The organism is Listeria aquatica, assembly GCF_014223975.1.
Taxonomy (GTDB): Bacteria; Bacillota; Bacilli; order Lactobacillales; family Listeriaceae; genus Listeria; species Listeria aquatica.
In genome coordinates this window covers 57,672-115,342 of record NZ_JAARRM010000006.1, presented here as the reverse complement: position 1 = coordinate 115,342, position 57,671 = coordinate 57,672, and the positions used below count along the sequence as shown (strand labels likewise).

General features: G+C 36.6%; 49 protein-coding genes and 1 riboswitch (2 of these 50 cut by a window edge). Of the genes, 42 read left to right on the top strand and 7 right to left on the bottom strand.

Going from position 1 to position 57,671, the window contains the following annotated elements; translation table 11 throughout:
• The 15 genes from HB912_RS11950 to HB912_RS11880 all read left to right on the top strand — a co-directional run.
• Positions 1-1,066, top strand: partial view of a glycosyltransferase gene (locus tag HB912_RS11950; protein WP_185374894.1) — the 3' portion only. It extends 158 nt beyond the left edge of the window; the window shows 1,066 of its 1,224 coding nt (coding positions 159-1,224); its start codon lies beyond the left edge, outside the window; it ends in the stop codon at positions 1,064-1,066.
• Positions 1,066-1,575: a hypothetical protein gene (locus HB912_RS11945; RefSeq protein WP_185374876.1), complete on the top strand. Its 510-nt coding sequence runs from the start codon at positions 1,066-1,068 to the stop codon at positions 1,573-1,575. The genes HB912_RS11950 and HB912_RS11945 overlap by 1 nt, the downstream gene beginning before the upstream one ends.
• The gene (locus HB912_RS11940; protein ID WP_185374874.1) at positions 1,536-3,707 is read left to right on the top strand and encodes a CgeB family protein; all 2,172 of its coding nucleotides are present in this window, start codon (positions 1,536-1,538) and stop codon (positions 3,705-3,707) included. Before HB912_RS11945 ends, HB912_RS11940 begins: the two co-directional genes overlap by 40 nt.
• Positions 3,708-3,717: 10 nt before the next feature.
• Positions 3,718-5,865 (top strand): glycosyltransferase, encoded by a 2,148-nt coding sequence (locus HB912_RS11935; protein ID WP_185374872.1) that lies wholly within the window; start codon positions 3,718-3,720, stop codon positions 5,863-5,865.
• Between the two features lie 10 nt (positions 5,866-5,875).
• On the top strand, positions 5,876-6,205 hold the full coding sequence (locus HB912_RS11930) for a hypothetical protein (RefSeq protein ID WP_185374870.1): 330 nt from the start codon (positions 5,876-5,878) through the stop codon (positions 6,203-6,205).
• A gap of 18 nt (positions 6,206-6,223) precedes the next feature.
• The gene (locus HB912_RS11925; protein ID WP_185374868.1) at positions 6,224-7,021 is read left to right on the top strand and encodes a hypothetical protein; all 798 of its coding nucleotides are present in this window, start codon (positions 6,224-6,226) and stop codon (positions 7,019-7,021) included.
• A gap of 17 nt (positions 7,022-7,038) precedes the next feature.
• A complete protein-coding gene (locus HB912_RS11920) occupies positions 7,039-8,094 on the top strand; it encodes a hypothetical protein (protein WP_185374866.1) in 1,056 nt (351 codons plus the stop codon).
• Complete coding sequence (locus tag HB912_RS11915) at positions 8,091-8,900, top strand: ABC transporter permease (RefSeq protein WP_185374864.1); 810 nt, start codon at positions 8,091-8,093, stop codon at positions 8,898-8,900. Before HB912_RS11920 ends, HB912_RS11915 begins: the two co-directional genes overlap by 4 nt.
• A gap of 25 nt (positions 8,901-8,925) precedes the next feature.
• On the top strand, positions 8,926-9,873 hold the full coding sequence (locus HB912_RS11910) for an ABC transporter ATP-binding protein (protein ID WP_185374862.1): 948 nt from the start codon (positions 8,926-8,928) through the stop codon (positions 9,871-9,873).
• 955 nt (positions 9,874-10,828) lie between these two features.
• A complete protein-coding gene (locus HB912_RS11905; protein ID WP_185374861.1) occupies positions 10,829-12,574 on the top strand; it encodes an ABC transporter ATP-binding protein in 1,746 nt (581 codons plus the stop codon).
• Positions 12,575-12,583: 9 nt separating this feature from the next.
• On the top strand, positions 12,584-13,249 hold the full coding sequence (locus HB912_RS11900) for an efflux RND transporter periplasmic adaptor subunit (RefSeq protein ID WP_185374859.1): 666 nt from the start codon (positions 12,584-12,586) through the stop codon (positions 13,247-13,249).
• 56 nt (positions 13,250-13,305) lie between these two features.
• Complete coding sequence (locus tag HB912_RS11895; RefSeq protein ID WP_185374892.1) at positions 13,306-13,947, top strand: ABC transporter ATP-binding protein; 642 nt, start codon at positions 13,306-13,308, stop codon at positions 13,945-13,947.
• Positions 13,941-15,128 carry an ABC transporter permease gene (locus tag HB912_RS11890; protein WP_185374857.1) on the top strand — a complete coding sequence of 396 codons (1,188 nt, stop codon included), beginning with the start codon at positions 13,941-13,943 and terminating at the stop codon, positions 15,126-15,128. The genes HB912_RS11895 and HB912_RS11890 overlap by 7 nt, the downstream gene beginning before the upstream one ends.
• 244 nt (positions 15,129-15,372) lie before the next feature.
• Positions 15,373-16,044: a Crp/Fnr family transcriptional regulator gene (locus tag HB912_RS11885; RefSeq protein ID WP_185374855.1), complete on the top strand. Its 672-nt coding sequence runs from the start codon at positions 15,373-15,375 to the stop codon at positions 16,042-16,044.
• A 176-nt stretch (positions 16,045-16,220) separates the two neighbouring features.
• Positions 16,221-16,703: a hypothetical protein gene (locus HB912_RS11880; RefSeq protein ID WP_185374853.1), complete on the top strand. Its 483-nt coding sequence runs from the start codon at positions 16,221-16,223 to the stop codon at positions 16,701-16,703.
• A gap of 120 nt (positions 16,704-16,823) precedes the next feature.
• Here the strand turns inward: HB912_RS11880 and HB912_RS13415 are convergent, their stop codons facing one another.
• Entirely contained in the window at positions 16,824-16,967 is a 144-nt protein-coding gene (locus HB912_RS13415; protein WP_185374890.1) for a GNAT family N-acetyltransferase, read from the bottom strand.
• A gap of 140 nt (positions 16,968-17,107) precedes the next feature.
• Here HB912_RS13415 and ychF point away from each other — a divergent pair, with 140 nt between their 5' ends.
• The gene (gene ychF / locus HB912_RS11870) at positions 17,108-18,208 is read left to right on the top strand and encodes a redox-regulated ATPase YchF (RefSeq protein WP_185374851.1); all 1,101 of its coding nucleotides are present in this window, start codon (positions 17,108-17,110) and stop codon (positions 18,206-18,208) included.
• 58 nt (positions 18,209-18,266) lie between these two features.
• Here ychF and gshAB read toward each other — a convergent pair whose 3' ends face one another.
• On the bottom strand, positions 18,267-20,606 hold the full coding sequence (gene gshAB, locus HB912_RS11865) for a bifunctional glutamate--cysteine ligase GshA/glutathione synthetase GshB (RefSeq protein WP_185374850.1): 2,340 nt from the start codon (positions 20,604-20,606) through the stop codon (positions 18,267-18,269).
• Positions 20,607-20,828: 222 nt separating this feature from the next.
• Between gshAB and HB912_RS11860 the strand changes: the two genes are divergently transcribed.
• The 9 genes from HB912_RS11860 (at position 20,829) to HB912_RS11820 (ending at position 31,803) form a co-directional block, all read left to right on the top strand.
• A complete protein-coding gene (locus HB912_RS11860; RefSeq protein WP_185374848.1) occupies positions 20,829-21,491 on the top strand; it encodes a DUF1129 family protein in 663 nt (220 codons plus the stop codon).
• A gap of 305 nt (positions 21,492-21,796) precedes the next feature.
• Positions 21,797-22,540, top strand: coding sequence for a (Fe-S)-binding protein (locus HB912_RS11855; protein WP_185374846.1), 744 nt, complete (start codon positions 21,797-21,799; stop codon positions 22,538-22,540).
• A 14-nt stretch (positions 22,541-22,554) separates the two neighbouring features.
• Positions 22,555-24,030 (top strand): LutB/LldF family L-lactate oxidation iron-sulfur protein, encoded by a 1,476-nt coding sequence (locus HB912_RS11850; RefSeq protein WP_185374845.1) that lies wholly within the window; start codon positions 22,555-22,557, stop codon positions 24,028-24,030.
• On the top strand, positions 24,023-24,733 hold the full coding sequence (locus HB912_RS11845) for a LutC/YkgG family protein (RefSeq protein WP_185374843.1): 711 nt from the start codon (positions 24,023-24,025) through the stop codon (positions 24,731-24,733). The genes HB912_RS11850 and HB912_RS11845 overlap by 8 nt, the downstream gene beginning before the upstream one ends.
• A 735-nt stretch (positions 24,734-25,468) precedes the next feature.
• Complete coding sequence (locus HB912_RS11840) at positions 25,469-26,608, top strand: globin domain-containing protein (RefSeq protein WP_185374841.1); 1,140 nt, start codon at positions 25,469-25,471, stop codon at positions 26,606-26,608.
• 435 nt (positions 26,609-27,043) lie between these two features.
• Positions 27,044-28,420, top strand: a complete 1,377-nt coding sequence (locus HB912_RS11835) for a MucBP domain-containing protein (RefSeq protein ID WP_185374840.1) — start codon at positions 27,044-27,046, stop codon at positions 28,418-28,420.
• Positions 28,421-28,820: 400 nt separating this feature from the next.
• Positions 28,821-29,213, top strand: coding sequence for a DUF4064 domain-containing protein (locus tag HB912_RS11830; RefSeq protein ID WP_185374838.1), 393 nt, complete (start codon positions 28,821-28,823; stop codon positions 29,211-29,213).
• Between the two features lie 86 nt (positions 29,214-29,299).
• Positions 29,300-30,187, top strand: a complete 888-nt coding sequence (locus HB912_RS11825) for a TMEM175 family protein (protein WP_185374835.1) — start codon at positions 29,300-29,302, stop codon at positions 30,185-30,187.
• 815 nt (positions 30,188-31,002) lie between these two features.
• The gene (locus HB912_RS11820; protein WP_185374833.1) at positions 31,003-31,803 is read left to right on the top strand and encodes an alpha/beta fold hydrolase; all 801 of its coding nucleotides are present in this window, start codon (positions 31,003-31,005) and stop codon (positions 31,801-31,803) included.
• Positions 31,804-32,157: 354 nt separating this feature from the next.
• Here the strand turns inward: HB912_RS11820 and HB912_RS11815 are convergent, their stop codons facing one another.
• From HB912_RS11815 to HB912_RS11810, 3 genes are all read right to left on the bottom strand, one after another.
• A complete protein-coding gene (locus tag HB912_RS11815; protein WP_185374832.1) occupies positions 32,158-32,838 on the bottom strand; it encodes a hypothetical protein in 681 nt (226 codons plus the stop codon).
• A 567-nt stretch (positions 32,839-33,405) separates the two neighbouring features.
• On the bottom strand, positions 33,406-33,555 hold the full coding sequence (locus HB912_RS13130) for a putative holin-like toxin (protein WP_221635735.1): 150 nt from the start codon (positions 33,553-33,555) through the stop codon (positions 33,406-33,408).
• Positions 33,556-33,694: 139 nt separating this feature from the next.
• Positions 33,695-34,339, bottom strand: a complete 645-nt coding sequence (locus HB912_RS11810) for a histidine phosphatase family protein (protein ID WP_185374830.1) — start codon at positions 34,337-34,339, stop codon at positions 33,695-33,697.
• Between the two features lie 839 nt (positions 34,340-35,178).
• Positions 35,179-35,284: riboswitch (TPP riboswitch) on the top strand.
• A gap of 112 nt (positions 35,285-35,396) precedes the next feature.
• On the opposite strand from HB912_RS11810, the gene tenA reads away from it, so the two are divergent.
• From tenA to thiE, 4 genes are read left to right on the top strand one after another with little or no spacing between them, the layout of a single operon-like run.
• Positions 35,397-36,077 carry a thiaminase II gene (gene tenA, locus HB912_RS11805; protein WP_185374828.1) on the top strand — a complete coding sequence of 227 codons (681 nt, stop codon included), beginning with the start codon at positions 35,397-35,399 and terminating at the stop codon, positions 36,075-36,077.
• Positions 36,064-36,882 carry a hydroxyethylthiazole kinase gene (gene thiM, locus HB912_RS11800; RefSeq protein ID WP_185374826.1) on the top strand — a complete coding sequence of 273 codons (819 nt, stop codon included), beginning with the start codon at positions 36,064-36,066 and terminating at the stop codon, positions 36,880-36,882. The genes tenA and thiM overlap by 14 nt, the downstream gene beginning before the upstream one ends.
• Positions 36,879-37,682 carry a bifunctional hydroxymethylpyrimidine kinase/phosphomethylpyrimidine kinase gene (gene thiD, locus HB912_RS11795; RefSeq protein WP_185374824.1) on the top strand — a complete coding sequence of 268 codons (804 nt, stop codon included), beginning with the start codon at positions 36,879-36,881 and terminating at the stop codon, positions 37,680-37,682. The genes thiM and thiD overlap by 4 nt, the downstream gene beginning before the upstream one ends.
• Positions 37,679-38,317, top strand: coding sequence for a thiamine phosphate synthase (thiE, locus tag HB912_RS11790; protein ID WP_185374822.1), 639 nt, complete (start codon positions 37,679-37,681; stop codon positions 38,315-38,317). The genes thiD and thiE overlap by 4 nt, the downstream gene beginning before the upstream one ends.
• 308 nt (positions 38,318-38,625) lie before the next feature.
• Here the strand turns inward: thiE and HB912_RS11785 are convergent, their stop codons facing one another.
• Positions 38,626-39,378, bottom strand: coding sequence for a LytR/AlgR family response regulator transcription factor (locus HB912_RS11785; protein WP_185374820.1), 753 nt, complete (start codon positions 39,376-39,378; stop codon positions 38,626-38,628).
• Between the two features lie 299 nt (positions 39,379-39,677).
• On the opposite strand from HB912_RS11785, the gene HB912_RS11780 reads away from it, so the two are divergent.
• From HB912_RS11780 to HB912_RS11720, 13 genes are all read left to right on the top strand, one after another.
• Positions 39,678-40,331, top strand: coding sequence for a Crp/Fnr family transcriptional regulator (locus HB912_RS11780; protein WP_185374818.1), 654 nt, complete (start codon positions 39,678-39,680; stop codon positions 40,329-40,331).
• A gap of 92 nt (positions 40,332-40,423) precedes the next feature.
• Complete coding sequence (locus tag HB912_RS11775; protein WP_185374816.1) at positions 40,424-43,762, top strand: Ig-like domain-containing protein; 3,339 nt, start codon at positions 40,424-40,426, stop codon at positions 43,760-43,762.
• Positions 43,763-43,830: 68 nt separating this feature from the next.
• A complete protein-coding gene (locus tag HB912_RS11770; protein ID WP_185374814.1) occupies positions 43,831-44,328 on the top strand; it encodes a hypothetical protein in 498 nt (165 codons plus the stop codon).
• An 18-nt stretch (positions 44,329-44,346) separates the two neighbouring features.
• Positions 44,347-45,681, top strand: a complete 1,335-nt coding sequence (locus tag HB912_RS11765; protein ID WP_185374812.1) for a tyrosine-protein kinase domain-containing protein — start codon at positions 44,347-44,349, stop codon at positions 45,679-45,681.
• Between the two features lie 44 nt (positions 45,682-45,725).
• Positions 45,726-46,994, top strand: coding sequence for a hypothetical protein (locus HB912_RS11760; protein WP_185374810.1), 1,269 nt, complete (start codon positions 45,726-45,728; stop codon positions 46,992-46,994).
• 42 nt (positions 46,995-47,036) lie between these two features.
• Positions 47,037-48,224: a glycosyltransferase family 4 protein gene (locus tag HB912_RS11755; RefSeq protein WP_185374808.1), complete on the top strand. Its 1,188-nt coding sequence runs from the start codon at positions 47,037-47,039 to the stop codon at positions 48,222-48,224.
• The gene (locus tag HB912_RS11750) at positions 48,221-49,483 is read left to right on the top strand and encodes a nucleotide sugar dehydrogenase (protein ID WP_185374806.1); all 1,263 of its coding nucleotides are present in this window, start codon (positions 48,221-48,223) and stop codon (positions 49,481-49,483) included. The genes HB912_RS11755 and HB912_RS11750 overlap by 4 nt, the downstream gene beginning before the upstream one ends.
• Before the next feature lie 23 nt (positions 49,484-49,506).
• Positions 49,507-50,799 (top strand): nucleotide sugar dehydrogenase, encoded by a 1,293-nt coding sequence (locus HB912_RS11745; protein ID WP_185374804.1) that lies wholly within the window; start codon positions 49,507-49,509, stop codon positions 50,797-50,799.
• Between the two features lie 16 nt (positions 50,800-50,815).
• On the top strand, positions 50,816-51,472 hold the full coding sequence (locus HB912_RS11740; protein WP_342354373.1) for a sugar transferase: 657 nt from the start codon (positions 50,816-50,818) through the stop codon (positions 51,470-51,472).
• A gap of 17 nt (positions 51,473-51,489) precedes the next feature.
• Entirely contained in the window at positions 51,490-52,635 is a 1,146-nt protein-coding gene (locus HB912_RS11735) for a glycosyltransferase (protein ID WP_185374802.1), read from the top strand.
• Positions 52,632-53,933, top strand: coding sequence for a lipopolysaccharide biosynthesis protein (locus tag HB912_RS11730; protein ID WP_185374800.1), 1,302 nt, complete (start codon positions 52,632-52,634; stop codon positions 53,931-53,933). The genes HB912_RS11735 and HB912_RS11730 overlap by 4 nt, the downstream gene beginning before the upstream one ends.
• Positions 53,934-54,012: 79 nt before the next feature.
• Positions 54,013-55,416, top strand: a complete 1,404-nt coding sequence (locus HB912_RS11725) for a polysaccharide biosynthesis protein (protein WP_185374798.1) — start codon at positions 54,013-54,015, stop codon at positions 55,414-55,416.
• 49 nt (positions 55,417-55,465) lie between these two features.
• On the top strand, positions 55,466-56,362 hold the full coding sequence (locus tag HB912_RS11720) for a hypothetical protein (protein ID WP_185374796.1): 897 nt from the start codon (positions 55,466-55,468) through the stop codon (positions 56,360-56,362).
• A gap of 170 nt (positions 56,363-56,532) precedes the next feature.
• Here the strand turns inward: HB912_RS11720 and HB912_RS11715 are convergent, their stop codons facing one another.
• Positions 56,533-57,671: the 3' portion of a GHKL domain-containing protein gene (locus tag HB912_RS11715; protein ID WP_185374794.1), read on the bottom strand. The gene runs 160 nt beyond the window's last position; the window shows 1,139 of its 1,299 coding nt (coding positions 161-1,299); its start codon lies beyond the right edge, outside the window — the gene reads right to left on this strand; the stop codon is at positions 56,533-56,535.

The window sequence follows — 57,671 nt, the reverse complement described above, 5'->3', positions numbered from 1 at the left end:
TGATGATCGCATATTGCCTTTTCGTACGGAGTGGCTTTATTTAATCGCATTATGTATAGCTTATATGGCGCCTCTTGTTGGACTTGTATGTGCATTTTTACTTTTACTATTTTCTAAAACAAAAGTGCGTTTTTTGATACGTAAATTAATTTTGATTAGTAAAATGATTATTTTAGGTATGAAGGCTAAAACAGATATTTATCATGCGAATGATTTAAATACGCTATTTCAAGGTATCATCTGTGCGAAATGCAAACATAAAAAACTAGTGTTTGACTCTCACGAAGTAAATACGAGTCGTTCAGGCTATGATTCAAGAATCTATCAAATTGCTGAAAAGGCATTTATTCGCTTTCCTGACTGTGTTATTCATGAAAATTATACAAGGGCAAAGTATATTCGGAGAATTTATGGATTTACTCCCGAAGTCATTTATAATTATCCTTTTTTTCAAGAAGGTATAGAAAAGATAGACTTGCATAAAAAACTTAACATACCTGAAAACGAACCTATTTTACTTTATCAGGGCGGATTACAAGTTGGTCGGGGATTGGAAAAATTGCTGAAAGCTGTTCCTCTTATCAGGTATGGGACAGTAGTATTTATTGGTGATGGGAAACTAAAAAAAGATTTAATGGATGAGACAGAACGGGCGGGTTTAGCAAATCGAGTAAAATTTTTAGACAAAGTACCAGTTCTGGAACTCCCGCTTTATACAAGGTCAGCTTATTTAGGCTTCCAATTATTAAACAATACTTGCTTTAATCACTTTTCGGCTGCTTCCAATAAATTATTTGAGTATATGATGGCAGGCGTACCTGTTATAGCCTGTTCTTTTCCTGAAATGAAAAAAATCGTGAAGCAGGAAAGAGTGGGAATACTCGTTGATTCGGCTGATCCGGTTTCTATTGCTAATAGTGTGAATGATTTGGTTGAGAATCAAGAATTATGGCGTGAAATGAAAAAAAACGCCTTAGAGGCTAGAAAAATTTACAATTGGGATAAAGAAAAAATCAAATTTTTAGCAATTTATCAGAAATTAAGTAAGGATGGGAAGAATAATTGATGCGTAAACAAAGCGAAATAAGTAAGTTACCTATTGAGTTGGAGCTCGAAACTCATATTTATGAAGAAATTTCGCTTAGATCGGAAAACCGACGTTTAGAAAGTGAAGTAAACGAATATAGGCAGCAACTACAGAAAATTACTAAGGAAAATGAAGCTTTAACTAAACAAAAAGAACAAATTTTTTCAGAGTTTAAGGGCCTTCAAAATACTCTAAAACAAGAAGAGAGTTTTCGTGAACAATGGAAAGAAAAACAAGCAGAGTTAAGCGAATACAAACAGAGAACATTTACACTTATTGAGGATCAGAAGAAATGGTTAACCACTATTTCAGAAACAATAACGAACCTCACGAATGAGCGAGATGACATGGAAGAAAAGTTACTTAAAAAAGAAGAGGCATTACAAGTTTTATTAGAAAAACATCATAAAATGATGAATACAAAAATGATGAAATGGACTGGGAAATATTGGAAATTACGAAAGAAGATAATATCAAAAAACAAATAACAAGTTTTTATAAACAGTTAAACACATTTCAAGCTGAACTTATTTCTGATATACAACCAAAATTAGTTTCAGATACAGACTTTTGTAACGATAAGAATTGGTGGTATGTTAAACAAGAAGGGTTACATGCATATACGCTTGAGGGAGATCTATGCTTTGCAAATGCAGATGATCGATCGAATTATGCCTCTTTTATAGAACCAAATGTGGCTTTTTCCAGATTGCCAAAACATATGATTCAAGTACTGCCGGAAGAAACAATTGCTATACATTTTCAAGCTGAATATTCAGAAGGCTTGTCAGTAAAACTGGCAATTATTGAATACAGTAAAAGTGAGAAAGAAAAAACAACGCTAGTTTCATTAGAGAAGGAGCAGTACTTGACGGTGGGTAAGAATACAAAATATCTTCGTTTTGCATTTAAAATTACAGGAAAAGGTATTGTTCGTGTGAAACAAGCAGTTATTGAACGGGTTTTTGAGAAAAAGCAAGTAAAAGAAATTATCGTGAATCCAATTGAACAGATAAAAACGTTCCGTGAATTAAAAGTGGCCTGTATTTTTGATGAATTCACGATGATGAATTTTCAAAAAGAGGTAGAACTTATTACTTTTACTCCTGAAAATTGGCAAACGGTTTTAAGTGAAAATACCCCTCATTTTCTATTTGTTGAATCAGCTTGGCATGGAAATGCGGGCGCGTGGGAGTATCAAATAGGAAAATATGCAAATGTTAGCCGTGAAAGTTTGTTTGCACTACTAAAGTGGTGTAGGGAGAGGGAGATTCCAACTGTGTTTTGGAATAAAGAAGATCCCATTCATTATGACAAATTTATTGATACTGCTAAACGGTTTGACTATATCTATACGACTGATGCAAATAAAATACCTGATTATAAAAAACAAGCAAAGCATGAAAAAGTTTTTGCATTACCATTTGCAGCGGAACCGAGTCAGCATAATCCCATTCAATTAGCCAAAGCACGTGAAAATAAAATATGCTTTGCAGGTTCTTATTATGCCAATCGTCATTTGGAAAGAAGACAGATTATGGATACCATGCTAGAGATCTGCCAAGAATTTGGATTAGTTATTTACGATCGAAATTTTGAGCGGCCGGAGCCTGAATTCCGTTTTCCAGAAAAGTTTCATAAGAATGTAGTTGGAAGTCTAAGTTATGATGAAATTGATAAGGCATATAAGGGATATCGTTTTATGCTGAATGTGAATAGCGTGGTTCATTCACCAACAATGTTCTCAAGGCGGGTGTTTGAAGGTTTAGCCTCAGGGACGCCTGTTTTGAGCAGCTATTCTGAAGGTATTGAGCGTATGTTTGGAAATCTTGTCATGATATCGGAAAAACCAGATGAATTACGTGCACAGATGCGGGCACTTCTAAAAGATGAGACAGCTTATTTCAGAAAATCTTTAGAAGGAATTCGTGAAATTTATGGGAAACATACGTATAAGCATCGTTTAAATTATCTATTAGGAAATATGGGAGTTCATTTACCTGTTTCTACGAATTCTGTATGTGTGATGGCAATTGTTCGTTCTGAAGATGAAATTAAAAAAGCAATTGCAATGTTTGAGAAACAAAGTTATCAAAATAAAAAACTTGCTTTGTTCATTCAAAGTGTTGAAGATTTTTCGAATATCAATTTTATCTTTAATCATTATAAAACAGAACGTGTATCTTGTTATTTGCTTTCATATATGGAAAATTATACGGACTATAAAAAACTGTTAGGCACAGATTTCATGACATTATTTAATAAAGAACATTTTTATGGACGGTATTATTTAGAGGACCTCATGTTGGCGTCTGTGTATACGGATGCAGATTTTATTGGGAAAGCTACTTGTTTTCAAACAGTTGGTAAAAAATTAGTACCAGAGAAAAATGATTTGGAGTATCTATTTGTAAATGAGTTATTTCCTTCTCGTTCAGTTGTTCGAACCGATTATAGATTCCATAAAAATATGAAAAAGTTACTAGAAAGTTTTGCTAAAGATGAGACTTTGGCGGTTTACGGACGTTTTGGAGCTAAAATGTTTAGTATCAACCGATTTAATTTTATTGAGAAAGCTACATCTCTTGATGAAAAGTGGTTTAATCAAGTGGAAATATAGGGGGGGCAAGATGAGCAGATTACGTATTTTATTATATGGAGATATTGATTTAAACTTCATGGATGGTTCTGCTGTTTGGTTGGCATCTATGGCACCAATGCTCGCGCTAAGCCCAAATATACAAGTGGATTTATTACTTAAAGCAAAAGAGCAAAATACACATTTAACGGGTGCGTTAAAGGAGATTCCGAATGTTCATTGTATTCAGCCCTTTAATAAATTTAGTCATCAGATTCTGTCTAAAAATGCACGGCTTTCTGTATCTGAAGCAGTCCAGATTATGCAGCAACTTCATGAAGAGAACAATTATGATTTAGTGATTATACGGGGCTTTAATTTGGTTCGAGAAACTATGAAGTATGAAATGTTTCAAAAAATCACAGTGCCTTACTTAACCGATTTTAAACATGATGAGCGTTCTACAAAAGAAGAGCGCGCAGATTTAAAACGCGTTTATGAGCATTTTGATCATCTTTTTTTGCAGACAAAAGAAACAAAAGAAGCCTTTAAAAAGCTTATCCAGGTTGATGGAGATAAAATTCAGCTATTGTATCCGATGATACCTGACAACCACATTCAACCGACTTTTAGCAACAAGCATTTTAGACTGATCTATAGTGGTAAATTTCATGAAGATTGGCACACGGAAGAGATTATCTCTGTAACCAAAAAATTAGCAGCTCGTGACAGCCGAATCCATACTCAAGTTGTAGGCGATAAATTTCAGGATCGCTTAAGAGAACGCGAAATCCAGCTTCGAATAAAACAAGAACTTAATAACACGCAAGCCATTGATTGGGTTGGAGCTGTTTCGAGAGAGGATTGTCAAAAATTAATTGAAGAAGCAGATCTTGGAATTAGTTGGAGAAGTGCAGCACTAGATAATGATGAAAGTGTGGAATTATCTAGCAAATTGCTTGAATATGGCAGATTGGGTAAGCCGGCTTTAGTAAGACGAACAAAAATGCACGAGGCATTGCTTGGGAAAGATTATCCACTCTTTGTTGAAACAGAAGCCGATTTTATCGAAAAGACAGAGATGGTTTTACGTGACGAGGATTTATATAGAGAAGCAGCGGTTAAAATTTATGATGCAAGCCAGTATTTTACATTTAAAGCAGCTTATGATCGGTTGAAGACATTTATTTGGTCATTTAAGAAAGCGCCGATAAAAATTGTTTTTGCTGGCCATGATTTAAAGTTTGCCACGATGCTAATAGAGTATTTTAAGGGAAATCCAGCTTTCGAAGTACAACTCGATGTATTTTCCTCACACGAAAAACATGATGAAAAACACAGCAAAGCCTGTCTTGAATGGGCAGATGTTATTTTTTGCGAATGGGGATTAGGAAATCTTGTTTGGTATGCTGAGCATAAAAAAGAACATCAAACATTAATTGCACGTCTTCACTTCCAGGAAAAAGACTTAAAGTTTCTTCGGCATGTTGATATGAATAAAGTAGATCAGTTTATCGTTATCACACCATATATGTTGGAAGAATTTTACAATATTTTTCAAATTCCACGGCATAAAATGTGCTATATCGACAACTTGATTGATGCCGAAAAACTTGATTTATCTAAGCAGGAGAATAGTCGCTTCCATTTAGGAATATGTGGTATTTTACCGGCGCGAAAAAGAGTAGACTTAGCACTTGATGTATTTGAAGAGCTGTGGCAAGAAAACAAACAATATAAATTATTTATTAAAGGCAAAAGGCCAGAAGAGGTTTCATGGCTAATGGCAAGATCGCAAGAAAGAGACTATTATAAAGCAGTTTCGGAGCGAATTGAACAAGCTCCCTGGCGAGAAAATGTCATTTTTGACCCCCATGGCAACGATATACCTGAATGGCTTCAGAAAATAGGCTTTTTACTTTCACCAAGTGATTACGAAGGATCACATGTTTCGATTTCTGAAGCTATGGCTAGCGGATCGATCCCGATTATTCGCAACTGGAAAGGTGCTGATACAGTATATCAATCACGTTATATTGTTTCGGCTGTAAAAGAAGCTGTTACTGCTGTTAAAGAAGGAAAATGGCAGAAGGCGGATGTGGAAGAAAGAAAAAAATATGCAAGGCAAAAATTTGATCGAAAAAAAATCGTAAAACAAGTTGAGACTCTTATCATTGAGATGGTCCAAAAAACAGTTTAAGGAGAAAGAGATGAAAAAAAGAATGAAAAAGAAAGTGGAAAAACAAACGGAATTAATTCAAAGTGTAGAAGTTTTTTTAGCAGGAGATAACCTACAAACGAAATGTCTAATCGCGAAAAAAGAACCAAAAACATCCTATTCTTTTGCGTTTTATATTTATAAAAAAGGACAAGCAGAGGCAATAGCTAAGTCAAAATATACACCATTTGATACAAATCAAGTAAAACTTTCAGAAGGCGGTGAATACCGAGTGAAAGTTTTTGTTAAACATAATGAAACGAATAAAATTACTACAAAAATAAGTCAACCAATTCAAAAAACGCAAGTTTCGGACATTTGAAGGGATGCGAGCAGATAGATGTTACACGGCAAACATTTTCAAAATGGTAGCAAAACGCTCGTAATTGTTTTTCAAAATGCTGCAAAACCCTTAAACGAAGCGATTCCAGCTATTTTCAATAACAAATGTGATCAAAAACAGGTTGCAGAAATGCATGAGCGGTATACATGGATTAAATTTGCGGAGCGTGTAAAGGAAGCTGATTATCTTTTTATTAAAGACCACTTTTCAAGTGTATACGGTTGGTATTTCATTGACTCGGGAACTTTTATCTATGAACAATTGAATACGGAGCTTACTGCATTTATTAAGTCTTACGGCTACCAAAAAGTCATTGCATTTGGATCAAGCAAAGGTGGGACAGGCGCTTTGCTATACGGGTTAATTAATCCCCTTATTACACATGTTTTCTCTTTAGTGCCACAAATTCATGTAGCAGATTTTATTAATACACTTTGCCCTGACGAGAAGCGTTTATTTTTTGCTGATAATACTGCTTTTGAGAAGCAGGTAAATCAGATTTTTTATTCGCCTCAGTTATATGAACAAAAAACAACATCTGCAATTTATTTTTATACAGGGTTACTGGATATTCAGTTTAAGCCGCTCCTTCAATATAGAGAGTTTCTGCAAAAAATGGGCATAGCGAGTAAATTGTTTTGCAACAGGAGTAATGAACGACATACAAGGCTTGTGAATCAGTATACCCCGTTTATTTTTGGGGTTTTAGAAGACTTGATTCGAAATGAGACCATTCAAACAGAGCGGGAAGCGGTGCAATTAGGGATAGATAGTTACATTTTAAAAGCAGAATAGAAAGGGCGATGTTTGGGTTGAAAGTGAAAATGGGTGAACTGGAATTTAAGCAAAATAAACTTTTTATGGCCTTTGACATTAAGAAAAGCTTTGGGAAAAATTATGAATATGCCTACTATGTCTATCAAGACGATCAGATTACTGAACGAATTTGGTATCAGGATGCGCAAGCAAGTATGCGATTTTCAGTTACGCCTATTTACAGTGGATGCTATCAAATTCGTTTATTTATTAAAGAAAACGGAGAGATTATTTTTAATGAATTGTCCAATCTTTTGTGGATCGATGCAATCCACAAAAAACAAATTGAAACTACTTTTCCCAAAGAAAAGGTCTTCTTTAGTGATAATCCTGTTAAATATGTTTTTCAGAAGGCAAAGAAAGAATCACGTTATCTAATCCTTTCCTTTTCGGGTCTCTATTCAACAGAATTTCGGGGTGGTCCACCAGTTTATAATCATATGCGGACGCTAACACCAGTCGAAACACATAAATTATTTATTTTAGATTCTTACCTAGATCAATTTTGTTATTATGTTGGTTTTGGTGGCGAGGAGGATTTTGAAAGAAGCGTGATAGCCCTTATTACAATGATTGCAAATGAATACCAAATCCCGCCTGAAAATATTATTGCAACAGGTTCTAGCAAAGGGGGAGCGGCTGCTCTTTATTATAGCTTTAAATATCATTTTGGAAAGGCTGTGATTGGAGCACCTCAAGTTTATATTGCGAAATATTTGGATCAACGTGCAAATTCAGACTCGATGAGACAACGTTATAACCGCTTACTTGGAAATGATTCGCAATTTGGAAAATTGTTTTGGGATGGATTAATTTTAAATCAAGTTGCACGACAAACCGTATTTCCAGAACTACATTTTCATGTGGGTGAAGGGGATTTTCACTATTCGCAGCATCTCAAGCCGCTATTTAAGCTATTTAATGAAAAAAAAATCAATTATACACTTGATCTTGGAAGATATGAGAAGCACAGTGATACTGGACTTTATTTTACATCATTTTTATTGGACAAAGTTCAGGAAATAGTCATGAGAAAAGAGGAACGAAGTTGAAGCCTTTGTTGTCATGGGGGAAAATTCAAATTTTAAATATTGATAAAGTCATACGTATCGCTCAATTTGACCAAAAGGCAAATCATCAGAATCACATGTTTGGTTTGTTTTGGGAATTTTTGAGCCCGGCCATTCAGATTGTCATTTATTATCTTGTTTTTGGCATTCGCTTAAATGGTCAAACCGTTATTCATTCAGATATTCCTTATATTTACTGGATGCTAATCGGACTTATTCCGTGGTTTTATATGAGTTCAAGCATCGTATCGGGTGCAGGCTCTATTTGTCAAAACCTGGGACTCATTGCCAAAACGCATTTTCCAATTGAAATTTTACCAACGATTGCTGTTGTAAAAGGCTTGAACAGCTTTTTTTCTATGCTAGGTTTATTTCTTATATTTTTTATCAGTCAAGGTTTTTTTCCTACATTTGAATGGATACAATTGATTTATTACTTTTTTTGCATGCTGTTTCTTTTATTATCAATAGCAGTCCTGACATCGGCGATCACCGTTATTTTTCGAGATTTACAACTTTTTATTAGTGCGGGAATGCGACTGCTGTTCTTTATTTCAGGAGCAGTTATCAATGTCACAGCCCATCCAGAATCATTGCTCACAAAAATATTAATTTTAAATCCCTTTGTATATGTTATCGAGGGCTTTCGCGACGCGCTTCTTTCACGTGGATGGCTTTTTGACGACCCTTGGCGAGTTGTGTATTTTTTTTCATTTGTACTGATTATTTTAACAGCAGGCATTTATATCACAAATAAATATCAAGCTGATTTTGTGGAGTATATGTAATAGGAGGAGAAGAATGCAAGTGAGGATGGACGCGAAAACGAAAAAAGGAAATTATCCCGGACCTCAGTTCGAAACAGCTGTTCAAGTTGATCACGTCAGTAAATTATTTTTGATGGAACGGAAAAAATGGTATAAATTTATATTTTCAGCCTTTAAAAAAAAACAGAACCACTATTTTCAAGCTTTAGAGGATATTAGTTTTGAGGTTAAGGGAGGAGAATGTATTGGTTTAATTGGTTTGAATGGATCAGGGAAATCAACATTAGCTAACCTTATAGCAGGTCACTTGTCGCCAACGAGTGGAGAAATCAAACGAAATGGTGCAGCTTCACTTTTAGCTATAAACTCAGGGTTAAAACCCAATTTAACGGGGATTGAAAATATTAAGTTGAAAATGCTGTTAATGGATTTTAAACCAGCCGAAATTAATCAGCGTATTCAAAATATAGTTGAATTCACCGAACTACATGACTTCATTTATCAGCCGTTAAAACAATATTCGAGTGGAATGCGGGCAAAACTTGGATTTGCAATTGCGATTCAAACTAATCCAGAAATATTGATTATTGATGAAGCCTTATCAGTAGGGGATCAAACTTTTTATCAGAAATGTTTACAGGAAATTGATCGATTTAAACGTGAAGGGAAAACAATCTTTTTTGTTAGTCATGCAGCCAACCAGGTACGAGAAATCTCTGACAGAGTGGCTTGGCTTCACTATGGGCAATTAAAATTATTTGGAGAAAGCCAAGAAGTTTGTTTGGAATACAGTAGATTTATTCACCATTTCAATAAAAAATCACATTCTGAACGTCAAAAAGAACAACAGGAAATGATGAATACACAGAAGAAAACACTTAGTTGGAAATCGAACAACCAAAAAAAAATAAAAATATGGCAACCAATTTGTATCTTTAGCGTTTTATTTGTCATTCTAGCCATCAGTACTTGGGAAATTTGGCAAAGTATATAAACTTAGTTAAGTTCATTTTAAATACAGAAAGCAGTTAAAAACTATAGTTCGCACATCTGTGTTCTATAGTTTTTTTAATTAAGTGCGAGTCAAACCCAAAAATTGGGACATTTGTACAAAAATACTGTAAAATTTCATAGAATTTTTACAGTATTTTTGTAAGATTTTTTTTACAATTGAAAAGAGCTGAAGAGGAAGGAGGGAGAATCATGTCAGGCATCTGGAATTGGCTAAATACCACAAAGCTTTTTGAAAATGGTCAGATTAACTGGTCAGTACTTAAAGAACTTATCGGATTTCTTCTTTAGTTGAAAAACAATTTTTTTGGAAAAGGGGGTGCAAGATCATGGAATTTCTTCTTAACCTTTTGAAACAAATTCAACAATTTAAAGTTGATGTTTTTAATTTCATCGACAATTTATTCAAGTAACACAAAAAAAATTCGAAGTCAATCTTTTTTTTGGGTATTTATAGCTCAAAAAGTTGAATTTGTTCATTTTACCTCTACAGATTTCTGCTCAGTTAGAGTATAGAATGTTATTGTACGGGAGGTGAGCGCACATGCTTTGGCTACAAGCTTTGCAACAAGTATTAGCATATTTGAAACAATTTGCTGACTTGAACGCGTAATTAATTGAATAATAATTTAAGGGAGGTGAAAATATTATGGGATTCATCCAAGGATTTGTTGCATGGGTAGGTTTAGCAGTAACAGGAATTAAATATGCTGTTGAAGGTATCTGGAATATTTTAGTATAATTTCAGCGAAGAGATAAGTGCATAAAAATGTACTTATCTCTTTCATTCGAATTAAGAGAGATTATTATTTATCGTTAAACTAAATGAATATGACTTTTATTATATTTTAATAGAAATTGCACTTTTTAAACAATAAACTGAAAGCAACTGTATGCGAAGGGGACTTTGCATACAGTTCTTTAGCAAGGATGGAGAAATGAAGAGTCCAAAAAATAATTATAGCTGGAAAAAATTTGGGAGTTTAATTTCGCAAAAAACGGTCTCAAAGCCGCTGTTTAGTATTGCGATTATTTTTTCTGTGATTTCAACAGTTGTTTCGTTAGCGGTACCACTTTTTGCTAAAAATTTTATTGACGGCTTCATGGGAAAGAATTTCGATTATAGTATTGTTTTCTATTTGATCATTCTATTTGTCGTTCAAGTTGTCTTAAGTGGTTTTGCTATTTATTTATTAAATTTAATAGGACTAAAATTAGTATTTGCGATCAGAGATAGATTATGGAATAAAATTTTATACTTACCTATTCGTTATTTTGACAATACTAACTCTGGTGAATTCGTCAGCAGAATGATAAACGACACGGGACTTATTAAAACGCTTGTTTCAGACCAGTTCCCACAAATTATTAATGGAAGTATTTCGTTGATCGGAATTGTCGCAATTTTACTTGTTATGGATGCGAAATTGACGGTGATACTATTTATTGCTATTCCAGTATTAATCTTGTTTGTTGCTCCACTAGGGAAAAAATTATTCGGCATTTCAAAGGGGCTGCAAACGGAAACAGCAGCATTTAGTTCGAAAATCTCGCAAGTTGTAAGTAATATTCGACTGGTAAAGGCAACTACTTCAGAGCGCGTAGAAGTGAAAAATGGGCATAACGATCTCATGAAATTATTTCAATTTGGTAATAGAGAAGCTAAGATTAACGCTATTATCAGTCCGATAACTGTTTTTGTTGTTATGGGAATTTTGATCGGAATTATTATTTACGGTGGTATTCGTGTCAACGCAGGAACACTAACAATCGGAACATTGATTGCCTTCTTAATATATGTTTTTCAACTATTATCTCCAATCACATCATTTGTAACATTCTTCTCGCAGCTCCAAAAGGCTAAAGGGGCTACAGAAAGAATTTACGAAATTCTTGATGAAGACTCCGAGATTCTTGAACTTGGAACGAGTGTGTCACTTTCAGATAAGCATATCTATGCTAAGAACCTTACTTTTTCTTATGATGAAAAGAATACTGTTATCGACGACATTTCCTTTGAAAGTAGACCTGGCGAGATGATTGCCTTTGTTGGACCAAGTGGTGCGGGGAAATCAACAATTTTCTCATTGCTAGAACGTTTTTATCACCCAACTGGTGGGGATATCTTCATTGGTGAGGACTCAATGAAAAATATTTCATTGGAATCGTGGCGATCGCAGTTCAGCTATGTGCTACAAGATAATTTATTGCTTTCCGGTACGATTCGAGAAAATCTCGTTTACGGATTGAAACATGATGTAACGGATGAAGACTTATGGCAAGCACTTGAACTTGCCTATGCAGATAGTTTTGTAGCTGATTTGCCTGAAAAACTTGATGCTGAAGTTGGCGAAAATGGAGTAAAACTTTCTGGTGGACAAAAACAACGGATTACAATTGCAAGAGCGTTTTTAAGTAAAGCACAAATTTTACTTTTAGATGAAGCGACAGCAAGTTTGGACGTAAGAACTGAACAATATGTGCAAAAATCATTGCTGAATTTGATGAAACATAAAACGATTTTTGTTATTGCTCACCGTATTGATACAATCAAGCACTCAAATAAAATTATTTTCGTTGATAAAGGACGTATAACAGGTCAAGGTACGCATGAAGAATTGATTCGCTCGCATGAACTATATGCATCATTTATTCAGACACAGGTAATTAACGACGAAAATTAAGGAGAGAATATGAAGAAAAAAATATTTTGGACAATTGGAATTGTGCTTGTTGTTCTCGTGGTTATTGTGATTATTGCTGCCTTTAATACCAACACAGCAACGGATGCGAACCAAGGAGATGATGTAACAACCAAAGTAAAAGAAAGTACGATTGAAGTAAAAGCGAATGGTGCAGGAACAATTGTCCCTAAAAATCAGCAATACCCAGATTATGATGATTTAGAATTGAGCTTGCAGATCGATGAGATGGATATTGCAGATGTGAAGAAGGGGCAGGAAGTAACGATAGATGTTACAGCTTATCCAGATCGCACATTCACAGGAGAAGTAGAATCCATCTCTGAAAAAGGAACGGTTGAAAGCAATGTTGCTGTTTTCACTGTAATGGTTGAATTAAATGATACGAAAGATCTAAAAGCAGGAATGACAGTCTCGGGCTCTATTCTTGTAAGTAAAAAGGAACATGTTCTAAATATTCCAATTGAAGCTGTTCAGAAAAATACTAAAGATGAATATTATGTGTTAGTACCCAAAAAAGATAAAAATAACCAAACGAAAAAAACGAAGCAAGTTATTAAAACAGGTATTCGCAATGACAATATTATCGAAGTGAAGAAAGGCTTACAAAAAGGCGAAGAAATATTGTTACCTTCGACGTCTACAAGTTCTAAGTGAGCGAGGGGTGAATCATTTTGCTAATTGATTTAAAACATATTTCCAAGTCGTATCAAATGGGAAACGAAACTTTACGTGTATTAGATGATATTACCTTTAGTGTAGGTAGCGGAGAATTCTTGACGATTACAGGACAGTCAGGTTCAGGAAAATCTACTCTTCTGAATATTATTGGTTGCTTAGACCTTCCGGATAACGGCGATTATTATCTTTCAGGTGAAAAACTTTTGGGAATGAGCGACAACAAATTAGCGGCAGTTCGAAATCAGCAGCTCGGGTTTATTTTTCAGCAATTCAATTTGCTATCTAATTTATCCGTGCTAGAAAATGTTGAATTGCCACTCATCTACCGAGGAACATCACGTTCGGAGCGAATTGAAAAAGCAAGTCATTTTATTGAACAAGTAGGCTTAGCAGATAAAATGCGTCATAAACCCAATCAATTATCTGGAGGGCAACAACAAAGAGTAGCGATTGCAAGGGCCTTAGTAGGTTCTCCATCTATTTTACTGGCAGATGAGCCAACGGGTTCTCTGGATTCGAAAAACGGTTGGGAAGTTTTAAAAATGCTCCAAAGAATTAACCAAGAAGGCAGGACGATTATTATGATCACACATGATCAAAAAATTGCTGAGGAAGGTTCTCGGACGATTAGAATACAAGATGGCAAATTAGTACAGGAGGAGGGCGTATGCTGATTCTTCAAAGCTTACAAATGGCTTTAAAACAAATTTTCGCAAGGAAAATGCGCTCTTTTCTGACAATGCTCGGAATAATCATTGGCGTAGCTTCAGTTATTTTGCTCGTTTCGCTTGGGAAAAGCGTTAGTTACGGTGTAAACCAACAACTTGGAGATCTCGGTTCGAATCTTATCACCGTTTATAACAATTCGACAAGTAAAACAAATCAGCTTGATTTACAGGAAGTCATGGAATATAAAGATATCGAGGGTGTTGCCCATATTTCTCCTGAAATTGATGGAAGCGCAAACGTACTGACCGATCAAGGAGGCAAGGCATTTAGTATCGTTGGGACTAACGAACAGTTTAAACAAGTTCATGGAGCTAAGCTTGCCAAAGGTAGGTTTCTATCCCCGGTAGATGTGGACAACAATCAAAAAATTGCTATAATCGGTCATGAAGTTGCGACTGAGCTATTTGGTTTCGGCAATCCTGTTAACCAAACAATCAAACTGAATGGATACAACTACAAGGTTGTCGGAGTTCTTAAAAAGAGCGGTGAATCTCTCTTAGGGTCAACGGATAAGCAAATTATTCTACCCATTACATCAGCTGAGCGATTGCTTAAAAATCAAAAGATCAATACAGTTTATGTGCAAGCTAGTTCCGCAGACAAGGTTAATTTTGTTATTAGCATTTTGAAAAGCCGTTTATCACTGAAATTTGAAAATGAAACGAAAAACAGCGATAGTCCAGTTTTTCAAATTGTAAATCAAAAGGAATTGCTCGATACATTTGACACAGTTAATGCGCTACTTACCAATACCTTAGGTGCAATTGCGGCAATTTCACTGGTTGTCGGTGGCATTGGGATTATGAACATTATGCTTGTTTCTGTACAGGAACGAACTAAGGAAATTGGTATTCGAAAAGCTTTGGGAGCCAAGCGGAGCACCATTCTCATTCAATTTTTGATTGAGTCAGCCGTCATTAGTGTGACAGGAGGCATTATTGGGATCGTTATTGGGAGTTTAGGTTCCATGTTGTTTAGTGCTGTTGCTGATGTACCGTCTGGAGTTAGTGCCGGAGTTATTAGTTTTGCGTTCATTTTTGCACTTGTCGTAGGTATTGTATTTGGGATATCACCAGCTAATAAGGCAGCGAGATGTAAACCAGTGGATGCTTTAGCCTCTATGTGATAATCGCGATCTAGGATAAAGGGGAAGCAATGCCGAAATGACACAATAAATATAGAAGATGGAAATGCGAATTTTCTAAAAGTGATAAAATCAGTTAATAAAACGCGAAAAATGTGAATAAAATGTGAAGAGACAGAAAAAAACGAAGCTTTTTTCCCAAAAATATAGCAAATTTACAATAAATTATTTGCTACTATTAATGGTATAAAGAAAGGAATTTTTAGTTGGGGGGATGAGGCATGAGATGAAATTTTTCGAACTGCAAGATTTATTAGAAAAAGACGATGTGATTATTGATTATATTTTAGTGAAATGTCAGCATACAATAAGATATATAAAAAAACACCAACGAATTAAGTTTAAGGAAGACAAGTTATATATCCAAAAAATGGGTTACTTTCAAATGAGTTATATGGAAAATAAAGAAATGACAAAACTCTCTTTTGAAAACTCAGTTTGGGTAGGCCAGTTTTATACAGGTAAAGCAAATTTAAATGTAGAAGCATTAACGGATGCCACATTGATCGTGCTTGATATTGATGAAGTTTTTGATATCCTTGATAAGGATAATTTGTTATCACATTTGTCATTTCTTCTGCTTGAACAATTCAGGGAAGAAATTGATATGTTTGAAGTTCAGTTTCAATTCCGTCCTAAGGAGAGAGTCGCTCGATTTATTAAGTTTGTCAGTGATAAGATGAACCTAACAGCTGAGAATACAAAAGAACTTCCGAGATTCTTTTCCATGGACTTTATTGCGTCCTGTTGTTGTTGCTCGCGAAAAATTGTGTCTAAAGCCTTAAATGAACTTGCTGAAGAAGATGCGATCAACTTTTCGAGTAAACCATGGACTGTATTGGATACTGAAAAATTGGAAAGATATACATTAGATATTCCTATTGTTGCGAATGGTTGAAATCATATGGGGGTCGCGTTATAAATGGGAGCTAGTGAAAAGTTCAAATTTTTAGGCGTATAGCTTGATCAAAATTTTATCTCTTATAGTTGTTTTATGTAGACGAATCAGTGCAATCTAAAACGAAGAAATTTTGATAATCAAATGAAGAACAATTAATCGGATGGGGATGGAAAATGAAAAAGAGAGTATACCGTACAGCCGCGGTGTTTAGTCTGATCAGTATGAGCTTACTAACTGGCTGTAGCGAGGAAAGCTCTTCAAAAAAATCAGTTAAAGAAGAGGAACAGACAATGAAAAAAGAAAAAACCGTGGAACAAAATGTGACAGATCAAAATGATAAGAAAGTTAGCCAAATTAAGCAAATGCTTGAACAAGGTTTGCAAGGTGGTGCTAATATTGAGTATGATTCTGCTAAAAAACAATTCGATGTTATCATGACAGACAGCAGATTAACAGACTCATTAAACAACATCAAGGAAGATCCAACAAATGAAAAATGGCCGAAGCTAATCAAAGCATTTAAGAAATTGTCCAAGCAGATTAAGTCAGGATTGGATTCCGGATACACGATTCGCTTGGCAGATCCGGCAGATGAAACTAAGACTATGTTAACCATACTTGATGGTAAAGTAACCTATGATTTTTCAGCAAAGTGAAGAAAAACTAAGCAACCGCCTTGAAAAGATGTGGTTGCTTAGTTTTTTATAGTTTCCTCGTATACAAATAATGGGGCATTTCGATACCATAATAAAGCTTCGTATAGGCTTTGGTTCGCTTCATCTGGTTGTTTCGGCAACATGAATGGAAGCTGCATTTGTTGTTTTGATCGTCGCATGGATTTCTGGCGCGTGTAGTTTGTCTTGAGCATATTGAATGATTGCAGCCGTTATTTCTCGGGCGTAGCCCTTATGCCAATAAATTTTTCAAGTATCATTTGAGTTCCTCCTTGTGGCTTAGGTACAACTATTATAGCAGAATGTGGGTGGTTTTTTGTGAAGAAAACCTTTATAATAGTTCTTAGTGATTTGAAACGATTAAAGTGAAAAGGAGTTATTATAAAATGGCATTGACAGCTGGTATTGTCGGACTTCCGAATGTTGGGAAATCAACACTTTTTAATGCAATTACAAAGGCTGGAGCGGAGGCCGCAAACTATCCGTTCGCAACGATTGATCCCAATGTTGGAATTGTTGAGGTTCCAGACAATCGTTTAAATAAATTAACTGAACTCGTAAGCCCGAAAAAAACGGTGCCGACGACTTTTGAATTTACGGATATCGCTGGGATTGTAAAAGGGGCAAGCAAAGGCGAAGGGCTTGGAAACAAATTTTTGTCGCATATTCGTCAAGTGGATGCGATTTGTCATGTGACGCGTTGTTTTGAAGATGAGAACATCACGCACGTAGAAGGACGCGTTGATCCGCTCGATGACATTGCTACGATCAACTTGGAATTGATTTTGGCTGACCTTGAAAGTGTTGAAAAACGAATTGGCCGTGTCGAAAAGATGGCCAAACAAAAAGACAAAGAAGCGGTAGCCGAGTTTAACGTTTTGGCGAAGCTTAAAGAAGGCTTTTTAAATGATAAGCCAGCTCGGGCACTTGATTTTAACGAAGAAGAGTCTAAGATCGTCCGCAATTTATTCTTGCTAACCAATAAACCGGTTCTTTATGTGGCTAATGTGAGCGAGGAAGATGTGGCTAGTCCTGACAGCAATAAGTATGTGCAACAAGTAAAAGAACTTGCAGCTGAAGAGGGATCTGAAGTCATCGTTGTTTGTGCACGTGCTGAAGAAGAGATTGCAGAACTAGATGACGCGGATAAAGCTGAATTCCTTGAAGCGCTTGGCATTGAGGAATCTGGTCTCGATAAATTAATTCGTTCTGCTTATTCGCTTCTTGGCCTTGCAACTTACTTCACTGCTGGGGTTCAAGAAGTGCGTGCATGGACGTTCCGAAAAGGAATGAAAGCACCAGAATGTGCAGGTATTATCCACACAGACTTCGAACGTGGTTTTATTCGCGCAGAAGTGGTTTCCTATGATGATTTAGTTGAATATGGCTCAGAACATGCAGCTAAAGAGGCTGGGAAAGTCCGCCTAGAAGGAAAAGAATATGTCATGAAAGATGGGGATGTTGTTCATTTCCGCTTTAATGTCTGATTGTTTCACGTGAAACATTGAAAAGCCCGTACTTCAATTTTGAAGCACGGGCTTTTTGTTATTCAGCAAATAGATAGTCAATGATTCGGTCGCCGATCATTCTGCGTTTTCCTTCGTAAGGGAAGGTGTGCATCTGGATTGCTGGATTGAAATTGAGTTCAATGATGGCTGCTTTTTCATAATCAGTTGGATTAGGAGGGACGATGATGTCGACCCCGCAGAATTTGGCATCAGCAACTTTAGCGGCTTTTATAGCCATGTCTTTGTAGTAGCTGTCCATTTCATCGGTTACATCGATGCTGTCTCCACCAGTGCTGATATTCGAATTCTCACGTAGATAGACGATTCTATCTTGTTCAGGAACGCTATCCCAATTTAAGTGGTGCAAGCTAAGCATCAGTGTTTCCTCAGGTCCTTTTAAAATTTTCTCAAGTGGTTTTAAGTGATCCGTACCACGAAGAGGATCGTCATTTTTTTCGTCAACGAGTTCTGCGATGGTATGGACGCCGTCACCGACAACGTTAGCTGGAACGCGTTGTAAGACAGCTTCAATCTGATCATCAATAACGAGGAAGCGATATTCGTCTCCAGGAATAAACTCTTCGATAATAACAGATTCGTCATAGCTAAATGCGATTTTAAGGGCTTCATGGAAAACATCTTGGTTGAATTCGTCTTTGAAGATACTAATCCCAAGGCCATAGTTCGTTGATTTAGGTTTTACAACAACTTGTTTTCCTTGGAAATGCGAATAACTTTCTAGTGCTATTTCGATATCTGTAAAGTTTTCACCAAATGGAACACGGATGCCTTTTTCAGCTAGAATTTTTTTCGTCACGACTTTGTTTTCCATTAGCAAAACAGAAATATAGTTGTCTCGTGATGTTTTTGTCGCTTGCTTTACTAGCTCGGTATGTCCTTTTTTAGAGAGTCGCAAAAAGTTTTCAGCACGGTCGAGAATTTCCACGCTGACTCCTTTTTTCCATGCTGCTTTCCATACGATTTGCGTCGAAAGTTCTAAATCTTCCGCTCCGATGAATCGATAAGCTTCAAGGTCGGATTTTTCAAAGGAATCACGCGACACGTCAAGATGATAGCTGAGGTAACCATGCTGCTTAATATTTGCTACAACTTGGGCAGCAATGGTTTTCTCAGCGTATAATAGACGGTCTTTTTGCTTAGCTAAAACTTCATGCAAAACTTTATTTTTCGGTGCAAGGAGTTCTAAAATTTGTTCGATTTTATCCAGTTCAGCCATTCCTGCTTCAACGAATGGAACGCGTTTTCCAGAACAGTCTGTTAGCGTCGGGTGTGAAAGCCCAAATAAAGCCGTGATTTCTTCGTTAAGGTCGGCAACTTCTTGGTTGTTTGGGCAAAGCTCCATATCTTCTGATAAAAGTCCAGTAAGTAGGAAAAGTTGCAAGAAATATAAAGTTTCCTTCGCGATGCCAACTTCTTCAAGTGGATCAAGGTCAATTGAGCGGATTTCTAAATACTCTACGCCTTTTTCAGCCAAGCCGTTTAGCGACTGATCGGTATGGCTGTTTTTTAAGCGGATTGGATTATAAAATTCACGCATGCTATTGATTTCGCCTGCTTCAATATGTTCGCGAATCGAAGAGATGTATCCATCAAAGGTATCATAGTCGATGTACAGAGACTCCTTATTCTTGTATCCAGAAGAACTGTTTCGAAGCGAAATTCCTTCTTTGATAAGCCGTGCGCCTTCGTTTATTGTTTCTTCGTTTGAGACTTTGGTATAGCCTTCCATGTAAGCTGGACCAGCTCCAGTCAGATAAACGAGCAACCAGCGGTTTTTCATGAAGTATTTAGCGGTTTTCAAATAAATACGGTTTTTGAAATCTTGATAGGTTTCCGCATCTTGACGAAAAGCACTAAAAAGCTCCTTCAAAAGTGAATCTGAAAAAGAGAAATTGAAATGAGTGCCGCTTAAAAGTTGCACTTTTTTCCCGTATTCTTTTGCCAAATGTTCACGATATTGTCTGCTCGAGCTGTTTGCACCATCTTCATAAACTGCGATTGGGATTTGCTCTTCTTCTGGGATCAGCGGTGGATTGCTGTTTGGCCAGAGTAGCTCATCGTTTTCAAGTGCAAGGGTAACAATATGGTGTAAGTTGGAGACCGCTTGATAAACGTCTTCAACGGAATCACAAACGGGCGTAATCATTTCAATTTGACTTTCGGAAAAGTCGGTTTTAATAAGTGGGTTATCTTCTTTTTTTCCAAAAACAGCCGGGTGAGGCGTTAAGGCTAATTGACCGCTAGGCGTAACACGCAAATTTTCTTTTTCCAGTCCAAAATGGCCAGAGAAAATTTGCTTTGCAAGTTTAGGGTCATCTTGAAGATAAGCTAACAATGGTTGGTCTAGGTTAATCATGTTTTCACCTCAGGCGAGAATTTTTTCACCCTTATCTTACAACAAAGCGACCACCTAAGTATATTAATTGGTTTGTGAAAAAAATAAACAGGTGTTTCCCTTAGTTAGAATCTATTCGTATAAGAAGAATAGGGTTTCTCTAAAAAGCAGTTCAGCTATCGCTATTTTTACTTTTTTTCTGTATAATGAAAGGTATCAAGCTAAGTGGGAGGAATTGTTTTCGTGACGACAGAAACTGAAACAAGCAAACCTTCTTTGGAAGAGCAAAAAAGTGCGCTAACAAAGAAAAATTTGCAATATGTTCAAGAAGTTGAAAAACACTTAAAAACAACGGATTACGAGGAAGCGCAGCGCAATGAAATTGTTCAAGAGATGGTCGAGAAAATCCTCGAACAACAAAAGCAAGGCGTGACAGCACGGAAACTATTTGATTTGACGCCAACGGAATATGTTACTTCGCTTACCGTGAAAGCGGAGCGTTCACCTGGAGAACCTACGACAGGAAAAGGCTGGCTGTTTCTCGATGGAGCTTTACTTGTTCTTGGGGCAATGATGCTGATCTCTGGAATTAGTGCTTTCTTCCAAGGGCAGACTTTAGGTATTGCCGTGCTTATTGTAACGGGAATAGTCGGTGGTTTTGCCATGATTATTTTGCGTAAATACTCTGCTGAAATGCGAACAGGTAAAAAAGGAAGTACACTTCGTTATATTTTAATGGCTGTGCTTGTTGTTGCTGTGTGGATGGTTGTAATGACTGGTGTTCAGCTCATTATTCCGCCAGCAATCAATGTGGCTTTTGATCCAACTGTTACAACAATTATTGGGGTGATTATCCTAGCACTTCGCTGGTATATCAAACGCCAAAAAAATATTCCATCCTTATAAGAAGAAAAGAGATTATCGCCAAGTTTTTTCTTGGCGATAATCTCTTTTTTATTTCCCAGGAAATAGTTTAAGGGAATTCCATTTTCTTTGATTTACCCGAGCATTCTATTGAGATTTAGTTTATAATGATTACAAAGAAAAGAGGTGCTGGAAGATGGAGCATACATTAATTCTAGGTGTATTTAGTACAAACTGCACAACTCATTTTTTTGCTAGTAAATCCATTCGCGGGGCATAATTTTTTCTGAGAGATAAAATAGCGAAATCAGCTCTGAATAGGTAAGAGAACGATGGAGGCGTATAAAATGAAAGTCAGTATTTTTTCAACATGCTTAGTGGATATGATGTTTCCGAATGTTGGAATTGCGATGGTGGAATGTCTGGAACGGCTAGGTGTGGAAACGGATTTTCCGGAATCACAAGTTTGCTGCGGACAGCCGACTTATAATAGCGGCTACATGGAAGACACGAAAGCAACCTTGCGAAATCAATTGAATGCTTTTAAGGATTCGGAATATGTGGTTGGACCTTCTGGTTCTTGTGTAGGGATGATGCGAGAATACAAGGAGATTTTTAAAGATGATCCTGAGTTTGCTGATGCGGCACGAGAACTGAGTGAGAAGACTTATGAGTTCTCTCAATTTATCTACCGCGTGCTTGGGGTGACGGATGTCGGAGCGGAATTAAATGGAAAAGCAACTTACCACCGTTCTTGTCATATGACACGGATTTTAGGTGAACGGGAAGCGCCGTTTGAATTGCTTGATAAAGTGAAGGGGCTTGAAATGGTGCCGCTACCTCACGTGGAAAACTGTTGTGGTTTTGGTGGGACTTTTTCTGTTAAAATGCCGGAGGTTTCGGAACAAATGGTTTCGGAAAAAGTGCAAGATGTGATAGATACAGAAGCAGAAATTTTGATTAGCGCCGATATGGGTTGTTTGATGAATATTGGTGGTAAATTTAACCGATTAGGGAAAGAAATCAAGATTATGCACATTGCAGAAGTACTCAATCAAGTTCCAGATAAGTCGAAGCTAAGCGCGGTATAGGAGAGTGAATGAAAATGGCTTTATCAACGAGCGAAAAGGATTTTAAAACACGAATTGAAGATAGTATGAATGATACGTTTATGCGCAAAGCTGTTGCTAAATCGCAAGATGATCAGTGGGTGAAGCGTGAAACATCACGAAAAGAGCTCGGAAACTGGGAAGAGTGGCGCGAAGTTGGGGAGCAAATTCGGCAGCATACGCTTTCGCACCTGGATTACTACTTGGAGCAGTTTGCTGAAAATGTCACGAAGAAAGGCGGAAAAGTCTTTTTTGCAAGAACGGAGAAGGAAGCGACAGACTATGTAGAAGAGGTTGTTCGTGCCAAGCAAGCGAAGAAAATTGTTAAGTCGAAATCGATGGTGACAACGGAAATTGATTTGGATCAAGTACTCCTTGGGATTGACGGTGTTTCTGTGATGGAGACGGACCTTGCGGAATTTATTTTGCAGATGGACGACTGGGATGAGCCTTCGCATATTGTTTTTCCGGATATACATAAAAACCGGGAGCAAATTCGGGAAGTTTTTGCTGAGAAATTGAATTATACGGGAGATAATGAACCGAAACATATGGCTCGCTTTGCGAGACAGGTGTTGCGTGAATTTTTCCTTGAAGCGGACATTGGGATTACAGGCTGTAACTTTGCGGTTGCGAATAGCGGCATGGTAAATCTTGTAACGAATGAAGGGAATGCCGATCTTTGTGAGAGTATTCCCGATACGCAAATTGTACTCATGGGAATGGAGCGGATTGTGCCAACGATGGCGGACGCGGAAGTGATGGACAACTTGCTTTCGAGAAGTGCTGTTGGGCAGAGTTTGACAAGCTATATTACGTTCTCCGGACCAAAACTTAGCGAGGAAGCGGATGGCCCAGAAGATTTTCACGTTGTGATACTCGACAATGCGCGTTCCAATGCACTCGGAACGGAATTCCAATCCGTTTTGCAATGCATTCGCTGCGGTTCTTGCTTAAATGTTTGTCCGGTTTATCGTGCAATCGGCGGGCATGGCTATGGTTCGATTTATCCGGGACCCATTGGAGCGGTTCTGTCGCCTGTACTTGGGGGCTATGAACAGTTTGGTGAGCTTCCATATGCGTCGAGTCTTTGTGGAGCTTGTACGGAAACGTGTCCGGTGAAAATTCCACTTCATGAGCTATTAATCGCGCATCGCCGGGTGATGACGGATGAACTTAAGATGAAACACGGTTTCGAAAATACGCAAATGAAGGTGATTGCCAAAGCAACGGCCTCCCCGTTCCTATTTAAACAAGCGATGACGTTTGGGCATGCAGGGATGGGTATGCTTGGACTACATCATGATGCGAAAATTGACAATATGTATCAATTTGGTGGTTTTGTTTCTGGTGGCTTTGGATTGATCAAAGGTTGGACTAAGGTACGTGATTTGCCGCGTCCGCCAAAACCGAAAGATAATTTCCGTAATTGGTATAAAAATCGAGAAAAGAAGGGCGAAGCGGATGAGTAATAACCAAGAAAGTTTTTTAAACCATGTGGCGGAGCGGCTCGGTCGCGAACGAATTCGTGGGGAAGTTCCGCATCCAGATTATGTTCATGATGTGGTCCACACAACGCTCAGTGACAAAACACAGGATGAATTACTTGAAATTGCTAAAGAGTCAAGTGCTAAGATTCATACGGAATTAGTGGAGACTTCACTTGAAGGGTTAGCTGAAACGCTTCAAACGATTTGCCATCAATTTGGTGATGAGTCTGTTTTAATCGCAGACGATCCGCGTTTTTCTGAATATGGATTAGAAGAACTTCCTGCCGGTAACTGGCCAAAAGCTTCGGTGAAAGTTTGGCAAAAAGGCGATACGAACCGAGAAGAAAACATTGTTGCGGCAAGTAAGGCGAATATTGCGATTGCTTTTGCGGAATTTTTACTTGCGGAAAGCGGTTCGGTAGTTGTCGAATCAAGTCCCGAACAAGGGCGGTCACTTCACTTTTTACCGGTTCACTATATCGCGATCATTCCTAAAAGCAAAATTGTACCGCGTTCCACGCAAGCCGCTGAATATTATGATCAAAAAGAAAGAAACGGAGAACAAGTAGGTTCTTCCATTAACTTTATTTCTGGACCGTCTAATTCAGGGGATATAGAAATGCAGCTTGTCGTTGGGGTTCATGGGCCAATTGAAGTGACTTATGTTGTGGTTTTGGATAAATAATTCTGAACGAAAGAGTTTCTTCTTTCCTAGTCCAACAAATTCGAATCATGCTTTCTAGGAAAAGTTAGAACAAGGCTTTTTTAAATGAACCATAGAAAATTTTACGAATATATATGGCCAAGGAAGATAAACAGCAGAATCTTCTGTGGCATCAAGGGAAAGAAATAAAAAAAGCTTGTTGTAATGCTAATACTTACCTAGTCGGTTTTGATGATAGTAAAGTGTGCAGTCGCTCCGAGGAAGCGGATAAAGCTAATCGGGCGGTTGTGGACTACTAGATTTATCAGGAAGAGACTCAAGGGCTGGAGTTAGGGGCTAGGTGAATAGCTTGTTCAAAAAAATAACAATGTATTTATAACAACCATGCAAGATGCTTTACCGGAAGTTTCAGAAGAAAAATAGCTTCACCGCATCAAAAGCTAAGAATACATTTGAAAAAAACAACTTCTTATTTGGTTCACGTTGAGCGTGAAACTAGAAAGGAAGCTGTTGTTGTGATTCAGATAAAGGGACTAATTGTGGAATAGTCAGTTGTGTCAGAAAGCGAATAAAACGGCTTTCAAGGCTGTTGAGGTTGAATGTAGGGAACAAGAAATGGAAAAAAATAATAGATGAAGCGAGTTTTGAGTTTCTTGAACAGATGTATTAAGCTTTTGGACTCTGAGGCGTTTTCAGTTGCTGTAAAGACCGACAAAGTAAGGCAGCGTAGCATGAACCGAATGGAGGAAAACGCAAATGTTAGATGAAAAAACAAGAAAAATCGTGAAAAGCACCATTCCATTTTTGCAAGATAAAGGAACGGAAATTACAGGTATTTTTTACCAAAATATGTTTAAAGCACACCCAGAATTGTTAAATATTTTTAACCAGAATAATCAACGTGAAGGCACGCAATCAAAGGCGCTTGCGAATACGGTGTTAGCGGCAGCTATGAACATTGATGATCTTTCTGTGCTTAAGCCACACGTGATTCAAATTGGTTATAAGCATCGCGCACTGCAAGTAAAGCCAGAACATTATCCGATTGTGGGACATCATTTGATTGAGGCAATTGGAATTGTGCTTGGTGATGCGGCGACAGATGAAATTATTGATGCATGGACAGCGGCCTATGGTGAGATTGCTCAAGTCTTTATTGATGCTGAAAAAGAAATGTACAAAGAAGAGGCTTGGCATGATTTCAAACCGTTCAAAGTGATTTCTGTTGAGAAACCGGTGGCTGGGTTTGTCAAAATTGGTTTACAGTCAGACTTTCCGATTGGCAAAGTCATTCCAGGTGAATATATTACGGTTCGAATAAAAAAGGATGGGGAAACTTATTTTTCCAATCGTCATTATTCCATCTATGCGGCAGATGAAACAAAGAACCAAGTTCATATTGCCATTCGAAAGGAAAATGAGGGTATTGTCTCGAACTATTTGATTCAAGATGTGAAACCTGGTGATGAAATATGTCTTAGTGCTCCAGCAGGGGATTTTTGTTTGGCTCAGGATAGCAAAACGAATGTACTTATTAGCTCGGGGATTGGTATGACGCCTATTTTACCTATGGCAGAAGCTTCTTATGAACAAGGTAAGAAAACGATTTGGATTCAAAACTTTCGTCACTTAACAGACAATATTTTTGAAAAGGAAGTAGCATCGCTTTGTGATAAAATAGATATTATTACCAACGAGACGAGTTCTGAAGGGCGAATCAATGCGGAAAAGTTAAAGAAATGGCTTGATTTTAATGAACAAATGGCCTTTTATCTTTGTGGCCGACCAGAATTTACAATTGGTGTGAAAAATGCTTTGATTGCTGCTGGCGCAAATGAATCAGACATCTATTATGAAGTATTTGATGCACCGAAAATGGCGACGATTTTTGACTGAGTGAAGTGGGAAATTTTAAAAATGGCGTGCTTCTCTATTTCTTTGTTTGTTTTACATACATGGAAATAGAAAGCGCGTTTTTTGTGCTGAAAAATAGGCGCATTTTTTCTGGAAAAAGGGTAATGCTTGGATGGAATTTGTAAAAACTTGAGAAAAAGCAGCTTGCAAGACCATTATTAGATTACGCATGCTGCGAATTTGGAGGAAGCCGTGGAAAAATTGAAATGCATTCGAATTTAAACATGGCGTGTTTTGTTTTTTGCTAGCTCCTAGTCAAGAAACAAAACACTTTTTATATGAAACCGAAAATTCTGTTGATATTCATGAAATAGACACAATTACAGTTTTGATGCCAAAAAATGCATTTCATTTCCTATATTCATTATATTTTTACATGTTACGATAAATGAAACAATCAATAAGGGAGTGTCGTAAATGGCCAAAAAAATTTTTAGTCTGTTAGGGATTCTGCTGATGGGGTTCTTTTTATTCACGCAACCATTACAAGCTAAGGCAGAGAGTAAACTTGAATATGATTTAGACGTTTCGTATAATCCGGCTTCTTTTGAAAAGCTTAAAGTAACTTTACCCATTCCTGAGGAGTTGCAGGGTCAGGAATTAAAATACGTAATTTCGCTGACAGATAATTTTTTTGGCTATAAATCAAGCGCTCCATTAAGAATGAAGTCGGTGGATTATACGAACACAATCGGACCGACAAGTGAGCAAAACGTCATTCAGATGTCATCAATTAATAATTTTTTTAAAAGCAGTTCAGACATTAACTACCAAGGTTTCACCATATTTATTGACTACCAAAACATGGCAGACGGTACAGTAAAACGTGTTTGGTATAACATTAAATTTATTAACGGCTTAGTGACTGCTTATTATTTGGATGAAAACGGAGATGAACTTGCACCGCCATTTAAATCTATTGGGACAATTGGAGAGCCTTACGCTGTTCAAGAAGCTCCGCAAATTCCGGGCTATTCCTTGATAAAAATAGAAGGTGCTGAGCAGCAAGGTATCTATACGGATCCGATTTTAACTAACCAAACACAAGAAATTTTTTATACCTATGCCGCAAAACCTATGCCACAAGTAGGAAAAGTCAGTGCTTCATTTGTCGATGAAAATGGGATGGAACTCGCAGAAACGGAAAATATAGAAGGCAAGGTGGGTGAACCATACCAAATCGAGGCGAAACAGCTAGAAGGGTATCAGTTAAAAACCATTAATGGGAAGCAATCAGGTCTATTTTCGTCAGAACAGCAAAGTGTCCAATTCGTTTATGAGAAAATCATCCAACCCGCTACTATAAAAGGACAGGTTACAGTTCACTTTTTAGATGAGGCAGGAAATAAACTTGCAGAAGAAGTTGTGATGGAAGGGGAAATAGGTAAGTATTACGAGGTCAGAGTACAGCCTATTTCTAACTACAGATTTAAAGAAAGTAATGGAGACCTTACGGGCTTGTATAGCAGTAAAGGTTCGGAAGTGACACTGATTTATGAAAAAAACCTAGCTCCAAACGATCCAGATGAAGATATGGACGATCCAGCAAAATCTAGTCAATCAGAAGAAGCAACTAAGGTTGGAGAAAACAAAGAAGAAGCCATCTCTACAATCAAATCAGCTTCCGAAATGGAGAAGGCTCCTGCAACACCAGTAAAATTTTCTTCAAAAAAACCAACTACAGTTAAGCCATTCTTACCTACAACTGGAGACCATTCTGAGTTACCAATGTCACTTCTTGGCCTATGGCTTGTTGTTGCTGCTGGATCTCTCTATTTATATAAAAGACAATAAAAAAATCAGTGAGTTTGATGATGCTGAATCAAAATATAGTCAAAAGTTGGCTAAAATTAAAAAGGCGCTATGCCAAAATCAGGACAAAGAATAGAGCTAGCAAATTAAGGCGGCAAAGTTCTCATTAAATAAACTTGATCTTTGCTGAAAATTATCAAGGAGAGGGATCTATCACCTCTTGCTATATCATTTTGTCCACACCTTTTAACTTAGTAGCAATCCTTGTTATTCTGGGGATGGAGGCGTTTCTTCAGAGATACATCAAAGTATTTTTGTGATAAAAAAATAACATTTAGACAAATTGTCAATAATTCGTCACGATTTACGCTTGTATTTATGCTATGATAATAAGGTCGAGTATTGTATATTATGACAAAAAAAGAAAAAGGGAGAGGCGAAAATGAATCCAAGAAAGGCTGAATTTGTTTTAACCTTAATAGCAGGAATTACAGGGATAATTGCTGGCTTATTTGGTATCTTAGGTGGAGGGCTAATAGGTGTTATATCACAGTCATCAGAGTTTACAACAAACGCTGCATATGACACTTCTGATATGGACATCCTAGCAGCGACGAGCGGTATGGTTGTTATCCTAGCAATCCTTGCATTAATAGTCGGGATCTTATTATTCATCTTTTCATTTTTTATCAAGAAAAATGCCAAGTTGTGGGGAATTTTGACGCTTATTTTAGGTGTCATTGGTTTCTTTTTAGTTGGATTCCTTTGGGTTGTACCAGGAGTTTTAGCAGTTATTGCTGGAATTATGTGCCTGGCGAGAAAAGTATCTATTTAAATGAGATTTGATTGGGAAAACGAGCAAATATTCATTTGCTCGTTTTTTGAAATTTTAAGATTGAAATAAACGGAGGAAAATCTAATATGAAAGAAAGAATAACTTTATTCAGTGATGCTATTTTCGCTATTATTTTAACAATTATGGTAATTGAATTGCCGATAAATCTGACAAGTAGCGGGGAAATTATTATTATCGACTTGATAAGTGCGATAGGCATTTACTTTATTAGTTTTTGCTTTGTTGCAGGAATTTGGTTTCAGACAGCTAATGCTTTTAATCAGGTAGAAAAAGTACGAAATCTAGATTTAGTTGTCTATTTGCTTTTGTTGTTCTTTCTCTCTCTTATTCCATCAACAACTAAGTTATTGATTGAAGATACTAGTGTTCAAACGATGCTTATTTATGGAATTTTAAATTTAATTATAATGCTCTTTTTAAAATGCTTGATTTATAGTTTAACTTTGCAGAGCACAACAAACGCTAAACTTAAAAAAAGGTACAAAAAAGAACAGATTGCACAAGGGCTTGTCACTCTTTTTCTACGTGTTTTGTTAATTATTTTTTCCATCTACTTTATTAAAGCAGCATTAATCATTTATTTAATCATCCCCATTCTTTCGTTTTTGAGTAATATTGTCGAACATGAAGAAGATCGTTTTGTTAGCTCGTTAGACGAAAGTGAGCAAGTCCAGTATTATCAAAATCGAAATAAATTATGGGGAAATCAAATGCGACGTTATTCTCAGCTGCTAAGAGAAGCTTTGAAAAATAGTGAACCAGATAGATGGCAATCTATTATAGAGGAGTGGCAAAATCAAATCGATAAAGAAATTCAGTCAAGAAAAGAAACGATGGAAAAATCACATGACCCAGGAAAATTAGAGTATGAAATTCAACAATTACAAAGACAAAAAGAACGAATTGAGCGGCAAAAGGAGCAACTTACTAGGCACCGAAAATCGAGGAAATAGAGCCGTATAAAGCAAGATTTTTTCGTAGCTATTGAGAAGAATATTCCTGAAAATCATATAGGGCTAACAAGTGTAGCAGTTATAACTGCTACACTTGTTTTGCTCGTTATAAATCCAGGTTTTTAAGTGAATGAAGACATTTTGGAGCGGAGCTATGCGAAGTTGCTGGACAATCCGTATTCCTTCATTTCACCAATCATTTACTCCTGTCTATGAAAGAAGAACGATCAAATCTAACTATTTTCACTGATCTATTTACTCGGGAGATAAAAGAGAAGTAAAAAAGTAGAAACATCCAACCAAATGCAAACATCAATTATTGAGGATTCCCTGTTTCAAGCAGACCTATACGGATAACTTCTGTGAGCTTTGTAAAGGGTGGATAAGAACCGAAAACTAGCATTGTCACCGAAAAAGAGACAAAGGATAAATCTCACCAAGAAGCTGTCAACAAAATTTCGCTTCCTAAAATAGGCGGTCAAACAGCGGAGAATGAATGGATGATAGGATTAGGTGCAGCATTCCTTTTACTCAGTGCTTATGCGTTACGTCGAACTAAAAAGAAAAACGAAGAAATGTAGACTAATTAAAAGACATGGAATTTTGCAGATTAGGGAAAAGAGGTTAAACTAAATGATTTTTGTAAGTATAGTTATACTGTCGGGGATAATAGGATTTTCAAAGTGAAAAAAGGGAGAAGGAATTAGTAGAAAAGTGAAAATTATGCTAATGTAGGTGTATACTTATTAATTTGATTTGAAAAGAAGAAAAGTATATTTTTGGTTTCTTAATTAAATACCTTGTGAGGGATAGAAATGAATACTATTCATTATAAAGAATTTGGAGTTGGAGCGCCTATTTATTTTATCCATGGAAGTGGCTTGGACTTAGAAAGTATGATTTATTTTTATGAAGGGTTGTTTGACAGCAAATCATGCTTCAGCAGAGTTTATCTAGACATTCCCGGTATGGGAGAATCCATAATCAATCAGAGAGTGAAAAATTCAGATGATATATTGCTTGAAATAAAAAAGTTTATTGATTGTCATTCTAAGGGAAGGCCGATTATTCTGTGCGGTCATTCATATGGCGGTTATATTTGTTTAGGATTGGTTCGTATCTTGTTAAGCCAGATTAGTGGCTTTTTCTTAACCTGTCCGGTTATTAGAGCAAGAAAAGACGATAGAAGTCTTGCTAAACATAAAAATATTGTTGAAGAAAGAATAAATCCAAATTATAATCAAGAATTTTTCTCAGATTATTTAAATATGAATGTTCGCATTAGTGAACATTCTTGGTTTGACTATCAGCAATCTATTTTGCCTGGATTAAAAAAAGGAATAAATACATTTTGGAAAGATATACAAGATGTAGATTATATGTTTTCATTTGAAAATATCTTAATTGACGATATTTCTGAAGTGAAAGGAAATATTTTATTAGGAAAATTTGATCAAATCGTAGGTTTTTCGGATCAAGAACAATTGATGAATAAAGAGAATATGGAAGTTTATGTTCTTGATGAAGCTGGACATAATTTGCCAATAGATGTAAAAGATGAGTTAAATAAGCATTTTTTGCGATTTATTAGGAGTTTCACGGATGATTTTGTATAGAGCATTTTCATTTAAAATAGTAATATTAAAATGGCTAGTGTTAAAACTTTATTAAGATGAGATGCGAGACTTGGCTTTGCCAGTTTTCAATATTTATAATTAACTTACCAGTGGCCTATCTCTGTGTTCGCTTATTTACTAAACAGAATGATAAAAAAGTCTAGAATTTATAAATTCTAGACTTTTTAGTGGCTATATATAAATAATTTAAATTTCTTGAAGAATTGACTCACCTTTTCGTTCTGGAAGTTGATACAAAAGTAAAGCTAAAGTATAAAAAATAGGTTATCTACTTTTCATAGATAACCTAAGAAGTGAATAACTTTTAATAGTAACTGGAAGTTTCAGGAGCTGCTAATCCCAATAAGCTGTTGTGTAAGGGCTCTCCCATGTATCGCTATTTGTACCTAAAAGTGGATATTGCAATGGATCCCATGGAGCCATAGATCTTCTAAGTGCTGATTTAAATACGTATCCTTCTGCACTGTTTTGTACCAGACGAATAGGGAAGTTTTTTTGTATATTTCCGTAGTTTATAGAAATATCCGCCATGATTTCTCCAGATATAATCCAGAGTTCTCTTGGAATCTCAACAACAATACGTGCTCCACTCACAGTGAGATCATCCTGTGAGATTGTAAAGGAGCGATCACCAAGCAGGCCTTTACGTTGCATAGTTCCGCTGATGTTTTCTTTAAATGAGGCTTGTTTAGCTAGTGTTGCAAATTCTTTAGGAAGTTCAATCGTAAGATAAGCATGATCGCCATCTACAAAGCCCGTGTCAAAGGAATGATAATGTAAATCGATGTATCCAGTTTCTAGACCTTGAATATCCCCTTTATCATAGTAAGGGACGACCGTTCCTTCCAAGTCACCAGTAGCAGTTAAAATAAGGGTTCGTGGTTGAGGTTTCTGGCTTTCGTTAGTAGATTCTTGATTTGCACTTTGTGCATGAGCTGATGGAGGGGGTGCTAGTGCAAAAGAAGAACTGAACAATAATGCAGATAAGCCAACAACAAAAACTTTTCTAAACATTTAAAACTCCTCCTTTATTCTTTAATACACACTCATTATATATCCATACAAACAATAAGTGAACTCAAAACGAAATATTTAACAAATTATACTTATTGTTGTTTAAATGTGGAGTTATTCACAATAAATCATATTGATTTACAGGAATAAAAGGAGTAACATTAATTATTAAACGTTTTATTTATAGTTCTGGATTAAAACTCTGTCAAAACCTCCTCATACAAACTAGGAGGTTGTGTGGGGATTTTTTATAATTCTATTGAATGATTTTGAATTGATACTTGAGTGTGACTATCTCTATAATAAAAGTAAAGAGATAAGAAAGAAGTGCTTTTATGAAAGTGAGAGGGGGAGCATATTTTTGAGTGGTCCATTTTTCTTGATTTGGAGTCAGGCCAGTATGCCTAACATGCTGAATACGGTAGCGGATCAGCAAAAGATTTCGAAGTAGCGAAAAATCTGGCGATGATTAGTGTTTTTTACTCGATTTATTGACTGAATAGGCATGCTATTATAAACATGAAAAGAGAGCCATGCGTGAACATGACTCCCTAAACAGTAGCACCGTTAAAAAGACGGTGGCGGAGATAAAGATAAATTAGAAAGTAATCTCTGCCAGGTCAGGTAAATGAGGTTACTTTCTTTTTTTTCGTTTAGCTTAATCAACACAACAACAAGACCAACAAATGAAAGCACAAAACTTCCAAAGTCGAGCATGAGCTACGAGGAACTTACAAAATAGCAAGCATCTAAACTAATGCTCGGAGCGTTTCAGCGTAACATGCCACCGCTTTGCGGCAACAAACGAGCTAGTCGTTGTAAAAATACAATTCTCGCCCCGAGCCGCATAGGCATATCATGTAAGGATAGAAAAATTTTTACCATCCCATTTAATAGTAATAATATCAACATTTTTGATTTTAGGTTTTTTTCGCAACATTTCTTTTGAAAATAAATACAGCAATGTTTTAATAGCAAAAGCATGAGTAACAATCAGGACGTTTGGATTATTCAAGTGAATAAAATGATCAGCTGTATCTTTGAGAAAACTTTCCAATCTATCCGTAATCATATGAAACGGTTCAACCATACCTGTTATGTCGGATTTATAAATAATCTCATGAACTTCTGGCAGACGGAAATTAAGTTCTGAAAAATCATTTTGTATCTGTAATTCATTCATCATACTGGAAATAAACTTATTATTATTTTCTGCTTCCCAGCAGCCCAAACACCATTCGCGGAGTCTTTTATCAGTAATAACTTGCAGTTCATTTTGCCCCTGTGCAGTTAATATGGTTTTTCCAGTCTGTAAAGCTCTGGATGTATCACTGGAAAATGCAGCTGAAAATTGGACATTTTTTAGTTGCAGTCCTAGTTGTGAGGCTGTTTGGATTCCTCTTTCAGTTAATGGGGAATCTACCCAACCTTGTGCTTTATGTAAATGGTTAAGTAATGTTTCCCCATGTCGAGTAACATAGAAAGTAACTGTTGAATTCATGTTTTAGCCTCCGAAATAATCTTATCTAATCCCTTTACCTTATCAGCAATAGTCGAACCAAGAAATTACTAACATTGTACCAGACCCACCCGCCCAAAACAACGCTAAAGTAAAGGCGTAACGGCGGGATGTAGATATTAGAAGGAGAATATATTCCTTTGTTCTTCGACTTGGCGGTGTTGAAGTAAAGTTGTCTTCAAATTTAACAGACTATGGAATTTGTTCCGCTACTTCCATTGGATGGAATAGAGAATGTAGAATACTTAGACAGAGTAAAAATAAGAGAGCATTCAGTCATTATAGAAAGATATAGTTTGATGGTTAAAGCGGTCTTAGATAAATATAAAATTGAACAATTCTATCAATAAGTTGAAAATATGTGTTAGTTTTTGTGGATGGGGGCATTTTTTGCTTGTTTATTTTTAGCAAATCGAATTTTTTGTCAAAGTCATAAAGAACAACTATGTGATTTGGAAAGTAGTCATTACATTTGTCTGTCCATTATTTATTTTGGTGACAATGGGAGCAATTTTTTATGCCTTGTTAGGTGAAGGGGATAAATAGTAAATTATAATATAGGAAGATGTGAAAGATCGTGAATTGAATTTCAAGTCTAGAAGTTATAACTTTTAGACTTGTTTTGCTGTAACGAAAGAACAGGACTTTTCGTATAGTGATCTTAGTTTTGTTTTGAATAATTCAATACATTAAAGGGAATTGGAGGCCATTTTAAGATAAGCCGACAAAAACTATTCTGTATAAAAATCAGTTTTGGCTGAGTAAAATGGAGGAAAGTTGTCGCTTGGAATAGGCTATGTTATGATTGAAAAAAGTAAATAATGCAACACTAGGGGGGCCACGGTTGTGGCTGAGATAGGAAGTGTACTTTCTGACCCTTTGAACCTGTTTGTTAGTGCAAGCGTAGGGAAGTGGAAATTTCAAAAAGCAACGTGCTTTTCTATTTCTTTGTTTGTTTTTACATACATGGAAACAGAAAGTGCGTTTTTTTGTGCTAAGAAATAGGCGCATTTTTTCTAAAAGAAAGGATGATGGCTATATGGAATTTGTGAAGATTTGGGAAGAAGAAGCAAACGATGTTTGGCAGGAAAGTCTCAAACACCCATTTGTGCAGGGACTAGTAGATGGCACACTTGAAGAAGACAAATTTATTCATTATTTATTACAGGATTACTATTATCTAACACATTTTGTGAGAGTGATTAAACTAGCAAAAAGACAAGTATGTGATCCTAAAATTAAGAAAGAATTAAATCAAGTGCTTAGACGCCTAAGTGCCTCTGAGCTAAGCATGCGGCAAACCTTTTATCCTAGAGCTGGAATTAAGGAACAAAATCTACTTGTGGTACAACCGTCACCTGCAGCCTATCACTATACTTCTCATCTATATAGGACGGCTTTTGCTGATGAATTTGGAGTAACGATGGCTTCGCTTCTGCCTTGCTATGCGTTATATGCAGATATGGGCAATCTATATGCGAAGGAAAAAAGTCCAAATCCGCTTTATCAAGAGTTATTAACAAGCTATTCGGCGGATGAATATCAGGCAGCAGTTTTCTTGCAGAAAGAACTTGTGGAAAATGCAGCGCAAGATGCTGATAAAAAAGTACGTGAACAGATGCGAAAAAGCTTTTTAATCAGCGCAGAATTAGAAGTTGAGTTTTTCGATATGGCATTCCAAAAACAAATGTGGCGAGGTGTAAAAAATGCGACGATTTGATTCATTAGAGCAAGTGAAAAAGGGAAATCCATTAGTGCATAATATGACAAATATCGTTGTGGCTGGAGATTTGGCTGATGGTTTACTTGCGATTGGTGCTTCACCCATTATGGCATCGGCTTTAGAAGAAGTAGCCGAGATGGCGGAGAATGCTGATGTGCTTGTCATGAATATTGGCACGCTTGATGCTGAACTTGTTCGGGCGATGAAACGGGCTGGAGCAGCGGCGAATGAAGCAGGGAAGCCCGTTGTACTCGATCCAGTTGGTGTTGGAGCAACAAGTTTTCGCCGTGAAGTAGTAGCTGAACTACTTGAGACAATAAGGTTTACGGCGATTCGCGGTAATGCGAGTGAGATGGCCGTGCTCGCTGGTGTAGAATGGCAGGGCAAAGGTGTTGATGCAGGTAGTGATCATGTAGATCAAATCGAGATTGCACGACAAGTGGCGAAAAAGCACAAAACAATCGCCGTTTTGAGTGGAGCGAGCGATGTGATTTCAGATGGTAAACGGTTTGCGAAAATCACAAATGGTAGTTCACTTTTACCGAGAATTACGGGTTCGGGCTGTCTTTTGAGTGCGGTTTGTGGGGCCTTTATTGCGACTTTACCGATTGATGCGGCTTACATGGCGTGCCTTGAGGCCTGTGCGAGCTATGCGGTTGCTTCTGAATTTGCAGAAGAAAGCCTTAGTGCCAAAAATTTACCGGGATCATTTCGGCCAGCATTTCTGGATGCGCTCGCGAATTGGTCGAAAGAGGCCATTCAGGAGCACGTCTTCATTGAAGAAGGGAGGCATGCGGAATGAAAATTGCACAGGCATTAACAATTGCAGGTTCTGACAGCGGTGGTGGTGCTGGCATCCAAGCAGACTTGAAAACTTTTCAAGAACGTGGGGTTTATGGGATGTCTGTTTTGACGGCGGTGACGGCTCAGAATACACTTGGCGTAAAGTCGTTTCATAAGGTTCCGCTTGTGACTTTGGATGATCAGCTGGATGCGATTCGGGAGGATTTAATGCCACAAGCGGTGAAAACGGGGATGCTAGTAGATGCAGAAATTATACACCACGTGGCACAAGAATTAAAAGATTGGCCTGGAATGCAACTGGTGATCGATCCTGTGATGATTGCAAAAGGCGGAGAAGCTTTACTGGAATGGGAAGCTCTTCAAACGCTTCGGAGGGAGTTGCTTCCGCTTGCAACTTTGGTTACACCGAATATTCCTGAAGCAGAAGCTTTAGTTGGAATGTCCATTGAGACGGTAGAGGATACGGAACAGGCAGCACGGATGCTCGTAGATTTGGGGGCAGGTGCTGTGGTGATCAAGGGAGGTCACGCCGATATGAAGCAAGCCGCGGATTTCTTTTTTAGTTCGGAGCTCGCAACGTGGCTTACAAGCAAGCGATTTGATACGAAGCACACACACGGGACAGGGTGCACGTTTTCAGCTTGCATCACAGCAGAGCTTGCGAAAGGCACTTCACTTGCTGAAAGTGTTCGTATTGGAAAAGAGTTTATCAGTTGTGCGATTGAGCAAACACTTGGAATAGGTCATGGTCACGGTCCAACCAATCATTTTGCTTATCGGGAGCGTGAATGGAAATGAGGCAAGAACTAGCTGTTTATTTAGTAGCAGGAACGCAGGATGTCGCGAAGGGGGATTTGGTCGGCTTTCTGGAGAAAGCCTTACAAGCAGGGATTACTTGTTTCCAGTTTCGAGAAAAAGGGGTCGGTAGCTTGACAGATCGTGTTCAGATAATCGAAATGGCACGGAAATGTCAACTGCTTTGCGAAAGGTATCGGGTACCTTTTTTTGTGAACGATGATATCGAGCTTGCGCTTATTCTCGGGGCAGATGGTATTCATGTTGGTCAAGATGATCGCCAAATCCAAGAAGTGATCGCTCTTTGTGGTACGAAAATGAAGGTGGGCTTGTCGGTGAGCACGGTGGAAGAGGCAGTTGTTGCAAGTAGAATGGAAGGAATTGATTATCTAGGTGCTGGACCAATTTTTGCAACACGGTCAAAAAGCGATGCGAAGGCACCATCTGGGGTCGTACTACTCAAACAAATGAGAGATTTAGGGATTACGTTACCGGTGGTTGCCATTGGAGGAATCACGATTGAAAATGTCGCTCGTGTGCTACAGGCAGGAGCAGATGGAGTGGCGGTGATTTCTGCACTTACGCGTGCTACGGAGTTAGAGGGGGATATAAAAAAATTTAAGGGTCATTGTGTTTGAATGCAGGAGTGTTTTGTTTCTTGATTAAAAGTTATCAAGAAATGAAACACTTTGTTTATTATGAAACCAAAAAAACAGTACGAGGATATTTTTTTAAAGAGAATATCCTCGTACTGTTTTCTTGCGTATGAAGGGCGGGAAAAACTTACTTAGATCATTTGTCCAATATTTTGAGACTAATTGGTTTTAAATTTGTTTTCATGCTAATTATATTTAGAAACAACATAAATTTAACAGTAAACAGCATGAATTTAATTTTTTTTTCTACAAAGCTTGTTATTATTAATACACGAGGGAAGCTTATAACACTAACTCATCCATTTGATAAACAGAGGATCATTAACTACCTTTCTTACAATATGTGGTGTAAGAGATAATTTTGAATCGCCTTTAAAGATAAGTTTCCCCTCCCCAACATCTGCCTCGATGATATTTTTAACATTAAAAACATAAGATTTTAGATTTGTTAAGAAGATATCTTTAGGAACCAACTTTTTAACCTTCCCAATAGACATTCCTATAATTTTTTCAGAATTCGAAGTTTGCATTAAAACATGGTAGCGATTTTTAGGAAGAGCCCTAAAGAAATTAATTTCTCTTGCAGGATAGATTAATTTGTTAAAAGAGGAATTTAAAACGACACGTTGTTCTAATTTTGGAGAATAAATCCATTCAAAAGCTTTATGGAACACTTTTTCTAAATTTAATTGTGAGAACTGAACATCTTTAATGATATAAGCAAAAGGCTTTAGGTGTTTATTTATCACTTCAAGTCCCTTTGTATTGTCTGCAGTTATAAAGATCAAAATACATTCTTCATTGATTTGGCGAATGCGTTCAGCAAGATCAAGTCCGCTAAAGTAAGAATTCAAATCAATATCAATTAAAAAAATGTCAAGGTCACTAATCGATCTATTTGATATTTCTTGAGCAAATGAATTAAATTCAGTGACAATCTCAATCTCATATTCAAATGTATTCACTTCATCAATGGCATGAATGGATTTAAGTATGTACTCACGGTGTAAAAAATTATCCTCAAGTATATAGAGCTTTTTCAATAGGGCCTACCTCCATTTTATGGACTATTTATGTAATATTGTAAGATTATCCAGTTGAGAACAGATAATACAAATTTAAACACAATAGGAATTTCAGTAAACTTTCTCTCTTGAGAGTAGATTTATTATAGCAATGATCATAGTAATTGTCAGGTATATAAGTTTATTACAATTAAAAAAGAAATGTCAAAAAAATGTCAATATTTATTTTGAAAACAAATGATTTAATTTGTTTTTCTTAGTGAAAGACACATTTTAAAAAGTTATTCTAAATGAAAGCAGAAGGAGGGGGGCGCCTTTTGAACTACACAGAATATCATGAACTGATACAAAAAGAAGATATGTTAGATGAGTACATTAATAAAAATATACCTTTCAGAAATATCCAGTTAAAGAAGAGGGAAGAGCTAGTTCTTACATCTAATGAGACAACTTATGTGGCGAGCGGAACAATAGGACAATTACATCCTATAAAAGAAAATTTTATTTTTAACCTTTCTACTAGCGGAAATTTTATTATGTTATTGACCTCGGAAGACTATATTTATAGTAAAGTATATAAAGTTATGGCTATTGAAGATGCTGATTTGAATATTTTTAATACTAGTAATATTCTGGATTTTTTAGATTCAAATCAATTTCTTTCAGACTTTTTATATGAACAATTGAAAAAAGAAACAGCAATACTTGAATCTAATATTAATTTGGCCGTGAGATCAAGTCGAGATAAAGTTCTCTTTACGTTACAGCTTATTGCTACAAAATGTGGTGTGATAAATACTGGAAATCCTAATTGGGTAGTGTTGCCTAAATGGGTGCGTATCAAGTTATTAGCAAAAATGAGTAACACTTCCATTTCAATGACATCTCAGAGTGTGAAACAACTTTCAGACGAAGGAATTTTAAGCAATTCAACTTTAGAATCAAACTGGCGATTGAATGTAGGAAAGTAGTTACGTTTATAGAAGAAAAAATTAAGGGGGTGGTCATCAAAAAGTTGAAGAAGCAAGGCATCATTGAAAATTGAAAAAGGAGAATTGGGAAAATGAATAAAAAGAAAAGTATTAAAAAAGGTATTATTTTAGGGGTTGCTTCATTAACGGTTGGAAGTCAAATATTGTTAGCTCCTATGAATGTGTTAGCGGATAGTGTGCAATCATCTGATACTTCTAATGTGACAAAAGCTAAGGCACTTGCAACAAGTATTCAAGGAAGAGCATTAGGAACAAGAATCGTTGATGCGTCAAATTTTGATGAGTTTAAAGCAGCAATGCAAGATGCGACAGTTAAACAAATTAACTTAACAGGGGATATTTCTTTCCCAGATACAGTTAGTCAGGATGTACGTGCCAATCATTCTGTTGTGATTGAAGGGAATAACCACACGATCCACATGTATCGTCAAACTATAAATGGAGAACAAGATGGAATTAATACCATTACTTTCCAAAACGTCAATATCGATGCTACTTATCAAGTAATTGACTGGGCAGCTTATGGATTAGTAAAATCTTCTGTTAACGGATATGTCGTTAATTTGGATAATGTGACTTATAATGGCCCGCAAGTTGCTTGGTTATTAGGAGGAACATTGAATATTTCTGGAAATACTACGCTTAATGCTCATTATACACAAGAAATTGCTGAAGTGAAGAACATTTACTTTAAATCAGGTTCGAATGTTTCCCTGCAAAATACAGAAGGTACGGGAAATAATATCTATATTGCTAATCAAGGGAATGCTATTATTGAAGACAACGCAAAGGTGAAAATCACTACAAAAGGTATCGGAATTTACGCTGATGGAACTTCTGTTATCAAAGTGGGGAATGGTTCATCATTAGATATCATAAGCAAAAACCAAGGGATTTATGCACCATCATCTGAAGTGACTTTCGGAAAAGGTTCTTCGACAAACTTAACTTACTATGCTACTGATGTGGCAAATATCGCACGGTTATATGGTAGAACAGTTACGCTTGACGGAACGAAGGCTTTCAATGTTACTAGTGCTCCAGAGACTCCTTATGCGATTTATATGGCAGGCGGATCATTTTCGATCAATAACAATAGTATTTTTGATATCAATAACCAAAATGTGGCAAACGGTTCTCCATTCTATGGTTCAGGAACAAATCTTTCTTTTGATAATCAACAAGTAAATGCCTTTAATCGTGGAAATTCAACAGAAGCACCTGATTATACGTGGGATGGTTTAGTAGGAACTTCGTATCTTTCTGGTATAAATTCTTCCAATAATAGTTCTCAAACAAGCAGTTTTGTGAATGGCTTTAAAAACCAAAACTTCCACAGACTTACTTCAACAGGTGTACCGGATACTACTGCACCAGACGCACCAACAGTAAATACGATTAATGACAAAACAACGGAAGTAACAGGTAAAGCAGAACCGGGATCCACAGTGACGGTTTCGGCTGGAGGAAAAGTGATTGGAACTGGAACCGCTGATGCAGATGGTAATTACACTGTATCAATTCCAGCTCAGGATGCGGGAACAATTGTTTCTGTAGACGCAACGGATGAAGCGGGAAATAAAAGCGACAGTACAGATAAGGTTGTAGCAGCAACATCTTTAGAAAATCCAACTGTCAATAAAGTTGGAGATAGTGATACGACTATAACCGGGACTGCAACTCCAGGAGCAAAAGTAACCATTGCGATTCCAAATGATAATGGAGGAACACTTACTTACACTGGAACAGCTGGAACAGATGGTAAGTATAGCATTACAATTGGTAAACAAAAAGTAGGAACTAAAATTAATGTTTCAGCTTCGAAAGACGGTTTAGATAGTGGGACTGTGACTACTACCGTTGTAGATACCACAGCGCCTGCACAACCAACTTTAAAGGCAGTTTCTGACATAGATACAAAAGTAACCGGTACAGCTGAAGCGGGTTCTACTGTAACAATTAAGTCTGGAGATGTTGTAATCGCTAAAGCAACTGCAGATGCAAATGGAAACTATTCAGCAACGATCACTTCACAAAAAGGTGGATCTGTAATCACTGTAACTGCAACAGATAAAGCGGGTAATGTAAGCCCAGCATCTAGTGTGACAGTGAAAAATACAACACTTAGTGCACCAACGATTTCTCCTGTAACGGCAGACCAAACATCTGTAACAGTTACTGGTAACCCTGGAGCAGAAATTGTAATCACGCTTCCAGATGGAACAAGCATGTCCAGAATAGCGGATGCAAGCGGGAAAGCTACATTTACAATTTCAAAATTAACAGCTGGATCTATTTTGAGTGCAACGCAAACAGGCGCTAATGGAATTGCAAGCAATGCAGCAAAAGTAACTGTTTCAGCTGGACAGTTAGATGCTCCTACAATTGATAAATATGTTATAAATAGTAGTTATGTAACGGGTACAGCTCCAAGTGGTGCAAAACGAGTTGCTTTGTATTCAAACGGAGTATTAGTTCGTTACGGAGCAGTAGCAGCAGACGGCACATATTCAGTATGGGGTAAAGATGCGTTAAAAACAGTTGGTCAAACATTTGATGTTTATGCAGTTGATGCTAATGGAAAGCTGGGTAAAAAAGCAAGTTCAACAGTTGTTTCTGGAAAATCATTAGTTACAACAGCACCAACTATTGATGAATATAAGCTTGGTAGCACTTATGTAACAGGTACAGTTGGTGAAAATACAAAACGAATTGCACTTTATGTTGATGGACAACTAGCGCGCTACGGAGCAGTAGCGGCAGATGGCACTTACAAAATTTGGGGTAAAGATTTTCTAACAAAAATTGGGCAGTCATTTGAAATTCGTCCAGTTGATGCAAATGGAATCGAAGGCCCAGCAGCAACGGCAAAAGTCGTTTCTAATACTTCACTCGTAACAACAGCACCAACCATTGCTGATTATACTCTAGGTGAGACTTATATAACAGGAACAGTTGGTGAAAACACAAAACGAATTGCACTCTATGTAAATGGGCAGCTTGCGCGTTATGGAGCAGTAGCGGCAGATGGTACGTACAAAATCTGGGGTAAAGATACTCTGACTGCAGCTGGCCAAACATTTGAAGTTCGTCCAGTCGATCAGAATGGCACAGTAGGTCCAGCAGCAACGGCAACTGTAAAAGGTAAAAGTGCCTCTACAATTGGGGCACCAGTTATTAATGATTATAAAGCGGCAACAAGTTACGTAACAGGAACAGTTTCAGAAGGAACTAAACGAATTGCACTATACGTTGATGGAAAACTAGTTCGTTACGGGGCGGTAGCAACAGATGGCACTTACAAAATTTGGGCAAGCGATATTTTAAAAACTGCAGGTCAAACATTTGAAGTGCATCCTGTGGATGCAAATGGAATTGAAGGAAACAGTACAACAAGTGTAGTCAAATGATGAATGTTTATAGTCTGTCCGGTTTCTAGCCGGACAGATTATAAATAGATGCTGATGGAGGTAATGTGGTGAAAGCAATTCAATTTTTAACAATTCTTTTTATTTTGAGCATACCACTGATTTTAACGGGTTGTGCTGGTCACAGCTCTTCAAATGAAAAACATAAATCTACGGAAAAACAATCCATTATCACGGAAAAACCATTTACAGTTGAGGTCAATGAAACTAAAAAATGGAGGAACATCTCCATTACAATCAAGCAAATAAATGTGAGCTACATTAAAAATAAACAGAAATTAGAAATTGTAACAGCAGTGAAGAATGAATCAAAGAATGAGGTTTTTGGAATTGGAGCAGGAGATTTTAACTTAGAAAATAATGCTGGTGAAGTATATAAAGTGGCAGAGGGAGACAATCTAGGAGGAGAGGTCGAAGCTTTGAAAACGCTTGAAGGAAGTATGTATTTTGAAACCACAAAATCATCAAAATCGTTTATGCTTTCATATTTACAAGATGGGGAAAAGGTCCTCAAATGGGATCTTAACATAGAAAGAAAAGGAAAATAGTGGGTAACGGGGGAAACTATGAACAAAACAATTAGGTTGTCATATCTGCTGTTCCTTGTGAAAAAATACTGGCTCTTTATTGGCGTAGTCATGATTGTAGCAGTCCTTGCAGGAGTAACAATAACAAAATTTGTTATCACGCCGACCTATAGTGCATCTTCATGGGTTGTTGCAAAACCACCATCCAGCGAAACAAGTGATGCAAACGATATTCAGTTACTAAACACATATAAAAATATTGTTACAAGTGATGTTGTATTAGATGACGTGAAAAAAAAGCTTGAAATTCCAGATGCAATGGATATTTCAAAACAAATTAATATCTCAAATGACAGCAATTCTCGAGCTCTAGAAATCAGTGCCAAGGATAACGATGCGGCTAGAGCTGTTGAACTTGTTAATCAAACAGCACAATCATTAAAAAAAGAAGTAAAAAAAATATGGGATATGGATTCTATTCAAATTATTTCGCTTTCTAATATGAATAAAATTCAAGATCCGGTGAGCCCCAATTTAAAAACGAATTTGTTCATTGCAGTTATTATGGGGCTACTTGTATCGGGATTAGGAATTATTGTAATAGAGCTTATTAAGTCGCCGTTAAGAACTGATAATGAAATTCGTGAGATTACTCAAATCCCAATAATTGGACATATTATTAACTATACGAAAACTAAAAAGGATTCTGCAACAAGGAAGATACTAACAGGTTACAGCGGGGGAAATAGTCTCATTAATCATGCTGTGGAAGACTTTAGAATGCTCTGTGCCAATTTAACTATTCTTGGAAAAAATAAGCATTTGAAGACCTTTACTTTCACGTCAATACGAGGAGGAGAAGGGAAGTCAAGTACAGTTGCCAATGTAGCTGCAATATTTGGCAACCAAAACCTTAAAGTTTTAGTAATTGATGCTGATCTTCGTCTGCCAAAGCAGCATAAGATTTGGCGAACGTCGAATTCTGTGGGGCTAGCAGATGTTATGCTTTCAAATTTAGCTTTTAAAGAAGCGGTTCAATCTTCTTATATCGACCAAGTTGATTTAATTACATCTGGAACGGTCTCCGTAGACCCATCAAATCTATTAAGTAATCAAAGCGTAAAGGCTCTTTTATCTTGGGCAAAAGAAGAGTATGACTTTGTTTTAATTGATGCACCTCCATCTTTTATTTCAGATACATTTTATGTTGCTAAAGAAAGTGATGGGACGATTCTTGTCGTTGAAATGGGGAAAACAACGAAACAAAAATTTGCCAAAGGGCTGAGTGATTTCAACTTAGTCAACCTCCCTATCTATGGCATTGTTAAAAATAAAGTACAGATGCAGGAGGAAACGTCCAATTACTATCTGTAAAGTGAAATGAAAATAAAGAGTAGGTGGTCACGATCAGTTTTGACTTGAATAAAATAGTGACAATTTTATCAATTCTAGGTTATATCTTCTTTCTTCAATATGCATACAGTCATCTAATTTCACCCGTATATAGTTACTATACACTGACAAACTTGCATCCAAGTGCTGGGGTTCATTTACTTTCTGCTTTTTTAGCTGTTCTCCCTGCTTGCTTTGCAAACATTTCTGTTAAGCGACCTAGTCAAGCTGTTTTCTGGATTTTATATCTATTTGTTGCTGTTCCTATCATGATTATCCCGGATTATGTGAGGGAAAATCCATTTGATGATTTCTTCTTTTTTAAGTTATGTGTACTTCTCTCGCTTTGCATTCTTTACGGAGCGGGGAAAATGAATTTGTTAGAGGTCTATCAGTTTAAAGTTTATCCGCTTTTTATCAAATTGGGGTTAGGGGTTCTTGCGATCGGGTTGCTTTTCATTTTGATTAAAACGTATGGACTTAAAACAAAGCTGGTTGGTTTTGATGATGTCTATGATGTGCGTTTTAGTTACCGAGATTCGACGATTGGAATTTCAGGTTATGTGCTCAGCTGGTGGTCAAAAATTGTCGGACCAGGACTGTTCGTTTGGGGAATTGTTTCTAAAAAATACTTATTTTTATTTTTGGGACTTGTAGCGCAGTTTATTGCCTACAATATTTCCGGACAAAAATCGATTATTTTATCGGTCGTTTTTATTGTTGCGGTAATGCTTGCCATGTTCAAAAAGGGACAATTTTTTGGAAGGAACTTTTCGATTCTTGCATTCTTACTTGTAACTGGTTGTTTTTTAATGGATCAACTGAGTGGAGGGATAGCTTTTACGGAGTTGATTTCTAGACGACTTTTGATGCTCCCTGCGGTTTTAACCAGTCACTATTTTGACTTCTTTTCCATTAACCCACAAACGCATCTTGGACATAGTGTGTTAGGGTGGTTATTTCCATATTCTTATCATTCGACTCCTGCGTTTTTGATTGGGGAGACTTATTTTGGAGATGCAGAAGTTTCAGCTAATGCAAATTTATGGGCGGATGCTTTTTCCGCGTTTGGATATTTTGGTGTTTTTCTTTTCACCTGTATTCTTTCATTCATACTATGGATCTATGATAGCTTTGTTGAGGGCAAAAATGTACTGTTCTTCACAGGATTTATTGTTATGCCTGTCTGGGGATTAATTGATTCCTCACTTATTACGAGTATGCTAACGCATGGTATTTTAATTGCTATTTTGTTGGCTTGTTTTTTAAGGACGGATGGAATTAAAAGTAAGTGAGCTTTCTTGCTAGTTAATAAATATGAGATAGAAAGGGAAGTTATGAAGTTAATCTATATAACACAGCATTTTTCGAGTAAATCGGGATTAACACGCCCGTATGAGATAAGTAAACACCTAAAAAAATTAGGGTGGGAAATTTTAGTAGTGTGCGGGGAAAACAAAGATGATGTGACGGATATTGTGGTGAAAACAACACGTACAAAATATAACCAAAAATATGGATTTGTTAAAAGGGTACTTTCTTTTGTGCATTACATGTTAAAAAGCATACTTTTAGCACTTAAAGAAAAAGATGTTGATGCAGTTTATGCAAGTTCGCCTCCCATTACAGTTGGTATCGCAGGTGCCCTTGTCGCTAAAATGAAACATCGTTCTTTTATTTTTGAAGTTCGCGATGTTTGGCCTGATGCTCCGATCCAACTGGGATTTATACAAAATCGGATCTTGCAAAAAATAATGATACGGATTGAAAGATGGCTTTATAAAGCGGCGGATCAAATTATTGTTTTATCTCCAGCAATGGAAAAAAATCTAGTGAAAAAAGGGGTTGACGTAAAGAAAATTAAGGTTATTTCAAACTTTGCTCATTTAGATCGCTTTAGAAAATGGGGAGGCTTAGATGCGCGAAAGCAAGTGGAAAAACAGTATCCCGAATTAGAGGAGAAGTGCATTTGTCTTTATCCAGGTACGTTTGGCTTTGCAAATAATCTAGACTTTATTCTAGATGTTGCAACAACATTTTATAATCCTAATATCGCATATGTCCTGATCGGTGATGGAAAAGAGAAGGAAAACCTAGTGAAGCGGGTTAAAAAAGAAAATATTCAAAATGTATTTATTTTAGATGGGGTTTCTAAAGAAAGTGTCTATGCGTGGATTGCTGCTTGTGATGTAGGCATGGTGATTTTAGGAGACTATCCTGTTTTACATGAAAACAGTTCAAACAAGTTTTTTGACTATTTGGCTGCTGGAAAGCCTGTAATTTTAAATTTTGAAGGGTGGCAAAGTCAATTACTGGCTGAATACAAAGCGGGATTTGGAGTAAGAGCGGAACATAAAGAAGCATTTTACGAAATACTGAAATCCTTACAAGAAGATCTAGAACAAAGAAAGCAAATGGGCAAAAATGCGAAAACTTTAGCCCAACAATTTTTTGAGCGAAATCAATTGCTTAACCAATTAGAAGGCGTTTTGACTCATCAAGTTGGGAAAGGAAAGGGAAAATGAAATTGACAGTTCTTGGGCTAGGCTATATTGGACTTCCTACTGCGGTGATGTTCGCGAATCACGGCGTTCAGGTGAGGGGATTTGATACAAGTCCAGCCGTCATCGAAGCTCTTCAAAATAATAAAATTCATATTGAGGAAAATGGACTTCAAGAAGCGTTTGAAGATGCTGTCGAGGATAATCTTGTTATTCAAAACAAAATGGAGAAGTCTGATGTATTTATTATCGCCGTTCCAACACCAAATAAAATAGATAAGTCTTGTGATATGACCTATGTACTTCAAGCAGTAAAAGAGGTTCTGCCGTTCTTGGAAAAAGGGAATACGGTTATTGTTGAGTCTACCATTGAGCCAAGAGCCACAAGAGATTTGGTTGCACCTCTTATTTCTGATAAGGGTTTTATCATAGGAAAGGATATTTTTCTTGTTCATTGTCCTGAACGTGTTTTGCCAGGACAAATTTTACGGGAACTGGAGGAAAATAACCGGATTATCGGTGGAATGACGGAAGCTTGTGCAAACAAGGGGGCTGAAATCTATCAAACTTTTGTAAAAGGTAAATGTTTAAAAACAGATACTACGACTGCCGAACTGAGTAAATTAATGGAAAATACGTATCGGGATGTCAATATTGCACTTGCCAATGAACTTGTACTGATTGCTGAAGTTCTTGGGGCAAATGCACTCCATGTGATTGAACTTGCAAACGAGCATCAGCGAGTTCATATCCATAATCCAGGGCCTGGTGTTGGCGGACACTGTTTGGCGGTTGATCCTTATTTCATTATCTCAAAAGCGCCTGAACAAGCAAAATTGATTGAGCAAGCGCGTGATATTAATTGTTCAATGCCAAATTTTGTTGTTAAGCAAATTGATCGATTAATGGATGAGGCGCCAACTCAAAAAATAGTGATTCTCGGATTAACTTATAAAGGAAATGTAGATGATATGCGCGAAAGCCCAGCGCTTGAAATTGTTGAACGTTTAAAAAGAGCAGGGCGATACGAAATTGAATTATATGATCCGCATGTGAAAGGTAATTCAGGTAATAAGGAGTTGTTAATGGAGAAATTTTGTGGGGCTTCTTTAGCTGTAGTTTTAGCCGATCATAACGAATTTATGACACTCGATCACGAACTTGTTCAAGCAATGGCTGCTCCTAAGGTCTTTGATACGAAGCAAATTGTGCAAGAAAGCAGAGGGCTTGAAATTATTCGATTAGGAAATAGTCAATCTGTTGTTGGGGCCATAGAAGTATAAATGTTTGGGGAGAGGTTTAAAAAATGAATCATACAATAAGCAATAAAATAGAAAATCGAGATGCTATTGTCGCTGTAATGGGACTTGGTTATGTAGGGCTTCCACTTGCTTTAGCTTTTGCTGAGCGAGGATTTAAAACGATTGGGTTTGATATCTCTGAAATGACGGTTGAGCAGGTGAAAAATGGTGAGACTTCTGTTTTGGATGTTTCAAATCACCGGTTGCAAACGGCTCTGTTTGAGGGGAAACTAGTTCCAACAAGTGATCCGGGGCTTCTTTCCCAAGTAGATGCTGTAATCATTTGCGTACCAACACCACTTACATCTTCACATGAGCCAGATGTATCTTCGATTGAATCGGCGGTTTCGCTTATAAAAGCCCATATTATAAAACCGGTTTTTATCTCGCTTGAGAGCACTACTTATCCGGGATGTACAAGGGAAGTGATCGTGAAGCCACTTGTAGAGGCTGGAAAACATTTAGATGAAGATCTGTTTATTTGTTTTTCGCCAGAACGAGTGGACCCAGGAAATGCGCTCTACCACACAGAAAATACACCTAAAGTTGTCGGTGGTATTTCCGAAGCATCCATTCAAATCGGAGAGATGCTTTATAAACAAGTAATTGATCAAATTGTTGTAGTTTCTTCTCCTGAGGTGGCAGAAATGAGTAAGCTACTTGAAAATACATTTCGTTGTGTCAACATTGCGTTCATGAATGAAATGAGCTTGATGTGTGATCGGCTTGGAATTGATATTTGGGAGACGCTTGATGCTGCAGAGACGAAACCATTTGGATTTATGCGTTTTAATCCAGGACCGGGAGTTGGTGGGCATTGCATTCCACTTGATCCGATGTATCTGTCTTGGAAAGCAAAACAAACGAACTTTTTTAGTCGTTTTATAGAAACGGCGCAAGATATTAATAGTAATATGCCTAAAAAAGTAGTCGAAAAAGCAACAAATTTACTAAATGAACAGGGAGCTGCGATATCTAAAAGTAAAATTTTATTATTAGGAATGTCCTATAAAAAAAATATTAATGATTTAAGAGAATCACCTAGCTTGGAAGTCTATGAAGAATTATTAAGTAAAAATGCGATAGTCGAATATTGTGATCCTTATGTCCCTTTCTTCAAAACAAAATCGGGTGTACTTCAAAATAGTTTGGACTGGGAGACGCTTCATTTAAAAGATTTCGACTTAGTTATACTTTTAACGAATCATACAGATTTTGATAGGGAGAAAATCAATCGTGAAGCGAGCCTGCTACTCGACACACGCCATCGCTCTTCACATAAAATGCCTGTTTATTAAAAAGGGGGGGGAAGAAGTGGATAGTTCAGAAAAAACGGTAGATTACCATCGAAAGCTCATTCAAAAAGGGATTAAGCGTTTTTTTGATATTATTGCGAGTTTGCTAGGCTTACTGATTACTAGCCCGATCACTCTTGTTGTAGTGATAGCCATTAAATTTGAATCTTCTGGACCTGTTCTTTTTAAACAATGGAGGTCAGGGAAGAACAATGTCCCTTTTCAAATTTATAAATTTCGATCCATGCACGAGGGAAGAAATGAATCCAAAGTAGTAGGAACTTATAACTGGCCACAAGGGGTCCCCGACGATTTTGTTTTTAAATCAACTGCGTGTAAGCAAAATGGAGTCACCAAAGTGGGAGCATTTATTCGTAAATACAGTTTGGATGAGATCCCTCAATTCTTGAATATTTTGAAAGGTGAAATGAGTTTTGTCGGTCCACGCCCTGAAATTATTGAAATCAGTCAAAACTACAATTTAACACAGAAAATTCGATTGCAAGTGAAACCGGGGTTAACAGGCTGGGCACAGGTGAATGGTAGAAGCAATATTAATCATGGGAAAAAAATCGATTTGGATATTTATTACGTGGAGCATTGGTCCATTAATTTAGATTTGAAAATTCTAATGTTAACCTTTTTTAAAGTTATTCGCAGTGCTGATGCTATCTGATTTCCAGGAGAAAGAAAATGGTGAAAGAATTAATGAATGAGAAAAAAATATTAATTGCTTCTTCAGTTCATGTTTGGTTTGATACACGAATCTATTATAAGGAAGCTTTATCGCTTTTGAATGCTGGCTTTGAGGTGGAAATTATCGCTCGTGAGTTTGAAGGAGAGTTTTCTCCTCAAGTGGATCCTAGGATTAAGTTAACTGTTCTTAAAAAATCACTGTCGCGTATTCAGGCGATTAAAGCCGTCTATCAAAAGGCTATAAAATCGGAAGCAGACATTATTCATTTACATGATCCTGAGTTGCTTTATGTGGGGGCTAAGATCAAAAAAAAGAAGAGTAGTATGAAGGTCATTTTTGATATGCATGAAAATTTTCCAAAAGCTATCGAGTCAAAAGAATGGTTACCAAAGATACTACGTAAATCATTAAAAAAAATAATTTCTTTTTTAGAGCCCAAATTTTTAAACCAAATGAGTGGTGTGATTTTTGCAGAAAAAAGTTATAAAAAAGACTACTCGCTTCAAGTAAAGACAGTTGATATTTATAATTTACCTCATGATCCAGGCTTTATAGAGCACAACAAAAATGCTCTTTTTACAATGACTTATGTAGGTGGAATAACTAAAATACGCGGAGCGATGGAGATGATTCAACTTGTTCATTTTATGCGTAGCAAGCAAAAAAAAGTAGTACAGCTAAGACTAATTGGACCAATAGATGAGAGCCTCAAAAAGACTTTGCAAAATTATTCGATTATTCATGGGATCGACCAACAAATTCAGTTTCTGGGACGACTCGGTTATCGAGAAATCTGGGAGGAACTTCGACAAACTGATTTAGGACTTTGTTTGCTTCATCCCGTTCCGAACTACGTGGAAAGTCTACCTACGAAATTTTTTGAATATATGGCATCAGGAGTTCCAATTGTTGCATCAAATTTTCCATTATGGGAAGAGTTTTTCGTGATTAATCACGTTGGATTAACGTGTTCTCCTTATCAGATAGAACAATTGGCTGGGGAACTAGCTGAAATTATAGAAACAGATGATTTATTGAAATTTTGGGCAAATGAAGGTAGGAGAAGATTCTTAGAAGATTATTGCTGGGAACAAGAAGAAGCTAAATTGATCACTTTTTATAAAGAAGTGAGTGCTAAATGAAAAATATAAATGAATTCAAGAAGCATGTTGGGACACTTATTTCAGGAAATGTACTTGCACAGGCTATTACCTTTGCTGCTTCACCAGTCCTCACTCGTTTATATAGCCCTGAAGAATTTGGCTTTTATGCGACTTTTGTTTCGCTTGTGAGTGTTTTGTCTGTGTTATTTGCTTTGACGTTCGAAAAATGTATTCCACTTGCCATAAATAGGAAGATTGCAGGACAAATTACGGTACTAAGTTTAAAATTAGCAGCTTGTTTCAGTGTCTTTTATATAGTAGTTGTAACAACTACCAGCTTTTCATTACTCAAAATGTTTACTGGCAGAACTTCACTTTGGCTCGAAATTATTTTGATTCTATCTGTATTTAGTGCCAGTGCTACCCAAACATTAAATTTTTGGCATTTACGAGAACAGTATTTTGCATCAACTTCAAGAGCTAAAGTATCTCAAAATTTGGGAAATGTTTTTAGCCAAGCTTTATTTTCTCAGTTCGACGCTTTAAGATCAAGCGGGTTGATTATCGGAGATGCATTTGGACGATTAGCAGCTTTTTCCATGCAGTACATGAGTTTCATACGTTTAAAGCAAGTAAAAGGAATTTTTAAAACTAAAATATGGAGTGCTTATATTTGGAAAAAGTATTATCGATTTCCCCTCTTTACTTCTATTTCAGTCCTTTTTAATGCACTTTCATTACAAATTCCAATTCTCGCTTTAAATCAATTTTTTAATGCTTCTATCGCAGGTAATTTTATGCTTACACAAAAAGTAATTGGCATTCCAATTACTCTTATTGGAACAGCAGTAGCACAAGTCTTTTATAGTACCGCAGCAAAAAGTATTGATTCTAATCCTATTCAGGTGCTCGTTCTTTATAAAAAAATTACGCGGAATCTGTTTTTCGTGACACTTCCCGTATTCGTTGTGTTTTCCTTTATTGCTCCGTTTGTTTTCCAAGCTTTTTTTGGAAAAGGTTGGTTTCTGTCTGGACAGTATTTTCAGATATTAGCTGTTTCATTTTTTTCGCAATTGATTGTTCTACCAGTTTCCCAAGTACTATATATTACTCACAATCAAATTGTACAAACGATTTGGGATTTTAGCAGATTTGCTTGTTTTTATCTAATTTTTTTGTCATGTCATTTTTTTCAGATAGGAGAACTTTCTACGATTGGAATTTATACGATTTTTTCAACAAGTTTTTATCTACTATTGTACTTGCTAGGTCGGTACTATATTTCAACTCAAGTTCAACAGCATGCCAGGAAACGTTCGATGCTTAATAGAAACTGAGAACAACTTTATCATTTTAGTCGGTAAATTCATGTTTTGAAGATAAGTCAAATTTAGTAAGTTAAAGTGAGGGGATTTTGTGAAAAAGAAAACATTAGTGGTTGGTGCAGGGATTGGTGGTAGATTTGTTGTTGAACAACTGCAGAGCACCGATAAATCAAAATATACCGTGATAGGGATTTTAGATGATGACCTAAGGAAAAGGTCGTTATTAGGGGTTCCTATAATTGGCAAGATTGAGGAATTACAAAGATGCATTATTAAATTAAAAATTCAACATGTGGTGCTTGCGATTCCAACATTGGATATAAAAAAACAGCAAACCATCATTAATGAGATTAGTAAAATGAAGATCACTTATTACGTATTACCTTCTGTTTTTTCCACGGCTCAAAGTCAGCAAGCGGCTGTGCCAGTATTGGACTATAGTAAGTTGCTCGTTGGACGAGAAGAATTCGCTCTAGATTATAAAAGTGTTAAGGAGAACTTTCAAAATAAAACGATTCTAATTACTGGAGCAGGAGGATCAATTGGTTCTGAAATCGCGAAGCAAGTTTTTCTTTGTAATCCCAAGTGTCTTATTTTACTTGGACATGGTGAAGGAAGCATTTACAAAATTGATATGGATCTTAGGGCTGTACAAGAAAAATTGAATCAGTCTACCGAAATTATAACGATTATTGCCGATATTCGAGATGAAGAGACTATAAATCGTGTGTTTGAAGAACAACAACCCAACATCATTTATCATGCTGCTGCGCACAAGCATGTCCCTTTAATGGAAAGTAATATCTATGAAGCTTTTAGTAATAATGTGATCGGAACGCATAATGTCCTTCAAGCAGCTAAAATAAGTAAGGCTAATCAATTTATAATGATTTCAACAGATAAAGCGGTTAACCCATCGAACAACATGGGGGCGACCAAACGCCTAGCCGAAAAGTTAACGCTTAGTATGAATGATCTTGATGGTTTATGCTGTAATGTTGTTCGCTTTGGAAATGTACTTGGAAGTAGAGGGAGTGTATTTCCTAAACTTTGGGAACAATTACACAACTATGTACCACTAACAATTACAGATCCAAATATGAAACGCTATTTTATGACGATTCCAGAAGCAAGTAAATTAGTGATTGAAGCAAGTTTGTTAGAAAAGCCAAATGCGATTTTTGTTCTTGATATGGGTGAGCAACTTTGTCTTTCAGATATGGTGGACGAATTAATTTGTTTAGCAGGTAAAAATAAGGAGGACATTCCTATTAATTATGTGGGGATTCGACCAGGGGAAAAAATGAAAGAGGAACTTTTTAACGATAATGAGGGTGCCAAAAAAATCAGTGAAAAGTTATTTGAAGGCCACTATTTTACGAGTTTAGCGGACTTGAATATGATTTATACATTAATGTTAACTTACAAACGGGAGCCTGTAAAAAAACTTCAGGAACAAATTATTCAACAAGCTAATGTCACTGAAATTGGTTAAAGGAGTGAATATAATCGAAAGCCTATCTAAAAATTTAGAAGCGATAGATTTGAAAAATTATCAATTTGCGATGTTTACGAATACGGCAAACAAACGAAATAAGGACCAAATTCTTCCTGATAGATTGACGCCTTTTGGACGGATTTTGAATATACAAATTGCAAGCTCTTTTTTTGCCCAACAAGTTTTTAAGCAGGTTGATGGCGTCATTCCTCATCTACTTGTAGATATAGAAAGGAAGCAACCCGTTGAGCTTTATCAAATTGCATGGACAAGCTGTTCTCAGAGTGAAGTTCACCCTTTTAAAGCTAATGATGTAACCGTCAATGCTACAATAAATACACTCATGATTTATTTTTCGAATCAACTTGACAATTTGTCGGCCACTGTTTATGGGACTGGGAATTTGGCAATAAAAATTGCATTAAAACTTGCAGAATTAGGTGTAAACACATATGTTGCAGGGAGAAACTTAGTGAAAGTCGAGCAACTTGTCAATGCGTTAAATTTGATTTTACCAGCACATGTGCCTCAATCGATTAAAGTATTTCAAGAAACTAAAAGACAAGCTTCTGATGTATTTATTTCGGCTATATCAGCAAAACAACAATTGGATTCCAATTGGCTAGACTATTTAAAGGAAGAAGCCTTTATCATGGATGTTGGCATCGATAATTTTTCAGAAGCCTTTATTGAAAATGCCATTAAAAGAGGATGTACACTACAACGCATTGATATACAAGCAAGTATGGGCACGGAAATAGCAAATATTGAGACGTCTAATTTTTATGCAAATAAAATTCGTGGGATTCGTTATTTTAATGGTGAAACAGCCGTTGCTGGTGGAATTATCGGAAAAAGAGGAGACATTGTATTAAATAAAATTACAGAACCTTTTACTATTATTGGGCTTTCGAATGGCACAGGAGGATTAGAACCTTATTAGAAATTGAAAGAAGCATATTATCAATCTAAATTCATAGAAAATAAAATGATTAGAATATATAAATGGATACGGGAGAGCAATTATAAGGTTTTAGTTGTTCAACTAAAAAGTATCAATTAATTCTACTAAAGCCGTTTAAAAATGGTCAGTTCTAACCCTTGGAGTTGAAATCACACATTTTTGTTTTGCAATGGAAGTGTTAGTAGAACGCGAAACATATTTTGCGGTGTAACTTCCATTTCGAAATAGGCATCTTTTTCCCTTCTAATAAATTCTTGCAAAATATGGAGCCCTTGCCCTCTACCATTTCCTTTAGTGGAGAATCTTTTTCTAGTAGATAAACTTTCAAGATCGATGTTTTTTGCAAATGAGTTCTTTATTTCAAATAATAAGTAGGTGGATTCCACTTTTATACGAACATTAATTTTTTTTTCAGTACTAGTTGATGCAGCTTCAAAAGCATTATCCAAGATAATATTTAAACAGCGAACTAAATCAAATGTGGGCATAGCAGGTAAAACCACTAATTCATCAATTTCTTCGAGTTTAAGGATAATGGATTCAGTTTCCCATTTCTTGAAGTGAGTGATCAATAAACCCAGTAGTTCAGGAGATTGTAATCTTAACAGTTTGGAGTCAAAATAAGAATGAAGTTGGGTGTTCATATAACTGCTGAGATTATTAATCATTTCCAAAGCTGCGTCGTTATTTTTTTCCATAATTTGATAACTTAAAGAAAAAAGTAATCCAGAAAAATCATGTTTTAGTTCTTGTGTAAGTTGAATTTTTTGGAGTTCTTTTTTGTAGATAACATTAAGGCTATTCAATTCTTGGTTTTTTAAATTCATTCTCGCATATAGATAGAGGATGGAAAAGCCAAAAATAATATTGAGGAAAAACAAAAAATCACTTAATGAGTTAACAAGAACAGCATGAGAAGCAAATAGTAATAATAAAATGGAACAAACTATCCATGCTATAAAAAAGATTAGAGTTACTTTTTTTTGTTTACTCGATACGTCGATAGATAAAGAAAAAAATTGAAATTTTTGATTTAACCTGAGTACGAAGAGAGATAAATTAAAAGCGATGAGAGTGTTAAGCGCAATTAAAATAAAGATAATAGATACTTTATCATCTTGAAATACGATAGGTGCAATAAAATTATAAGTGATATAGGCAGTTAAAAATGAGAGAGTGTAGGTTAGTATAAAAAAAATAATGTTTTTTCCTAAGCTTTTCATATTTAAAGATACAATGAAAAATGAAAGAATAAAAAGAGCAGCAGATAAGTAAAAAGGAAGGTAAT

Excerpts from the sequence above, each read along its gene's own strand:
- HB912_RS11755 (WP_185374808.1), top strand. The coding sequence starts at position 47,037 with ATGAAGTTAATCTATATAACACAGCATTTTTCGAGTAAATCGGGATTA.
- HB912_RS11810 (WP_185374830.1), bottom strand. The coding sequence starts at position 34,339 with ATGAATTCAACAGTTACTTTCTATGTTACTCGACATGGGGAAACATTA.
- HB912_RS11845 (WP_185374843.1), top strand. The coding sequence starts at position 24,023 with ATGAGTAATAACCAAGAAAGTTTTTTAAACCATGTGGCGGAGCGGCTC.
- HB912_RS11825 (WP_185374835.1), top strand. The coding sequence starts at position 29,300 with ATGAAAGAAAGAATAACTTTATTCAGTGATGCTATTTTCGCTATTATT.
- HB912_RS11945 (WP_185374876.1), top strand. The coding sequence starts at position 1,066 with ATGCGTAAACAAAGCGAAATAAGTAAGTTACCTATTGAGTTGGAGCTC.
- HB912_RS13130 (WP_221635735.1), bottom strand. The coding sequence starts at position 33,555 with ATGCTCGACTTTGGAAGTTTTGTGCTTTCATTTGTTGGTCTTGTTGTT.
- HB912_RS11880 (WP_185374853.1), top strand. The coding sequence starts at position 16,221 with ATGAAAAAGAGAGTATACCGTACAGCCGCGGTGTTTAGTCTGATCAGT.
- HB912_RS11850 (WP_185374845.1), top strand. The coding sequence starts at position 22,555 with ATGGCTTTATCAACGAGCGAAAAGGATTTTAAAACACGAATTGAAGAT.
- HB912_RS11830 (WP_185374838.1), top strand. The coding sequence starts at position 28,821 with ATGAATCCAAGAAAGGCTGAATTTGTTTTAACCTTAATAGCAGGAATT.
- HB912_RS11840 (WP_185374841.1), top strand. The coding sequence starts at position 25,469 with ATGTTAGATGAAAAAACAAGAAAAATCGTGAAAAGCACCATTCCATTT.
- HB912_RS11735 (WP_185374802.1), top strand. The coding sequence starts at position 51,490 with ATGGTGAAAGAATTAATGAATGAGAAAAAAATATTAATTGCTTCTTCA.
- HB912_RS11765 (WP_185374812.1), top strand. The coding sequence starts at position 44,347 with ATGAACAAAACAATTAGGTTGTCATATCTGCTGTTCCTTGTGAAAAAA.
- HB912_RS11895 (WP_185374892.1), top strand. The coding sequence starts at position 13,306 with ATGGGAAACGAAACTTTACGTGTATTAGATGATATTACCTTTAGTGTA.
- ychF (WP_185374851.1), top strand. The coding sequence starts at position 17,108 with ATGGCATTGACAGCTGGTATTGTCGGACTTCCGAATGTTGGGAAATCA.
- HB912_RS11835 (WP_185374840.1), top strand. The coding sequence starts at position 27,044 with ATGGCCAAAAAAATTTTTAGTCTGTTAGGGATTCTGCTGATGGGGTTC.
- gshAB (WP_185374850.1), bottom strand. The coding sequence starts at position 20,606 with ATGATTAACCTAGACCAACCATTGTTAGCTTATCTTCAAGATGACCCT.
- HB912_RS11730 (WP_185374800.1), top strand. The coding sequence starts at position 52,632 with ATGAAAAATATAAATGAATTCAAGAAGCATGTTGGGACACTTATTTCA.
- HB912_RS11900 (WP_185374859.1), top strand. The coding sequence starts at position 12,584 with ATGAAGAAAAAAATATTTTGGACAATTGGAATTGTGCTTGTTGTTCTC.
- HB912_RS11855 (WP_185374846.1), top strand. The coding sequence starts at position 21,797 with ATGAAAGTCAGTATTTTTTCAACATGCTTAGTGGATATGATGTTTCCG.
- thiE (WP_185374822.1), top strand. The coding sequence starts at position 37,679 with ATGAGGCAAGAACTAGCTGTTTATTTAGTAGCAGGAACGCAGGATGTC.
- HB912_RS11910 (WP_185374862.1), top strand. The coding sequence starts at position 8,926 with ATGGACGCGAAAACGAAAAAAGGAAATTATCCCGGACCTCAGTTCGAA.
- thiD (WP_185374824.1), top strand. The coding sequence starts at position 36,879 with ATGAAAATTGCACAGGCATTAACAATTGCAGGTTCTGACAGCGGTGGT.
- HB912_RS11930 (WP_185374870.1), top strand. The coding sequence starts at position 5,876 with ATGAAAAAAAGAATGAAAAAGAAAGTGGAAAAACAAACGGAATTAATT.
- HB912_RS11925 (WP_185374868.1), top strand. The coding sequence starts at position 6,224 with ATGTTACACGGCAAACATTTTCAAAATGGTAGCAAAACGCTCGTAATT.
- HB912_RS11745 (WP_185374804.1), top strand. The coding sequence starts at position 49,507 with ATGAATCATACAATAAGCAATAAAATAGAAAATCGAGATGCTATTGTC.
- HB912_RS11890 (WP_185374857.1), top strand. The coding sequence starts at position 13,941 with ATGCTGATTCTTCAAAGCTTACAAATGGCTTTAAAACAAATTTTCGCA.
- HB912_RS11885 (WP_185374855.1), top strand. The coding sequence starts at position 15,373 with ATGAAATTTTTCGAACTGCAAGATTTATTAGAAAAAGACGATGTGATT.
- thiM (WP_185374826.1), top strand. The coding sequence starts at position 36,064 with ATGCGACGATTTGATTCATTAGAGCAAGTGAAAAAGGGAAATCCATTA.
- HB912_RS11775 (WP_185374816.1), top strand. The coding sequence starts at position 40,424 with ATGAATAAAAAGAAAAGTATTAAAAAAGGTATTATTTTAGGGGTTGCT.
- HB912_RS11820 (WP_185374833.1), top strand. The coding sequence starts at position 31,003 with ATGAATACTATTCATTATAAAGAATTTGGAGTTGGAGCGCCTATTTAT.
- HB912_RS11815 (WP_185374832.1), bottom strand. The coding sequence starts at position 32,838 with ATGTTTAGAAAAGTTTTTGTTGTTGGCTTATCTGCATTATTGTTCAGT.
- HB912_RS11905 (WP_185374861.1), top strand. The coding sequence starts at position 10,829 with ATGAAGAGTCCAAAAAATAATTATAGCTGGAAAAAATTTGGGAGTTTA.
- HB912_RS11935 (WP_185374872.1), top strand. The coding sequence starts at position 3,718 with ATGAGCAGATTACGTATTTTATTATATGGAGATATTGATTTAAACTTC.
- tenA (WP_185374828.1), top strand. The coding sequence starts at position 35,397 with ATGGAATTTGTGAAGATTTGGGAAGAAGAAGCAAACGATGTTTGGCAG.
- HB912_RS11750 (WP_185374806.1), top strand. The coding sequence starts at position 48,221 with ATGAAATTGACAGTTCTTGGGCTAGGCTATATTGGACTTCCTACTGCG.